This window comes from Nocardioides sp. WJ219 (assembly GCF_058559815.1).
The window spans coordinates 619,041-675,642 of record NZ_JBZUJV010000001.1 but is presented as its reverse complement, the minus strand read 5'-3'; the positions used below and the strand labels follow the sequence as shown (position 1 = coordinate 675,642).

At 71.7% G+C, this 56,602-nt stretch carries 55 protein-coding genes and 3 tRNA genes (1 of these 58 running past the window's edge); 12 read left to right on the top strand and 46 right to left on the bottom strand.

Going from position 1 to position 56,602, the window contains the following annotated elements; genetic code table 11:
- On the top strand, positions 1-423 hold the end of the coding sequence (locus tag AC4MBH_RS03270; protein ID WP_491792901.1) for an MMPL family transporter. It extends 1,710 nt beyond the left edge of the window; the window shows 423 of its 2,133 coding nt (coding positions 1,711-2,133); its start codon lies beyond the left edge, outside the window; its stop codon occupies positions 421-423.
- Complete coding sequence (locus tag AC4MBH_RS03265; protein ID WP_491792900.1) at positions 420-1,946, top strand: multicopper oxidase family protein; 1,527 nt, start codon at positions 420-422, stop codon at positions 1,944-1,946. Before AC4MBH_RS03270 ends, AC4MBH_RS03265 begins: the two co-directional genes overlap by 4 nt.
- A 13-nt stretch (positions 1,947-1,959) precedes the next feature.
- Here AC4MBH_RS03265 and AC4MBH_RS03260 read toward each other — a convergent pair whose 3' ends face one another.
- From AC4MBH_RS03260 to pdxH, 4 genes are all read right to left on the bottom strand, one after another.
- Positions 1,960-2,550: an AAA family ATPase gene (locus tag AC4MBH_RS03260; RefSeq protein ID WP_491792899.1), complete on the bottom strand. Its 591-nt coding sequence runs from the start codon at positions 2,548-2,550 to the stop codon at positions 1,960-1,962.
- Between the two features lie 64 nt (positions 2,551-2,614).
- Entirely contained in the window at positions 2,615-3,733 is a 1,119-nt protein-coding gene (prfB, locus tag AC4MBH_RS03255; protein WP_491792898.1) for a peptide chain release factor 2, read from the bottom strand.
- 56 nt (positions 3,734-3,789) lie between these two features.
- Complete coding sequence (locus tag AC4MBH_RS03250; RefSeq protein ID WP_491792897.1) at positions 3,790-5,148, bottom strand: glycoside hydrolase family 6 protein; 1,359 nt, start codon at positions 5,146-5,148, stop codon at positions 3,790-3,792.
- A gap of 86 nt (positions 5,149-5,234) precedes the next feature.
- Positions 5,235-5,885: a pyridoxamine 5'-phosphate oxidase gene (pdxH, locus tag AC4MBH_RS03245; RefSeq protein ID WP_491792896.1), complete on the bottom strand. Its 651-nt coding sequence runs from the start codon at positions 5,883-5,885 to the stop codon at positions 5,235-5,237.
- 71 nt (positions 5,886-5,956) lie between these two features.
- Between pdxH and AC4MBH_RS03240 the strand changes: the two genes are divergently transcribed.
- Entirely contained in the window at positions 5,957-7,060 is a 1,104-nt protein-coding gene (locus AC4MBH_RS03240; RefSeq protein WP_491792895.1) for a citrate synthase 2, read from the top strand.
- A complete protein-coding gene (locus AC4MBH_RS03235; protein WP_491792894.1) occupies positions 7,048-7,641 on the top strand; it encodes a GNAT family N-acetyltransferase in 594 nt (197 codons plus the stop codon). The genes AC4MBH_RS03240 and AC4MBH_RS03235 overlap by 13 nt, the downstream gene beginning before the upstream one ends.
- Here the strand turns inward: AC4MBH_RS03235 and AC4MBH_RS03230 are convergent.
- Positions 7,638-8,060, bottom strand: a complete 423-nt coding sequence (locus tag AC4MBH_RS03230) for a MarR family winged helix-turn-helix transcriptional regulator (RefSeq protein WP_491792893.1) — start codon at positions 8,058-8,060, stop codon at positions 7,638-7,640. The genes AC4MBH_RS03235 and AC4MBH_RS03230 overlap by 4 nt on opposite strands.
- Positions 8,061-8,166: 106 nt before the next feature.
- On the opposite strand from AC4MBH_RS03230, the gene AC4MBH_RS03225 reads away from it, so the two are divergent.
- Positions 8,167-9,024 carry an NAD(P)H-binding protein gene (locus tag AC4MBH_RS03225; RefSeq protein WP_491792892.1) on the top strand — a complete coding sequence of 286 codons (858 nt, stop codon included), beginning with the start codon at positions 8,167-8,169 and terminating at the stop codon, positions 9,022-9,024.
- A 14-nt stretch (positions 9,025-9,038) separates the two neighbouring features.
- Here AC4MBH_RS03225 and AC4MBH_RS03220 read toward each other — a convergent pair whose 3' ends face one another.
- The gene (locus AC4MBH_RS03220) at positions 9,039-9,626 is read right to left on the bottom strand and encodes a hypothetical protein (protein ID WP_491792891.1); all 588 of its coding nucleotides are present in this window, start codon (positions 9,624-9,626) and stop codon (positions 9,039-9,041) included.
- Complete coding sequence (locus tag AC4MBH_RS03215; RefSeq protein WP_491792890.1) at positions 9,623-10,138, bottom strand: GNAT family N-acetyltransferase; 516 nt, start codon at positions 10,136-10,138, stop codon at positions 9,623-9,625. The genes AC4MBH_RS03220 and AC4MBH_RS03215 overlap by 4 nt, the downstream gene beginning before the upstream one ends.
- 20 nt (positions 10,139-10,158) lie before the next feature.
- Between AC4MBH_RS03215 and serC the strand changes: the two genes are divergently transcribed.
- A complete protein-coding gene (gene serC, locus AC4MBH_RS03210; RefSeq protein ID WP_491792889.1) occupies positions 10,159-11,286 on the top strand; it encodes a phosphoserine transaminase in 1,128 nt (375 codons plus the stop codon).
- A 330-nt stretch (positions 11,287-11,616) separates the two neighbouring features.
- Here the strand turns inward: serC and AC4MBH_RS03205 are convergent, their stop codons facing one another.
- From AC4MBH_RS03205 to AC4MBH_RS03075, 27 genes are all read right to left on the bottom strand, one after another.
- Complete coding sequence (locus tag AC4MBH_RS03205) at positions 11,617-12,117, bottom strand: O-acetyl-ADP-ribose deacetylase (protein WP_491792888.1); 501 nt, start codon at positions 12,115-12,117, stop codon at positions 11,617-11,619.
- Positions 12,114-13,130 carry a DNA topoisomerase IB gene (locus tag AC4MBH_RS03200; protein ID WP_491792887.1) on the bottom strand — a complete coding sequence of 339 codons (1,017 nt, stop codon included), beginning with the start codon at positions 13,128-13,130 and terminating at the stop codon, positions 12,114-12,116. The genes AC4MBH_RS03205 and AC4MBH_RS03200 overlap by 4 nt, the downstream gene beginning before the upstream one ends.
- Positions 13,131-13,164: 34 nt before the next feature.
- Positions 13,165-14,178 (bottom strand): hypothetical protein, encoded by a 1,014-nt coding sequence (locus AC4MBH_RS03195; RefSeq protein ID WP_491792886.1) that lies wholly within the window; start codon positions 14,176-14,178, stop codon positions 13,165-13,167.
- Positions 14,175-15,359, bottom strand: a complete 1,185-nt coding sequence (locus tag AC4MBH_RS03190; RefSeq protein WP_491792885.1) for a class I SAM-dependent methyltransferase — start codon at positions 15,357-15,359, stop codon at positions 14,175-14,177. The genes AC4MBH_RS03195 and AC4MBH_RS03190 overlap by 4 nt, the downstream gene beginning before the upstream one ends.
- Before the next feature lie 168 nt (positions 15,360-15,527).
- Entirely contained in the window at positions 15,528-16,793 is a 1,266-nt protein-coding gene (locus tag AC4MBH_RS03185) for a hydroxyacid-oxoacid transhydrogenase (protein WP_491792884.1), read from the bottom strand.
- Between the two features lie 22 nt (positions 16,794-16,815).
- Positions 16,816-17,694, bottom strand: coding sequence for an NUDIX domain-containing protein (locus tag AC4MBH_RS03180; protein ID WP_491792883.1), 879 nt, complete (start codon positions 17,692-17,694; stop codon positions 16,816-16,818).
- Between the two features lie 69 nt (positions 17,695-17,763).
- Complete coding sequence (locus AC4MBH_RS03175) at positions 17,764-19,002, bottom strand: geranylgeranyl reductase family protein (protein ID WP_491792882.1); 1,239 nt, start codon at positions 19,000-19,002, stop codon at positions 17,764-17,766.
- A 96-nt stretch (positions 19,003-19,098) separates the two neighbouring features.
- The gene (locus AC4MBH_RS03170) at positions 19,099-22,986 is read right to left on the bottom strand and encodes a DNA-directed RNA polymerase subunit beta' (protein ID WP_491792881.1); all 3,888 of its coding nucleotides are present in this window, start codon (positions 22,984-22,986) and stop codon (positions 19,099-19,101) included.
- An 82-nt stretch (positions 22,987-23,068) separates the two neighbouring features.
- Positions 23,069-26,593 carry a DNA-directed RNA polymerase subunit beta gene (rpoB, locus tag AC4MBH_RS03165; protein WP_491792880.1) on the bottom strand — a complete coding sequence of 1,175 codons (3,525 nt, stop codon included), beginning with the start codon at positions 26,591-26,593 and terminating at the stop codon, positions 23,069-23,071.
- A 213-nt stretch (positions 26,594-26,806) separates the two neighbouring features.
- Positions 26,807-27,724 carry a J domain-containing protein gene (locus AC4MBH_RS03160; protein ID WP_491792879.1) on the bottom strand — a complete coding sequence of 306 codons (918 nt, stop codon included), beginning with the start codon at positions 27,722-27,724 and terminating at the stop codon, positions 26,807-26,809.
- Positions 27,721-28,818 carry a hypothetical protein gene (locus AC4MBH_RS03155; protein WP_491792878.1) on the bottom strand — a complete coding sequence of 366 codons (1,098 nt, stop codon included), beginning with the start codon at positions 28,816-28,818 and terminating at the stop codon, positions 27,721-27,723. The genes AC4MBH_RS03160 and AC4MBH_RS03155 overlap by 4 nt, the downstream gene beginning before the upstream one ends.
- Positions 28,785-30,077: an MCE family protein gene (locus AC4MBH_RS03150; RefSeq protein WP_491792877.1), complete on the bottom strand. Its 1,293-nt coding sequence runs from the start codon at positions 30,075-30,077 to the stop codon at positions 28,785-28,787. Before AC4MBH_RS03150 ends, AC4MBH_RS03155 begins: the two co-directional genes overlap by 34 nt.
- Positions 30,074-31,498 (bottom strand): MCE family protein, encoded by a 1,425-nt coding sequence (locus AC4MBH_RS03145; protein ID WP_491792876.1) that lies wholly within the window; start codon positions 31,496-31,498, stop codon positions 30,074-30,076. The genes AC4MBH_RS03150 and AC4MBH_RS03145 overlap by 4 nt, the downstream gene beginning before the upstream one ends.
- The gene (locus AC4MBH_RS03140; protein WP_491792875.1) at positions 31,495-32,658 is read right to left on the bottom strand and encodes an MCE family protein; all 1,164 of its coding nucleotides are present in this window, start codon (positions 32,656-32,658) and stop codon (positions 31,495-31,497) included. Before AC4MBH_RS03140 ends, AC4MBH_RS03145 begins: the two co-directional genes overlap by 4 nt.
- Entirely contained in the window at positions 32,658-33,650 is a 993-nt protein-coding gene (locus AC4MBH_RS03135) for an MCE family protein (protein ID WP_491792874.1), read from the bottom strand. The genes AC4MBH_RS03140 and AC4MBH_RS03135 overlap by 1 nt, the downstream gene beginning before the upstream one ends.
- Before the next feature lie 28 nt (positions 33,651-33,678).
- A complete protein-coding gene (locus AC4MBH_RS03130) occupies positions 33,679-34,743 on the bottom strand; it encodes an MCE family protein (RefSeq protein ID WP_491792873.1) in 1,065 nt (354 codons plus the stop codon).
- Positions 34,740-36,029 (bottom strand): MCE family protein, encoded by a 1,290-nt coding sequence (locus AC4MBH_RS03125; RefSeq protein ID WP_491792872.1) that lies wholly within the window; start codon positions 36,027-36,029, stop codon positions 34,740-34,742. The genes AC4MBH_RS03130 and AC4MBH_RS03125 overlap by 4 nt, the downstream gene beginning before the upstream one ends.
- 4 nt (positions 36,030-36,033) lie before the next feature.
- Positions 36,034-36,861, bottom strand: coding sequence for an MlaE family ABC transporter permease (locus tag AC4MBH_RS03120; RefSeq protein WP_491792871.1), 828 nt, complete (start codon positions 36,859-36,861; stop codon positions 36,034-36,036).
- 11 nt (positions 36,862-36,872) lie between these two features.
- The gene (locus AC4MBH_RS03115) at positions 36,873-37,658 is read right to left on the bottom strand and encodes an MlaE family ABC transporter permease (protein ID WP_491792870.1); all 786 of its coding nucleotides are present in this window, start codon (positions 37,656-37,658) and stop codon (positions 36,873-36,875) included.
- A gap of 7 nt (positions 37,659-37,665) precedes the next feature.
- Positions 37,666-38,622 carry an ABC transporter ATP-binding protein gene (locus AC4MBH_RS03110; protein ID WP_491792869.1) on the bottom strand — a complete coding sequence of 319 codons (957 nt, stop codon included), beginning with the start codon at positions 38,620-38,622 and terminating at the stop codon, positions 37,666-37,668.
- A 295-nt stretch (positions 38,623-38,917) separates the two neighbouring features.
- Positions 38,918-39,310: a 50S ribosomal protein L7/L12 gene (rplL, locus tag AC4MBH_RS03105; RefSeq protein WP_491792868.1), complete on the bottom strand. Its 393-nt coding sequence runs from the start codon at positions 39,308-39,310 to the stop codon at positions 38,918-38,920.
- Between the two features lie 77 nt (positions 39,311-39,387).
- Entirely contained in the window at positions 39,388-40,068 is a 681-nt protein-coding gene (gene rplJ, locus AC4MBH_RS03100) for a 50S ribosomal protein L10 (protein WP_491792867.1), read from the bottom strand.
- Between the two features lie 380 nt (positions 40,069-40,448).
- Positions 40,449-41,171: a 50S ribosomal protein L1 gene (gene rplA, locus AC4MBH_RS03095; RefSeq protein WP_491792866.1), complete on the bottom strand. Its 723-nt coding sequence runs from the start codon at positions 41,169-41,171 to the stop codon at positions 40,449-40,451.
- Between the two features lie 96 nt (positions 41,172-41,267).
- Positions 41,268-41,696 carry a 50S ribosomal protein L11 gene (gene rplK / locus AC4MBH_RS03090; RefSeq protein WP_491792865.1) on the bottom strand — a complete coding sequence of 143 codons (429 nt, stop codon included), beginning with the start codon at positions 41,694-41,696 and terminating at the stop codon, positions 41,268-41,270.
- A gap of 137 nt (positions 41,697-41,833) precedes the next feature.
- Entirely contained in the window at positions 41,834-42,838 is a 1,005-nt protein-coding gene (nusG, locus tag AC4MBH_RS03085; RefSeq protein ID WP_491792864.1) for a transcription termination/antitermination protein NusG, read from the bottom strand.
- Between the two features lie 64 nt (positions 42,839-42,902).
- The gene (gene secE, locus AC4MBH_RS03080; RefSeq protein WP_491792863.1) at positions 42,903-43,160 is read right to left on the bottom strand and encodes a preprotein translocase subunit SecE; all 258 of its coding nucleotides are present in this window, start codon (positions 43,158-43,160) and stop codon (positions 42,903-42,905) included.
- A gap of 69 nt (positions 43,161-43,229) precedes the next feature.
- A tRNA-Trp gene (locus AC4MBH_RS03075) sits at positions 43,230-43,302 on the bottom strand.
- Positions 43,303-43,493: 191 nt separating this feature from the next.
- Between AC4MBH_RS03075 and AC4MBH_RS03070 the strand changes: the two genes are divergently transcribed.
- The 3 genes from AC4MBH_RS03070 to AC4MBH_RS03060 are packed head-to-tail and all read left to right on the top strand — an operon-like array spanning position 43,494 to position 46,282.
- Positions 43,494-44,702: a pyridoxal phosphate-dependent aminotransferase gene (locus tag AC4MBH_RS03070; RefSeq protein ID WP_491792862.1), complete on the top strand. Its 1,209-nt coding sequence runs from the start codon at positions 43,494-43,496 to the stop codon at positions 44,700-44,702.
- 3 nt (positions 44,703-44,705) lie between these two features.
- Entirely contained in the window at positions 44,706-45,740 is a 1,035-nt protein-coding gene (locus AC4MBH_RS03065) for an adenosine deaminase (RefSeq protein WP_491792861.1), read from the top strand.
- Positions 45,737-46,282 (top strand): DUF4190 domain-containing protein, encoded by a 546-nt coding sequence (locus AC4MBH_RS03060; RefSeq protein ID WP_491792860.1) that lies wholly within the window; start codon positions 45,737-45,739, stop codon positions 46,280-46,282. The genes AC4MBH_RS03065 and AC4MBH_RS03060 overlap by 4 nt, the downstream gene beginning before the upstream one ends.
- A gap of 15 nt (positions 46,283-46,297) precedes the next feature.
- Here the strand turns inward: AC4MBH_RS03060 and AC4MBH_RS03055 are convergent, their stop codons facing one another.
- The 9 genes from AC4MBH_RS03055 to AC4MBH_RS03015 form a co-directional block, all read right to left on the bottom strand.
- Entirely contained in the window at positions 46,298-47,332 is a 1,035-nt protein-coding gene (locus AC4MBH_RS03055) for a UDP-N-acetylmuramate dehydrogenase (RefSeq protein ID WP_491792859.1), read from the bottom strand.
- Positions 47,325-47,696: a MaoC/PaaZ C-terminal domain-containing protein gene (locus AC4MBH_RS03050; RefSeq protein ID WP_491792858.1), complete on the bottom strand. Its 372-nt coding sequence runs from the start codon at positions 47,694-47,696 to the stop codon at positions 47,325-47,327. Before AC4MBH_RS03050 ends, AC4MBH_RS03055 begins: the two co-directional genes overlap by 8 nt.
- Complete coding sequence (locus AC4MBH_RS03045; protein WP_491792857.1) at positions 47,696-48,088, bottom strand: FAS1-like dehydratase domain-containing protein; 393 nt, start codon at positions 48,086-48,088, stop codon at positions 47,696-47,698. Before AC4MBH_RS03045 ends, AC4MBH_RS03050 begins: the two co-directional genes overlap by 1 nt.
- A 74-nt stretch (positions 48,089-48,162) precedes the next feature.
- A complete protein-coding gene (rpmG, locus tag AC4MBH_RS03040) occupies positions 48,163-48,333 on the bottom strand; it encodes a 50S ribosomal protein L33 (RefSeq protein WP_491792856.1) in 171 nt (56 codons plus the stop codon).
- Between the two features lie 36 nt (positions 48,334-48,369).
- Positions 48,370-48,446: transfer RNA gene (locus tag AC4MBH_RS03035), tRNA-Met, on the bottom strand.
- Positions 48,447-48,460: 14 nt separating this feature from the next.
- Positions 48,461-48,536: transfer RNA gene (locus AC4MBH_RS03030), tRNA-Thr, on the bottom strand.
- Between the two features lie 116 nt (positions 48,537-48,652).
- The gene (locus AC4MBH_RS03025; RefSeq protein WP_491792855.1) at positions 48,653-50,062 is read right to left on the bottom strand and encodes an amidase; all 1,410 of its coding nucleotides are present in this window, start codon (positions 50,060-50,062) and stop codon (positions 48,653-48,655) included.
- 18 nt (positions 50,063-50,080) lie between these two features.
- The gene (locus AC4MBH_RS03020; protein ID WP_491792854.1) at positions 50,081-50,656 is read right to left on the bottom strand and encodes a DNA-3-methyladenine glycosylase I; all 576 of its coding nucleotides are present in this window, start codon (positions 50,654-50,656) and stop codon (positions 50,081-50,083) included.
- Between the two features lie 39 nt (positions 50,657-50,695).
- Positions 50,696-51,853 (bottom strand): sensor histidine kinase, encoded by a 1,158-nt coding sequence (locus AC4MBH_RS03015; RefSeq protein ID WP_491792853.1) that lies wholly within the window; start codon positions 51,851-51,853, stop codon positions 50,696-50,698.
- A 247-nt stretch (positions 51,854-52,100) separates the two neighbouring features.
- Between AC4MBH_RS03015 and AC4MBH_RS03010 the strand changes: the two genes are divergently transcribed.
- The 3 genes from AC4MBH_RS03010 to AC4MBH_RS03000 all read left to right on the top strand — a co-directional run bounded on the left by AC4MBH_RS03010 (position 52,101) and on the right by AC4MBH_RS03000 (position 54,213).
- Entirely contained in the window at positions 52,101-52,673 is a 573-nt protein-coding gene (locus AC4MBH_RS03010) for an RDD family protein (protein ID WP_491792852.1), read from the top strand.
- Between the two features lie 32 nt (positions 52,674-52,705).
- Complete coding sequence (locus AC4MBH_RS03005; protein ID WP_491792851.1) at positions 52,706-53,182, top strand: nitroreductase family deazaflavin-dependent oxidoreductase; 477 nt, start codon at positions 52,706-52,708, stop codon at positions 53,180-53,182.
- Positions 53,183-53,283: 101 nt separating this feature from the next.
- Complete coding sequence (locus AC4MBH_RS03000; RefSeq protein ID WP_491792850.1) at positions 53,284-54,213, top strand: metallophosphoesterase; 930 nt, start codon at positions 53,284-53,286, stop codon at positions 54,211-54,213.
- Here the strand turns inward: AC4MBH_RS03000 and AC4MBH_RS02995 are convergent.
- The 3 genes from AC4MBH_RS02995 to AC4MBH_RS02985 all read right to left on the bottom strand — a co-directional run bounded on the left by AC4MBH_RS02995 (position 54,197) and on the right by AC4MBH_RS02985 (position 56,485).
- A complete protein-coding gene (locus tag AC4MBH_RS02995) occupies positions 54,197-54,952 on the bottom strand; it encodes a DUF4232 domain-containing protein (protein ID WP_491792849.1) in 756 nt (251 codons plus the stop codon). The two genes, AC4MBH_RS03000 and AC4MBH_RS02995, sit on opposite strands and share 17 nt — an antisense overlap.
- Positions 54,953-55,136: 184 nt before the next feature.
- The gene (locus tag AC4MBH_RS02990) at positions 55,137-55,973 is read right to left on the bottom strand and encodes a phosphotransferase family protein (RefSeq protein WP_491792848.1); all 837 of its coding nucleotides are present in this window, start codon (positions 55,971-55,973) and stop codon (positions 55,137-55,139) included.
- Between the two features lie 26 nt (positions 55,974-55,999).
- Positions 56,000-56,485, bottom strand: a complete 486-nt coding sequence (locus AC4MBH_RS02985; RefSeq protein WP_491792847.1) for a GNAT family N-acetyltransferase — start codon at positions 56,483-56,485, stop codon at positions 56,000-56,002.
- Positions 56,486-56,602: the final 117 nt, after the last annotated feature.

Sequence of the window (56,602 nt, the reverse complement as noted above, 5' to 3'; positions counted from 1 at the left end):
CTGGTCTTCGACCGGGGCTGGTTCGGCGTCGCGCCCGGTCCGGTCGAGGCGTTCGTGCCGGTGATGATCTTCGCGATCGTCTTCGGTCTCTCGATGGACTACGAGGTGTTCCTGGTCAGCCGGATGCACGAGGTGTGGACCCGCACCGGCGACGCCCGCACCGCGGTGCGCGAGGGCCTGGCCACCACCGGCAGCGTCATCACCGCCGCGGCGGCCATCATGATCGTGGTCTTCGGGGCGTTCGTCCTGTCCCCCGACCGGATGCTGCAGCAGTTCGGGCTCGGGCTCGGCACGGCCGTCCTGCTCGACGCGCTGGTGATCCGCTGCCTGGTGGTGCCGTCGGTGATGACCCTGCTGGGGCGCACCGCCTGGTGGTCGCCGGCGTGGCTGCGCCGTGCCCTGCCGCGGGTGCGGGTCGAGTGAACGGCCGCCGCACCCCGCGCTGGGTCAAGGTGGTCCTCGGGGTCGTGGTCGTCGGCGTGCTGGCCGTCGCGACGTTCGTGACGGTGGTGGTGACCAGCTACGTGACCGCCGACGTCGACACCGTCGGCGACGTCGACTTCGACCGGCCGCTGGCGATCCCGCCGCTGGCGGGGTCGCGGGTGGTCGACGGCGTCCGCACCTTTGCACTGGAGATGCAGGAGGGCGAGGCCGACCTCGGACGCGCGGCACCGACCCCCACGTGGGGGTTCGACGGCGCCTACCTCGGCCCCACGCTCCGGGCCACGCGCGGCGAGCGGGTCGCCGTCGAGGTGCACAACTCCCTGCCCGAGACCTCCACCGTGCACTGGCACGGCATGCACCTGCCGGCCGAGATGGACGGCGGCCCGCACCAGCCGGTCGCGCCCGGTGAGACCTGGCGCCCCTCCTGGGAGGTCGACCAGCCGGCCGCGACGCTCTGGTACCACCCGCACCCGCACGGCGAGACCGCCCGCCACGTCCACCGCGGCCTGGCCGGGATGTTCGTCCTCGACGAGGAGCCCGGCTCCCCCGAGGCGGCGGTGCAGCAGCGCCTGCCCCACGACTACGGCGTCGACGACGTCCCGGTGATCGTGCAGGACAAGCAGTTCGACGGCTCCGAGCTCGACGAGTCCGGCTCGCTCTTCTCGGGCACCGGTCTGCTCGGCGACACGATCCTGGTCAACGGCACCCCGACCCCCCACCTCGACGTGACGACCGAGCGGGTGCGGCTCCGGCTGCTCAACGCCTCCAACGCGCGGACCTACCGGTTCGTGCTCTCCGACCGGCGTCGCTTCGACGTGGTCGCCTCCGACGGCGGCCTGCTGCCGGCGCCGGCACCCCTCACCGAGCTGTGGCTCTCCCCGGGCGAGCGCGCCGAGGTGGTCGTGGCGGTGGAGCCGGGCAGCGACGTCGTCCTGCGCAGCGAGCGCACCGGCCAGCGTGGGGGCGGGCGCTTCCAGGGCGGCGATGACCGCTTCGACGTGCTGCAGCTGCGCGCCGCCGACGCCCTCGACCCCTCGCCCGAGGTCCCCGACGTGCTGGCTCCGGCGCCCGACCTCGGCGACGAGGTCGTGCGCACCCGGACCTTCGAGCTCTCCGGCACCTCGATCAACGGGCGGGACATGGAGATGGGTCGCGTCGACGAGGTCGTCGAGGTCGACACCACCGAGCGCTGGGTGGTCCGCAACACCGACGGCGGCCCGCACAACTTCCACGTCCACGACGTGCAGCTCCTCGTCGAGTCGTACGACGGCCACCCGCCGCCACCCGAGCTGGCCGGCTGGAAGGACACCGTCTTCCTGCCCCAGGGCACCGAGGCGTCGCTGGTGATGCGGTTCCGCGACCACGCCGACGCCGACTCGCCGTACATGTTCCACTGCCACCTGCTGCGCCACGAGGACCAGGGGATGATGGGTCAGTTCGTCGTGGTCGCGCCCGGCGAGGACGCCGGCGACGTAGGAACCGAGGTCGGCCACGACCACTGACTCCTCGGAAGGGTCACGGCGAGGACGAGCGCGGCAGCCCCAGCAGGTCGACGACCCGCGTCGCGGCCTCCTCCGGCGTGAGGTCGTCGTTGTCCACGCGGTGGAGCGGGTAGCGGTCCGCGAGCGGGAACGCCTGGTCGGGACCGGTGCTCATCCGGTGCCGCTCGTCCCAGTCGAGCAGGTTGCCGCGCGCCCACGCGACGTCGCGCTTGGACGCCTTGACCTCGAGCCGCAGCGGCGTGCCCTCCCGGCCGAGCCGGGTCGCCTGGCTCGACCACAGCTCGACGAAGTCGACGCGACCGCCGGCCGCCTCGACGGGCGCGACGAGCCGCTCCACGAACGCCGCGTCCTCGGCGCTGTCCAGGGCCCAGACGACCGTGAACACCAGCCCCGGCAACCCGTGGGCGAGGGCCTCCTCGATGATCCGGCGGCGGAACTCACCCTTGAGCCGCTCGAACGGCGGCGTGCCGAACTCGAAGATCCCCAGCAGCGGCTCGATCGTCGCGTGGTTGTGGAACAGCCGGTACGGCGTCAGCCGCGCGACCTCGCGGCCGACGGTCATCTTGCCGACCGCCGGAGGACCGAACAGGACCACCAGGTGCACGGCGTCATCCGATCACGTCCGGCGCCGGCCCCGCCTCCCAGCTCGGGACGGGCTGGGACACGCCCTAGTTCTCGGCGGCGCGCTCGCTGCCGCGACGCCAGCGGATGCCGGCCTCGAGGAAGCCGTCGAGGTCACCGTCGAAGACCGAGGTCGGGTTGCCGACCTCGAAGCCGGTCCGGAGGTCCTTGACGATCTGGTAGGGGTTGAGCACGTAGTTGCGCATCTGGTCGCCCCAGCTGGCCTGGACGTCGCCGCGCAGGCCGTCGAGGTGGGCCTTCTCCTCGGCCTTCTTGGCCGCGAGCAGCTTGGCCTTGAGGACGACGAGCGCGCTGGCCTTGTTCTGCAGCTGGCTCTTCTCGTTCTGGCAGGACACCACGATCCCGGTGGGCAGGTGCGTGAGCCGCACCGCCGAGTCGGTCGTGTTGACCGACTGGCCGCCCGGGCCGCCGGAGCGGAAGACGTCGGTCTTGATCTCCTCCTCGGGGATCTCGATCTCGTCGGTCTGCTCCAGCACCGGCACCACCTCGACGGCGGCGAACGACGTCTGGCGGCGGCCCTGGTTGTCGAAGGGGCTGATCCGCACCAGCCGGTGGGTGCCGGCCTCGACCGAGAGCGTGCCGTAGGTGTACGGCGCGTGCACCGCGAAGGTCGCCGACTTCAGGCCGGCCTCCTCGGCGTAGGAGGTCTCGTAGACCTCGACCTTGTAGTCGTGCTGCTCGGCCCAGCGGATGTACATCCGCATCAGCATCTCGGCGAAGTCGGCGGCGTCGACGCCCCCGGCGCCGGACCGGATGGTCACCAGCGCCTCGCGGGCGTCGTACTCACCGGCGAGCAGGGTGCGGACCTCGAGGCTCTCCACGGCCTTCTTGACCTTGCCGAGCTCGCGCTCGGCGTCGGCCAGCGAGTCCTCGTCGCCCTCGGCGAGGCCGAGCTCGACCATGATCCCGATGTCCTCGATGCGGGTGCTCAGCTCGGCGAAGCGGTCGACCTGGCCCTGCAGGTCGGAGAGCCGCCCGGTCACCCGGGTGGCGTTGGCCTGGTCGTCCCACAGGTCGGGTGCCGCCACCTGCTCGCCGAGGTCGGCGATGTCGGCGCGCATGCGGTCGAGGTCGAGCACCTGGCCGATGGTGCTCATCGTCGCCTGGAGCTGCTTGATCTCGGATTCGTAATCGGGGCCTGCCACAACGACCAAGGCTACTCGGCCTCCGTCGGACCGGTCAGTCGCGCCTCGGTCGCGCCTCAGTCGAACGGGTTCTGGTCTGCCAGCGCCACCGCGTGGCTGACCATGAACGGCGCGACCTGGTGCTGCAGCCACGGCCGGTTGATCCACAGGTAGGCGTCGACGTGCTGCGCCGCGAGGCGGCGTACCGGGGCCGGGAGCCCCCAGCGCGGGTGGGCCACGTCGGTGGTCGGCGGGATCCCGAGCGCGACGCACAGCTCCTGCGTCGGCGTGCTGCACATCTTGGCGTGGTTGATCGAGACGCTGCGCGGATAGACCTTGCGGAAGTCGGCACCGGAGAACCCGCGGCCGTTGTCGGCGGTGTCGACGACGAAGTGCCGGTCCTCGATACCGCGGGCGGCGAGCGCCGCGACGATCCGGGCGCCGAAGCGCACCGACTGCCGGGTGGTGTCCATGTGGGTGATGCTCAGGGCGAAGCCGCGGGCGTCGGCGACACCGGCGTTGACCAGGAGCCGGACGGCCTGGGCGATGTCGTCGCGGAACCAGCCGGGCGAGCCCATGTCGATGTAGACCGAGGTGCGAGGCAGGTCGCCGAGCACCCGCGCCGTCCAGGCGATCAGCCGCGAGGGCAGTGTCGAGCCGCCGGGGACGCAGCGGGCGAACGGCCCGTCGGGCTGCAGCACCACCGCCATCCGGGCGTCGCCGATCGCGCCGGCGGCGCTCGTCACGTACCGCTTGTACGACGCCACCTCGGCGTCGGTGGGCAGGCGCTTGCAGGCGTCGCTCTCCCACGGCGTCATCCGGAACAGCGTCATCTGCGTCAGCACGTCGGGGTCACCGTGGGTGGACTCCTGGATGTACTGGTCGACCTTGGACGCGATGTCGGCGTCGGCGATCCACCGGCCGAACCACTTCGCCCGGGGCTGCAGGGTGATCTGGCCGATCGCGGCCCTGGTCGGGCCGGTGGCGCGCAGCCACGGCTCGTAGGCGTCGTCGGCGCGGCCGAGGTAGGTGCCCCACTCGAGCCCGGCGAGCGGGTTGGTCGGGTTGGCGGCGAGCCGGGGCGTGGCGGGCCCGTAGGTCAGCACGAGCGACTGCCCGACGGCCTCGCCGCGCTGGCCGCCGGCCACCGCGCGCACCGCGACCCGGTAGGTGCCGCCGCGCGCCAGCCCGGTCACCAGGGCCTTGCGGACGCTGCCGGCGACCACCTGGCGCACGGCGCCGTCGACGAGCACCTCGTACGACGTCGGGGCGCCCGCGGCGGGGTCGGCCCAGGTCAGCGTGAACCCGGGCAGCCCACCGGAGCGGATGTCGACGTCGACGTCGCGGGGACGTCCGGGGTCGGCCGCCGAGGCAGGGGCCAGCACGGTCGCGACCAGGACGAGCACGAGGGCGGCGAGCAGGGATGTCCGAGGCAAGGGTCCAGCCGTTCGACGTGGGGGGCGGCACCGGCTCGGTGCCCTTCTCCCAGGTGATCGGCCCGGCGGGCACCCGGGTTGAGTGCTCACGGTGCGAGCCGCACGGTCTCCCAGCCGTCGCCGGCCCGCCGGTAGACGAGCCGGTCGTGCAGCCGGTTCGGCCGGCCCTGCCAGAACTCCACGACCTCGGGGCGCACGAGGTAGCCACCCCAGTGCTCCGGCGGCGGGACGGCGTCGGTGCCGGCGAACCGCGCCTCCGCCTCGTCGTACGCCGCCGCGAGGGCGGCGCGCCCGGGCACGACCTGCGACTGGGGCGAGGCCCACGCCCCGAGCCGGGAGCTGCGCGGGCGCTGGGAGAAGTAGTCCTCGACGTCGGCGCGCGGCAACAGCGTGGCGACGCCGTCGACCCGCACCTGCCGCTCGAGCTGGTGCCACGGGAACAGCAGCGCGCACCGCGGCTGGGCGGCGAGCTCGGAGCCCTTGCGCGACGCCTGGTTGGTGAAGAACCGGAACCCGTCGGGACCCACGCCTTTGAGCAGCACCGTGCGCGCGGCCGGCTGGCCCTCGGGCGAGACGGTGGCCACGACCATCGCGTTGGGCTCGGCCAGCCCGGCGTCGTGCGCCTCGGCGAACCAGCGCTCGAACATGCCGACGGGGTCACCGGTGAGGTCGTCCTCCGACAGCCCGCCGGCGGCGTACTCGCGCCGCAGCGCAGCCAGGTCCTGCGCCTCTCCCATGCGCCCCAACGTAGTGGGGCACAATGCCGCGGGGCGAAGACGCCTCTCATCCGCTTGTGAAGGAGCGACGCATGACCGAGGTACACCACGGGCTCGAGGGCGTCGTCGCTTTCGAGACCGAGATCGCGGAGCCCGACAAGGAAGGCTCGGCGCTGCGCTACCGCGGCGTCGACATCGAGGACATCGTCGGGCGCGTCCCCTTCGAGAACGTGTGGGGCCTGCTGATCGACGGCACCTACGCCCCCGGCCTCGCGCCGGCCGAGCCCTACAACCTGCCCGTCCACACCGGCGACGTGCGCGTCGACGTCCAGGCGGCGGTGGCGATGCTGGCCCCCGCGTTCGGCTTCGGCCAGACCTACGACATCACCGACGAGCAGGCCCGGGCCGACCTCGGCCGGGTCGCCGTCATGGTGCTGTCGTACGCCGCCCAGTCGGCCCGCGGCCTGCACCAGGCCGTCGTCCCGCAGAAGGTCGTCGACGAGGGCGCCACGCTGGCCGAGAAGTTCCTGATCCGGTGGAAGGGCGAGGCCGACCCCAAGCACGTCAAGGCCATCGACGCCTACTGGAGCAGCGCCGCCGAGCACGGCATGAACGCCTCCACCTTCACCGCCCGGGTGATCACCTCCACCGGCGCCGACGTCGCCGCGGCCTTCTCGGGCGCGATCGGCGCGATGAGCGGCCCGCTGCACGGCGGTGCCCCGGCCCGTGTGCTGACGATGATCGAGGCCGTCGAGGAGCAGGGCGACGCCACCGCCTACGTCAAGGGCCTCCTCGACTCCGGCGAGCGGCTGATGGGCTTCGGCCACCGCGTCTACCGCGCCGAGGACCCGCGCGCCCGGGTGCTGCGGCGGACGGCCAAGGAGCTCGACGCCCCCCGCTACGAGGTCGCCGAGGCCCTGGAGCAGGCGGCGCTGAAGGAGCTGCGCGAGCGGCGTCCCGACCGCGTGCTCGAGACCAACGTGGAGTTCTGGGCCGCGATCGTCCTCGACTTCGCCGAGGTGCCGTCGAACATGTTCACCTCGATGTTCACCTGCGCCCGCACCGGCGGCTGGTCGGCCCACATCCTGGAGCAGAAGAAGACCGGTCGCCTGATCCGGCCCTCGGCCATCTACACCGGCCCGTCCGCCCGTCCGGCCTCCGAGGTCGACGGCTGGAAGCCCGAGTGGGCCGACTGACCCGCCCGGTCCTGCGCACCGAGCGGCTGGTCCTCGAGCCGCTCACCCACGAGCACACCGAGCTGCTCGTCGACCTCGACTCCGACCCCGAGGTGATGCGGTTCCTGCTCGGCCGCGCGTCCCCGCGCGAGGAGGTGCTGGCGCGGATGCCGCGGCGCACGCGGCCCGAGGCCGACGCGCGCGGCATCGGCTACTGGCTCGGGCACGACGCCGCAGGCACCTTCCTCGGGTGGTGGGCGCTGATCCCCGACGACACCGACCCCGACGCCGCCGAGCTCGGCTACCGGTTGCGGCGCGACGCCTGGGGCCGCGGCTACGCGACGGAGGGGTCGCGTGCGCTGCTGGCACACGCGTTCGGCACCGTCGGCCTGGGCCGGGTCTGGGCCGAGACGATGGCCGTCAACGCCGGCTCGCGCGGCGTGATGGCCAAGCTCGGCCTGGCGCACGTGCTCACCGAGGTCCGCCCCCGGGACGTCGCCCTCCCCGGCTGGGAGCAGGGCGAGGTGCGCTACCAGGTCGACCGGACGACGTACCTGGGCGGGCAGCTGGACCAGCCGGACCAGTCGGACCAGCCGGACTAGCCGGGCTGTCCCGCCTCGGCCGCGGACGGGGTGAACGCCTTCGCCAGCAGGGCCGACAGCTGCTCGCGCTCGGCTCCACTGAGGCGGGCGACGCCGTCGGACGGCAGGGTGAAGCGCTCCTCGACGTCCCGGCTGACGTCGACACCGGCCTCGGTGACCGAGACGCGCCGGGTGCGGCGGTCGTGCGGGTCGGGCTCGCGGGTCACCAGGCCGCGCGACTCGAGCCGACCGACCAGCTGAGAGACGTTGGAGGCGTCGCAGGCGAGCTCGGTGGCCAGCTCGCCCATCGTGCGGCTCCCCCGGCCGAGCTGCACCAGCACGCAGGCCTGCGCGCCGCTGAGGCCGGCGGGGTGCGCGGCGCGCTCGAACGCCGCCTCGTAGGCGTAGACGAAGTCGTAGAGCTGGTCCTCGAGGCGCACGGCTCCAGGATACGTGAGTCACTCACAGAAAATGCTTGATCAACTCATGCATCGGTGCTTCGATGGTGTCGATCCTGTAGTCACTCAAGCATTGAGGAGAACCCCCATGACACGTGTCCTGATCACCGGTGTCCGCGGCAAGACCGGCGCACCGCTCGCCCGACTGCTCACCGCCCACGACGACGTCGAGGTGCTCGGCGGCAGCTCCGACCCGGCCTCCATCGACCTCCCCGGGGTGCGCCCGACGGCGTTCTCCTGGGACGACCCCGCCGGCTGGGCCGCGGCGGTCGACGGCGTCGACGCGGTCTACGTCGTCCGCCCCGACCTGGAGGACGCCCCGACCCTGGTGGCCGACCTGCTGCGGGCCACCCCGGCCCACACCCGCGTCGTGCAGCTCTCGGAGCAGGACGCCGACTCGTTCGCGCCCGGCACCTGGGCGCTGGAGGTCGAGCGGGCGGTGCGCGAGAGCGGCCGCAGCTGGGCGATCCTGCGCCCGGGCTGGTTCGCCCAGGTCTTCACCGACGACCGCTACCTGCGCCGCGACGTGGCCGCCGGCCGGCTGGCCTTCCCGACCGGCGGCGCGGCCCTGGCCTGGATCGACGCCCGCGACATCGCCGCCGTCGCCGAGCGCGCGCTGCTCGACGACGCCCTCGCCGGCACCGTCCACGAGCTGTCCGGACCGGAGGCGTTCACCCTCCCCGCGACGGTCGCCGTGCTCGCCGAGGCACTCGGCCGCCCCGTCGAGCACCTCGAGGTGTCCGTCGAGGACGCCGTCGCCGGCGCCGAGGGCTTCGAGCACTGGGAGCTGGTCACCACCTACGAGCGGGTGCGCGCCGGCGTCTACGCCACGGTCACCGACGGCGTCGAGCGGGTCACCGGTCGTCCGGCCCGCCCCTTCCACGCGTTCGTCGCCGACCACCTCCACGAGCTGGCGGGTGAGGCTGTCGGCGACGCCGTCCGCTGACCGGTCCGGACGCGTCAGCCCGGGCGGGTGGTCCGGGCCAGGTACGCCGCACCGCGCGGGGAGAGCTCGTAGCCGACGCGGTGGCTGAGGGTGAGGCCGAGGTTCTTCAGCTTGCGGACGTCGATCTTGAACGGCGCCGTCTCGCGGCCGACCATCGCGGCGAGGTCGGGCGCGCGCCGCTCGGGGTGCGCCTCGACCAGCCGCAGCGTGGTCATCGTCCAGGCGCCGTGGCTGCTGGCCCGGTCGAGCCGCTCCAGGCGACGGTCGAGGTGGGCGACGTCGTCGTCGGTGAGGTCGGCGCTGGCCCGCAGGGCCAGCCGCGGGTCCTCCCCCACCCACGACACGGTCACCTTGTACGTCGGCCATTCGTCGTCGCCGGCCAGGCGCGCGCGCAGCCGCTCGGCGTCGCGCCAGCCGGCGAGCACCGCCTCGTCGTCGGTGATGAGGTCCGGGTCGACCACCTCGACGGCGTCGACGCGCACCATGCCCGAGGAGCTGGTGAACACCGCTCCTGGCGCGACGTCCGGTCGCCGCCAGCGGCGGAACGCGAGCGTGACCGACCCGTCGCGCACGCCCTGGGCGGCCTTCATCGGCAGCCTCACCGCGGCTCCCGCAGGTCCTTGCCGAAGCACCGGTTGACCGGCGAGTCGCGGTAGTGGCCGAAGCCGGGGATGCGCGTGTAGCCCGAGGACTCGTAGAGCGCGATCGCCTCGGGCTGCTGCAACCCGGTCTCGAGCACCATCGCCTCCGCGCCCGCCGCAGCGGCCGTCGTCTCGAGGTGGGCCAGGACCGCGCGGGCCAGGCCGAGCCCGCGGGCGGCGGGGACGACGTACATGCGCTTGACCTCGGCGGTGGCGGTGGCGCCGAACGCCTCGACGGCCACCCGCCGCCAGGCCCCGGTGACGACCGGCTCGCCGTCGAGGTGGCCGACGAAGAAGCTGCCGGCCGGCGGCTCGAACACCAGCGGGTCGAGCGGGGTCTCGTCGCGGCCGCCGTAGCGCGCGACGTACTCGGCCTGGACCTCCTCGACGAGCCGCAGCGCGTCGGGATCGCCGTGGCCGACGCGCACCAGGCGCAGCGGGTGCATCTGGACGGGTCGTGGGGTCTGGCTCATGGCGCTGCCAGACTAGGACGGTGACGATCGAGATCCCCGCCGACCTGCTGCCCGCCGACGGACGGTTCGGCGCCGGGCCGTCGAAGATCCAGCCGGCCCACCTCGACGCGCTCGCCGCCACCGGCCGCTCGCTGATGGGCACCTCCCACCGGCAGGCCCCCGTGCGCGACCTCGTGGGGCGGGTGCGGACCGGCCTGACCGAGCTGTTCTCGGTGCCCGACGGCTACGAGGTGGTGATCGGCAACGGCGGCGCCACGGCGTTCTGGGACGTCGCCACCCACGGCCTGGTCGAGCGCAGGTCGCAGCACCTGTCGTTCGGCGAGTTCTCCGCCAAGTTCGCCAAGGCCGCCCAGGCGGCGCCGTGGCTCGACGAGCCGAGCGTCATCGCGAGCGACCCCGGCTCGCGTCCGGTGGCCGTCGCCGAGGACGGCGTCGACGCCTACGCCTGGGCCCACAACGAGACCTCGACCGCGGTGATGGCGCCCGTCGTGCGGCCCGCCGGCACGACCGCCGACGGACCCGACGGCGCCCTCGTGCTCATCGACGCCACCTCCGGCGCCGGCGGCCTCCCGGTCGACCTCGCCGAGTCCGACGTCTACTACTTCGCCCCCCAGAAGTCCTTCGCCTCCGACGGCGGCCTGTGGATCGCGATCATGTCGCCGGCCGCGCTCGAGCGGGCTGCCCGGATCGCGGCGAGCGACCGGCACGTCCCGGCGTTCTTCGACCTGCCGACCGCGATCGACAACTCCACCAAGAACCAGACCTACAACACGCCCGCGGTGGCCACGCTCTTCCTGATGGCCGAGCAGCTCGACTGGATGAACGGCGAGGGCGGCCTCGCCGCGATGGTCGAGCGCACCACCGCCTCCTCCGACACCCTCTACGGCTGGGCCGAGGCGTCCTCCTACGCCTACCCCTACGTGCGCGAGCCCGACCACCGCTCGCTGGTGATCGGCACCATCAACCTCGACGAGTCGGTCGACGCCGCTGCAGTCGCGGCGGTGCTGCGGTCCAACGGCATCGTCGACACCGAGCCCTACCGCAAGCTCGGCCAGAACCAGCTCCGGATCGCGATGTACCCCGCCGTCGACCCCGCCGACGTCGCGGCGCTCACCCGCTGCATCGACCACGTCGTCGAGCGCCTCTGACCCGCGGGGTATGGGCGTCGCCCTCGACCTGAGCCGGTCGGCCTGGTGGGCGGGGCGGGTCGGGCCGGGTCGGGTCGCCGTTCCCGCGCGATCGAACGGCAATGGCAGATCCCCGGCCCACAGAAGTGTCGTTCCCGCGCGATCGAACGGCAACGACAGATCCCCGGCCCACAGAAGTGTCGTTCCCGCGCGATCGAACGGCAACGACAGATCCCCGGCCCACAGAAGTGTCGTTCCCGCGCGATCGAACGGCAATGACAGATCCCCGGCCCACAGAAGTGTCGTTCCCGCGCGATCGAACGGCAACGACAGATCCATCGGGGGCAGCGGTCAGCGCAACGCCGCAGCCACCGCGTCGTACGACGCCCGGCCGAACGCCATGACGCGGGCCTCGGTCACCTCGGTCGGGGTCGTCCGCAGGGTGTCGACGGCGGCCGCGATCGCGTCGTCGAGGGGCCAGCCGTAGACACCGGCCGAGACGAGGGGGAACGCCACGGTGCGGGCCCCGAGCTCGTCGGCGACGGCCAGGGCGCGGGCGTAGCAGGAGACCAGCAGGGACCGGTCCCGCTCGCCGCGCGTGTGGTTCGGTCCCACGACGTGGATGACCCAGCGCGCCGGCATCGCCCCGGCCGTCGTCCAGCCCGCGTCGCCGGTGGCGAGCCCGGTGGGGAACCGGCGGCGGCAGTCCTCGAGGACCGCGGGTCCGCCGGCGCGGTGGATGGCGCCGTCCACGCCGCCGCCGCCGCGCATCGCCCGGTTGGCGGCGTTGACGACTGCGTCGACGTCCTGGGTGGTGATGTCGCCCTGCACGACCGTGACCTCCGCCGTCACCGCTGGGCCACCGCCTTGATCAGCGTGAGCGTGGCCCGCTCCAGCGCCGCCTGCCGCTCGTCGGGGTTGTCGTACCGGCGCTGCGTCGTCCTCCGGATCGTCAGGCCGCGCTCGTAGGCCTCGATCACCCGCGGGTCGACGTAGGAGGAACGGGCCAGGGTCGGGGTGTTGCCGAGGAACTCCGAGACCTGCTTCATCGCCGAGGAGACCGCCCGCTTGCGCGAGGCCTTGGTCTGGCCCGGCTCGGGGGACTCGGCCAGCGCGGCCGCGGCCAGCACGGTGGCGTGCCAGGTGCGGAAGTCCTTGGCGGTGGCCTCGAGCCCGGTGGCCTCGCGCACGTAGGTGTTGACCAGGTCGGGGATGACCGAGCGCCAGCTGCGGCCCTCCTGGTAGGCCATCAGCCGCGGGTCGTCCTTGGCCCGGCGACGCCGCATGATCTCCACGGCCTCGACCACCGTGGCGTCGTCGATCTCGATCCGGTGGTCGACGCCGGACTTGCCGGTGAAGGCGAACACCAGCCGGTCCTGCTGGCGGCGCACGTGCCGGCGCTCGAGCGTGGTCAGCCCGAAGGAGCCGTTGGTGTCGGCGTAGACGTCGTTGCCGATGCGGAAGTAGCCGAGGTCCAGCAGCCGTACGGCGGCGGCACAGGCGCGCTCGAGGGGCATGCCCTCGCGACCGAGGTCGCCCAGCACCCGCTCGCGGGCCTTGACCAGGCCCTTGCCGAAGAGCAGCATCCGGTCGAACTTCTCGGCGTCCCGCCTCAGCCGCCACTCGGGGTGGTAGAGGTACTGGCGGCGCCCGGCGTCGTCGGTGCCGACGGCCTGCAGGTGGCCGTTGGCGTACGGCGTGATCCAGACCTCCTGCCAGGCCGGCGGGATCACCAGCGTCCTGATCCGGGCGACGTCCTCGGGTGGCAGCCGGTTGCCGCGGTCGTCGAGGTAGACGAAGCCCTTCCCGGCGCGGCGGCGCGTCCAGCCCCGCTGGTCGGGCGACGTGCGACGGAGACGGACCACGCCCCGACCCTAGGGACGGGCGACCGGCCTTTCCTCACCCACGTGGACGGAGCGAGCGGAGCAGCACCACGAGCCCCACCGCGCCGAACCCGATCCCCACGGCGAACGGCCAGGCCGAGCGCCCACCGGCCTCGTCGTCGGCGTCGGCGGGAGGCACCTCCGGCTGCGCCGCCGGCGTCGGCGCGACCTCCGGTCCCGGCGTGACCTCCGGTTCGGGTGCGACCGCCGCCGCGACCGGTCGCGGCAGCCGCACCCGCAGCACCCGGGAGCCCGCGCCCTCGGTGCTGACCAGCACGACGCCGTCCTCGTCGACGGTGATGCCCTCCCCCTGGGGCTGGTCGGGCAGCGCGAACGAGTCGACGGCGTCGAGCCCCGGCCAGGTGTAGACGACCGCGGTGGAGTAGCCGCGGACCACGAGGTGGCGCCCGTCGGGCCAGAACGCGCCGTCGGTGGCGATCGCGTGGGCGGTGCCGATCGAGCGCATCGGGTTGGCCTTGTCGGGGTCGAGCCGCTGGGGTGCGCGCAGCACGTCGCCGCCGAAGATCCCCTTGGTCACCACGACCAGGCGACCGCTCGGGTCGACCAGGAGCGTCTCGGCGTCGCGGGGGCCGTCGGGGTAGACCAGCTCGTACGACGGCAGGTCGGCGTCACGGACGTCGCGGTCGCCCCGCCCGACGGGCACCCGGGTCACCGTGACCGAGTCGCGCGACTCGGGGTTGTCGCCGATGTCGGCGACCCACACCTCGCGGGCGCCGTCGCCGGCCGGGGCCAGCGCCTCGACGTCCTCCGGCTCCTCGCTCCAGGTCGTGACCCCGACGGTGTCGCCGGTGGCCCGGTCCACGGTGAAGACGCGACCGGTGTCACCGGAGTCGTTGGTGGTGACCACGAGCCCGTCGCGCGCCACGAGCCCGCTCGACTCGACGATCGCGGGGTCGCTGAACGTGAGCTCGACCCGGCCGCCCGGCGCAGCCGGGGCGGTGGCGAACCCCACCACGAAGGGCAGCGCCGTCGCCGCGGCCAGCACCCGACCCACGTCGGCGGCCCTCATCGCTCCAGCAGCGCGGCCAGTCGCGGCCGCAGCCCCCACTGCCCCACCAGGGACTCGTAGTCGTCCGCGACCCCGTCGGCCACCACCCCGGTGCGCACCGCACGGAGCATCGTGTTGCGCGGGGTGTGCTCGCTGGCGACGAACTCGACCACGTCGACCCGGTAGCCCTGGAGCCGCATCAGCGACGCGCGCAGCCCGTCGGTGAGGGTGTCGGCGAGCCGCTCGCGCAGGATGCCGTGCCGGGTCAGCTCGTCGTACGGCGTCGGGGTGGGCGCGGTGCGCAGCTGCGCGGCCACGTCGTGGTGGCAGCACGGCGCCGCGAGCACCAGCGGCGCCTCCCACCCGACCGCCCGGGCCAGGGCCTCGTCGGTCGCGGTGTCGCAGGCGTGCAGCGCCAGCACCACCTCCGGCGCCGGGTCGACCACGGCCTCGGCGATCGAGCCGACGACGAAGGTGGCCCCGAGCCCCAGCTCGGCGGCGACCTGGGTGTTGTGCTCGCGCGACTGCTCCTTGACGTCGACCCCGGTCATCGCGACCGGGATCCCCCTCACGTCGGTGAGGAAGCGCTGCGCGGCAAAGGTCAGGTAGGCGTTGCCGCACCCGAGGTCGGCGACCCGCAACGGGTCCTCGACGGTCGGCTTGCGCAGGTGCCCGGTGGCCCGGGCGTCGGTCACTGCGGCGTCGAGCAGCCGCAGGAACTCCTCCACCTGGCGCACCTTGGCGGCGCGGCTCGGCTTGTCGGCCAGCCCGAGCGCCCGCCACAGCGGGTCGTCGGCGGCGAGGAGCCGGTCCTTGGCGCGGTCGTGCCCGTGCTCGGCGGCCACGGTCTCGGCGCGGGCCTTGCTGCTCACCAGCGCCTCGCCCCGCTTGGTCACCCGGACCTGGTGGACGTGGGTGGCGGTCTCGACGTGCCAGTTGCCGAACGGCTCGGCCAGCAGCGCGTCGACCGCGGCGGCCGCGGCGTCGCCGGCCGCGTGGTTGACGGTGTGCGCCTGCGTGGCGTCGTACGACGTCACCTGCAGGTGTCGCCCCGCCTTCAGGTCGACGTACCTCGCCTCCACCCGCCGCCACGCCGGCACCTCGGTCCTCCGGCGTCCCGACGCCACGGCGCGCACCAGGGCGTCGGTATCGAGCAGCGCCTCGCGCACCAGGGCGAGCGCGGAGTCCAGCGACGCGGTCACAGCACGGCCGCCACGAGCACGATCACCAGCAACGCCACCAGGGCCACCGGGATCACGAGGCGGCGGTAGCGGGGGTTCACCTCCCCAGCCTAGGCCGCCCCCGCACCCACGAGGATCGAGGAGGGCGGCCACGACCGTCTCGAGACCCTCCCGCCAGCGCGCGGAGCCTCACCAGTGCTCCATCGACCCCCGGAACACCCCGGCCAGGTCGTCGCCGGTGACCTCCTTGGGCGCGGTGGCCAGCAGCCGCTGCTGCTGCAGCGCACCGTCGACCAGGGCGTCGACGTCGGCCTCGCCGTAGCCGACCTCCGCCAGCCCGCGGGGGATGCCGACGTCGCGCATCAGCGCCACCAGCACGCCCGGCAGCACGTCGGGACCGGACGCCGACGTCGGCACCGTCGGGTCGAGCAGCCGGGCGGCGGTGAGGTGCCGCTCGGGGGCGGCGTCGAAGGTGAAGCGGAAGGCCTCGGGCGCGGTCAGCGAGACCGCCATCCCGTGCGGCACGATCGGGGCGTCGGGGTAGCCCGCGGGCCGGTAGTCGCGCACCCGGCCGGCGATCGGGTAGGCGTTGGCGTGCGGCACGTGCACCCCGGCGTTGCCGAAACCGAGGCCGGCGAAGGTGGCCGCGAGCGACATCTGCTCGCGCGCCTCGACGTCGCCGCCGTCGGCCACCGCCCGCCGGAACGACCCGGACAGCAGCGACATCGCCCGCTCCGACCACAGGTCGGCGATCGGGTTGGCACCGCAGTAGGGCACGCGCTGCTCGGGTCGCTTGGCCTCGAAGTCGCCGAACCAGCGCGCGGTGTAGCTCTCCAGCGCGTGGCACAGGATGTCCATCCCCGCCGCCGCGGTCACCGTCGCCGGCTGGGTGAGGGTCAGGGCCGGGTCGACCACGGCCATCGTCGGCCGCAGCCGGGGGTGGCTGATCCCGGTCTTCACGTGCAGCGACAGCACGTCGAGCACGCAGATCGTGGTGCTCTCGCTGCCTGTCCCGGTGGTCGTGGGCACGGCGACCAGCGGCAGCAGCGGCCGGGTCGGGGCCTGGGCCCGGCCGACCGGGGCGTTGACGTAGTCCATCAGCTCGCCCGGGTTGGTGCAGAGCAGGTTGACCGCCTTGGCGGTGTCGATCGCCGAGCCGCCGCCCACCGCCACGATCGCGTCGAAGGACCCGGCGTCGCGGGCGAACGCGATCGCGTCGGCCATCGACTCGTCGGTGGGCTCGACCCGCGCCGCGTCGTACGTCGTGACCTCCAGCCCGCAGGCGCCGATCTGCTCGGCGATCCGGGCGGGGTGGCCGGTGGCGGCGACGCCGGGGTCGGTCACCAGCAGGACCCGCCGCGCGCCGAGCGCGGCCAGGTCGTGCCCGATCTCGCCGGACGAGCCGGACCCGAACTTGAGCGCCGGTGCTGCGTAGGTGAAGACGGTCTCGGTCACCACGCCACTGTAGGAGCCCGCCTCAGCGCAGTCCCAGGGCCTGCCGGACCGTGTCGACCACCGGGACGGCACCCGACTCGACGTCGGCCACCCGCACCCACTCGACCGCGTCGGTGGTGCCACCGACCTCGACCTCGAACGTCGCGCCCGGCGGCAGCGTGGCGGCGTAGACCAGCCCGACGGTCTGCACCTCCTCGTCGCGCCCGTTGGGCGCCGTGCCGGACACCGTGTCGGTGACGGTGCCGAGGAGCCGCTCGACGGTGGCCTTGGCGCCGGTCTCCTCGGCGACCTCGCGCACCACGCCGGCGGCGGGGTCCTCCCCGAAGTCCACTCCCCCGCCCGGCAGCGACCACTGGCCGGTGTGGAAGCCGCGCGGCGAGACGCGCGTCAGCAGCACCTGCTCGTCGGGCTCGGCCCGGCGCACCAGGGCGTACGCCGCGACCCGCTGCCACCGGTGGGGCCGGTAGGTGCCGAGCGCCTCCTTGACCATCGCGACCGTCGGGACGGTGCCGTCGAGCACCCCCGCGATCGGCCGCCAGGCCGCCTCGATCGTCGACCCGTCGACCTCCACGACGCGCGGCTCGGGCGAGTCGAGCGGCACCCAGCCGTCGTAGACGATGCGCAACGAGTGGGCGTCGACGCGACGACCGCGGCGCCAGGTGTCGGGCAGGTGCAGGCTGAAGGTGCGCGCGGACTCCCCCACGGTGACGTCGAGGCCCGTCTCCTCGTGCACCTCCCGGACCACGGCGTCACGCGGGTCCTCGCCGTGGTCGAGGCCGCCGCCGGGCAGCGTCCACAGCTCGCTGCGCGAGACCCGCGGCGCCAGCCGGCTGAGCAGGATCTGCCCGTCGCGCACGATGACGGCGTACGCCGCCACGCGCTGCACCCGGTTGCCTGCCATGCCGCCAACCCTATGCAACCGGGGTGCCGCCGTCGGGGTGGTCCCCGGACGTGCGCCCGGGGCCCGGGCCTAGCCGAACGGCGGGCGGTGGTCCTGCGCCAGCGAGCGTCGTCCGGCCCAGCGCCACACGCGCGCCGCGCGGTCGCGGTCCTCGTCGGTGACCAGGTTGCCCATCCAGCGCAGCGCGAGGGTCATCAGCCAGTCCGAGCGCATGCCGGCCGGGCCGAGGGCCGGCAGCAGCCGCGGCACGGTGACCAGGCCCGCGAGCCGGCGGGCGATCGAGAACGCCTCGCCGTAGTGGTCGCGCAGCAGGGCCGGCCAGGCCAGGTCGAGCTCGTCGCGCTCCTGCATGACCTCGACCAGCAGCCGCCCGGTCTCGAGGCCGTAGTCGATGCCCTCGCCGTTGAGCGGGTTGACGCAGCCGGCGGCGTCGCCGATGAGCGCCCAGTTGCGGCCCGCGACGTTGCTCACCGCCCCGCCCATCGGCAGCAGCGCCGAGGTCTTGGCCCGGATCGGGCCCTCGAGCTCGAACTCCTCGCGCCGCTCCTCGGCGTAGAAGTCCATGAGCGGCTTGATGGCGATCTCGGCCGGCCGCTTGGCGGTGGCCAGGGTGCCGACGCCGAGGTTCACCTCGCCGTTGCCCAGCGGGAAGATCCAGCCGTAGCCGGAGAGGATGGCGCCGTCCTGGCCGCGCAGCTCGAGGTGGCTGCTGATCCACGGGTCGTCGGACATCGCGCTGGCGACGTAGGACCGCCCGGCGACGCCGTAGACGGTCTCGCGGTGCCACTCGCGCCCGAGCAGCTTGCCGAGCGGGGAGCGGACGCCGTCGGCCACGACGAGGCGCCGGCAGCCGATCTCGAAGGTCTCCTCGCCCTGCTTGAACACGACCGCGGTCACCCGCGCGCCGTCGCGGCGTACGTCGACCGCGCGGGCGCCGTCGACCGCCGTCGCGCCGCTCTTGATCGCGGTGGTGCGCAGGTGGTCGTCGAGCTCGGTGCGGGCCACCGCGCTCCCCCAGTCGGGCAGGGTGCCACCGGGCCACGGAAGCAGCAGCGTCTGCCCGAACCCGTGCGCCCGCAGCCCCTGGTTGACGGTGTGCGCGCGGAGCCAGTCCTCGAGGCCGAGCCGCGAGAGCTCGTGGACGGCGCGGGGCGTCAGGCCGTCACCGCAGGTCTTGTCGCGCGGGAAGACAGCCATGTCGGCCAGCACGGTGTCGAGCCCCGCCCGCGCGGACCACGCGGCCGCGGCCGAGCCCGCCGGGCCCGCGCCGACCACCAGGACGTCGGTCTCCCTCGTCAGCACGCTCACCCACCCAGTGTCCCACCCGCCCCTGGACACCCGAAAAACGACGGTGACCCGTCGCACGCGTGCGACGGGTCACCGTGACCTGGACTGCTCAGGTGCTCAGTTCTGGTACGACCCGAAGTCGAAGTCGTCCAGGGCAACAGCCTGACCCGTGCCGGCAGCGCCGAACTCGTAGTCGTAGGTGTCGTAGCCGGTGACCGAGTACGCCGCGGCGCGGGCCTCCTCGGTCGGCTCGACCCGGATGTTGCGGTAGCGCTCCAGGCCGGTACCGGCCGGGATCAGCTTGCCGATGATCACGTTCTCCTTCAGGCCACGCAGGCTGTCGGAGCGACCGTGGATCGCGGCGTCGGTGAGCACCCGGGTGGTCTCCTGGAAGGAGGCCGCCGAGAGCCACGACTCCGTGGCGAGCGAGGCCTTGGTGATGCCCATGAGCTCGGCACGACCCGAGGCCGGCTTGCCGCCCTCGGAGACGACGCGGCGGTTCTCCTCCTCGAAGCGGACCCGGTCGACGAGGTCGGACGGCAGCAGGTTGCTCTCGCCCGACTCGAGCACGGTCACGCGCCGCAGCATCTGCCGCACGATGATCTCGATGTGCTTGTCGTGGATCGACACGCCCTGGCTGCGGTAGACGCTCTGCACCGACTCCACGAGGTGCTCCTGGGCGGTACGGATGCCCTGGATGCGCAGCACCTCCTTGGGGTCCGGCGTGCCGACGGTGAGCTGCTGGCCCACCTCGACCCGGTCGCCGTCGGCGATCAGCAGGCGCACGCGTCGGCTGACGACGTACTCCTTGACCTCCGACCCGTCGTCCGGCGTGAGCAGGACCTTGCGGGCCTTGTCGGTCTCGTCGATCTCGACGCGGCCGGCGGCCTCGGCGATCGGCGCCAGACCCTTGGGCGAGCGCGCCTCGAACACCTCGACCACGCGGGGCAGACCCTGCGTGATGTCGTCGGCCGCGGCCGAACCACCGGTGTGGAAGGTACGCATCGTCAGCTGGGTGCCGGGCTCACCGATCGACTGGGCGGCGATGATGCCGACCGCCTCACCGATGTCGACGAGCTTGCCGGTGGCCAGCGAGCGGCCGTAGCACTTCGCGCAGGTACCGGTCTTGGCGTCGCAGGTCAGGACCGAGCGGACCTTGACCTCCGCGATGCCGGCCGCGATGAGCTCGCCGATCTTGACGTCGCCGAGGTCGCCACCCGCCTCGACCAGCACCTCGCCGGTCTCGGGGTGGGTGATCTCGGACGCCGCCGACCGGGCGTACGCCGAGGTCTCGACGTGCTCGTGCTTGGTCACCGAGCCGTCCTCGAGCACCTCGCCGATCTTCTTCGGCAGGCCCCGCTCGGTGCCGCAGTCGTCCTCGCGGATGATGACGTCCTGCGACACGTCGACCAGACGACGGGTCAGGTAGCCCGAGTCGGCCGTGCGGAGCGCGGTGTCGGCCAGACCCTTGCGGGCACCGTGGGTGGCGATGAAGTACTCCAGGACGGTCAGGCCCTCCCGGAAGTTCGACTTGATCGGCCGCGGGATGATCTCGCCCTTGGGGTTGGCCACCAGACCACGCATGGCCGCGACCTGCCGGATCTGGTTCATGTTGCCGGACGCGCCGGAGTTGACCATGACGAAGATCGGGTTGGTCCGGTTGTGGGTCTCGAAGTTGTCCTCCATGGCCCGCCCGACCATGTTCGAGGCCTCGGTCCAGATCTCGATGAGCTCCTGGCGGCGCTCCTCGTCGGTGACCAGACCACGCTCGAACTGCTTCTGGATCTTGGCGGCCTTGATCTCGAACTCGCCGAGGATCTCGGCCTTGTTGTCCGGGGTCACGACGTCGTCGATCGAGACCGTGACACCGGAGTGGGTGGCCCAGTAGAAGCCGGTGTCCTTGAGGGCGTCGAGCGAGGCGGCGACCTCGACCTTGGTGTAGCGCTCGGCGAGGTCGTTGACGATCGCGCCGAGGGCCTTCTTGCCCACCTCGTAGTTCACGAAGGGGTAGTCGGCCGGCAGGGTCTCGTTGAACAGCGCCCGGCCCAGCGTGGTGTCGAGGGTCATCGTGACCAGGTCACCGGTGTGGTCGGGGTGGTCCATCGGCGCCACGACGTCGTCGAGGCGGATCTTGACCCGGCTCTGCAGGGCGATCTCGTGCTTGTCGAACGCCATGATCGCCTCGGCCACCGACGAGAACGCGCGGCCCTCGCCGGGCACCCCGTCGCGGTCGGAGGTCATGAAGAACAGCCCGATGATCATGTCCTGGGTCGGCATGGTCACGGGTCGTCCGTCGGACGGCTTGAGGATGTTGTTGGTCGAGAGCATCAGGATCCGCGCCTCGGCCTGGGCCTCGGCCGACAGCGGCAGGTGCACCGCCATCTGGTCGCCGTCGAAGTCGGCGTTGAACGCCGTGCAGACGAGCGGGTGGATCTGGATGGCCTTGCCCTCGATCAGCTGGGGCTCGAAGGCCTGGATGCCGAGGCGGTGGAGCGTGGGTGCCCGGTTGAGCAGCACCGGGTGCTCGGTGATGACCTCCTCGAGCACGTCCCAGACCTCGGGACGCACGGCGCGCTCGACCATCCGCTTGGCGGACTTGATGTTCTGCGCGTGGGACAGGTCGACCAGCCGCTTCATCACGAAGGGCTTGAACAGCTCGATCGCCATGTTCTTCGGCAGACCGCACTGGTGCAGCTTGAGCTGCGGGCCCGAGACGATGACCGAGCGGCCGGAGTAGTCGACGCGCTTGCCGAGCAGGTTCTGGCGGAAGCGACCCTGCTTGCCCTTGAGCATGTCGGACAGCGACTTCAGCGGCCGGTTGCCCGGGCCGGTCACCGGACGACCGCGGCGGCCGTTGTCGAACAGCGAGTCGACGGCCTCCTGGAGCATCCGCTTCTCGTTGTTGACGATGATCTCGGGCGCGCCGAGGTCGAGCAGCCGCTTGAGCCGGTTGTTGCGGTTGATGACCCGGCGGTAGAGGTCGTTCAGGTCGGAGGTGGCGAAGCGGCCACCGTCGAGCTGGACCATGGGGCGCAGGTCCGGCGGGATGACCGGGACGGCGTCGAGCACCATGCCGCGCGGCTCGTTGCCGGTCTTGCGGAACGCGTCGACGACCTTGAGGCGCTTGAGGGCGCGGACCTTCTTCTGGCCCTTGCCGGTCGCGATGGTCTCGCGCAGCGACTCGACCTCGCCCTCGATGTCGAAGCCCTCGAGGCGCTTCTGGATCGCCGTGGCGCCCATGTGGCCCTCGAAGTACTTGCCGAACCAGTTCTTCAGCTCGCGGTAGAGCAGCTCGTCACCCATGAGGTCCTGGACCTTGAGCGACTTGAAGGTGCTCCACACCTCGTCGAGGCGGGTGGTCTCGATGTCCGAGCGCTTGCGCAGCTGGGTCATCTCGCGCTCGGCGCCGTCGCGCACCTTGCGCTTCTGGTCGGCCTTGGCGCCCTCGGCCTCGAGCGCGGCGAGGTCCTCCTCGAGCTTCTTGGTGCGGTCGGCGATCGAGCTGTCGAGACGCTTCTCGAGCATCTCGCGCTGCTGCTGGACCTTGGCCTCCAGGGAGGTCAGGTCGCGGTGGCGGGCGTCCTCGTCGACCGAGGTGATCATGTAGGCCGCGAAGTAGATGACCTTCTCCAGGTCCTTCGGGGCGAGGTCGAGCAGGTAGCCCAGCCGCGACGGCACGCCCTTGAAGTACCAGATGTGGGTCACGGGCGCGGCGAGCTCGATGTGGCCCATCCGCTCGCGACGCACCTTGGAGCGGGTCACCTCGACGCCGCAGCGCTCGCAGATGATGCCCTTGAAGCGCACGCGCTTGTACTTGCCGCAGTAGCACTCCCAGTCCCGGGTGGGACCGAAGATCTTCTCGCAGAAGAGGCCGTCACGCTCGGGCTTGAGCGTGCGGTAGTTGATGGTCTCCGGCTTCTTGACCTCGCCGTGGCTCCACGTGCGGATGTCGTCCGCGGTGGCCAGGCCGATCTTGAGCTGGTCGAAGAAGTTCACGTCGAGCACGATGGCTGCAACCCTTCGTAGTACTGAGAAAAGTGATTAAGGGGGGTCGGAGGCCGGCGCCCCTCCCGGGGCGCCGGACCTCTCAGACCTCTTCGACCGAGCTGGGCTCGCGGCGGGACAGGTCGATGCCGAGCTCCTCGGCGGCGCGGAAGACGTCCTCCTCCGCGTCCCGGAGCTCGATCTGCGAGCCGTCCTGGCTGAGCACCTCGACGTTCAGGCAGAGCGACTGCATCTCCTTGACGAGCACCTTGAACGACTCCGGGATGCCGGAGTCGGGGATGTTCTCGCCCTTGACGATGGCCTCGTAGACCTTGACGCGCCCGGGGACGTCGTCGGACTTGATCGTCAGCAGCTCCTGCAGGGCGTAGGCGGCGCCGTAGGCCTCCATCGCCCAGACCTCCATCTCGCCGAACCGCTGGCCGCCGAACTGGGCCTTACCGCCCAGGGGCTGCTGCGTGATCATCGAGTAGGGGCCGGTCGAGCGCGCGTGGATCTTGTCGTCGACGAGGTGGTGGAGCTTGAGGATGTACATGTAGCCCACCGAGACCGGGTCCTTGAACGGCTCGCCGGAGCGGCCGTCGAACAGGTTGGCCTTGCCGGTCCCGTCGATCAGGCGGACGCCGTCGCGGTTGGGGATCGTCGACCCGAGCAGGCCGGTGATCTCGTCCTCGCGGGCGCCGTCGAAGACCGGGGTCGCGACCTTGGTGCCGGGCTCGGCCTTGTCGGCGTGGATCTTGATGAGCCGCTGCTTCCAGCCGTCCTTGTCGCCGGCGCCGGGCTGGTCGCTCAGCTCGAGGTCCCAGCCCTGCTTGGCCAGCCAGCCGAGGTGCAGCTCGAGGATCTGGCCGATGTTCATCCGGCGCGGCACACCGAGCGGGTTGAGCACGACGTCGACCGGGGTGCCGTCCTCCATGAACGGCATGTCCTCGATCGGGAGGATCTTGGCGATGACGCCCTTGTTGCCGTGGCGTCCGGCGAGCTTGTCGCCGACCGAGATCTTGCGCTTCTGGGCGACGTAGACCCGCACCAGCTGGTTGACGCCGGGGGGCAGCTCGTCGCCGTCCTCGCGGTCGAAGACCCGGACGCCGATGACGGTGCCGGACTCGCCGTGCGGGACCTTCATCGAGGTGTCGCGCACCTCGCGCGCCTTCTCGCCGAAGATCGCGCGGAGCAGCCGCTCCTCGGGGGTGAGCTCGGTCTCGCCCTTGGGCGTGACCTTGCCGACCAGGATGTCGCCCGTGGTGACCTCGGCGCCGATGCGGATGATGCCGCGCTCGTCGAGGTCGGCCAGCATCTCCTCGGAGACGTTGGGGATGTCGCGGGTGATCTCCTCGGGCCCGAGCTTGGTGTCGCGGGCGTCGACCTCGTGCTCCTCGATGTGGATCGAGGTGAGGACGTCCTCCTGCACCAGGCGCTGGCTGAGGATGATCGCGTCCTCGTAGTTGTGGCCCTGCCACGGCATGAAGGCGACGAGCAGGTTGGTGCCCAGCGCCATCTCGGCCTTGTCGGTGCACGGACCGTCGGCGATCGGCGACCCGACCTCGACCCGGTCACCCTCGAGGACCAGCGGGCGCTGGTTGATGCAGGTGCCCTGGTTGGAGCGACGGAACTTCGCCAGCTTGTACGTCGTGTACGTGCCGTCGTCGTTCATCGTCTCGACCAGGTCGGCCGAGACCTCCTTGACCACGCCGGCGTGGTCGGCGACGACCACGTCACCGGCGTCGACGGCGGCGCGGTACTCGATGCCGGTGCCGACGAGCGGGGAGTCACTGGTGATCAGCGGGACGGCCTGGCGCTGCATGTTGGCGCCCATGAGCGCGCGGTTGGCGTCGTCGTGCTCGAGGAACGGGATGAGCGCGGTGGCGACCGAGACCATCTGCCGCGGCGAGACGTCCATGTAGTCGACCTCGGCGGCCAGGATCTCGGAGACCTCGCCGTCGCGCTGGCGCACGAGCACCCGCTCCTCGACGAACTTGCCGTCCTCGTCGAGGATCTGGTTGGCCTGCGCGATGACCTCGCGGTCCTCGTCGTCGGCGGTGAGGTAGTCGATCTGGTCGGTGACCCGGCCGTTCTCGACCTTGCGGTAGGGCGTCTCGACGAAGCCGTACGGGTTGATCCGGCCGTAGGAGGCCAGCGACCCGATCAGACCGATGTTGGGACCCTCGGGGGTCTCGATCGGGCACATGCGGCCGTAGTGCGATGGGTGGACGTCGCGGACCTCCATGCCGGCGCGGTCGCGGGAGAGACCACCCGGGCCGAGCGCGGAGAGCCGACGCTTGTGGGTCAGGCCGGCGATCGGGTTGGTCTGGTCCATGAACTGCGAGAGCTGGGAGGTGCCGAAGAACTCCTTCAGCGCCGCCACGACCGGGCGGATGTTGATCAGCGACTGCGGCGTGATCGCCTCGACGTCCTGGGTGGTCATCCGCTCGCGGACCACGCGCTCCATCCGGGCCAGACCGGTGCGCAGCTGGTTCTGGATGAGCTCGCCGACCGTGCGCATGCGCCGGTTGCCGAAGTGGTCGATGTCGTCGGGGCCGACCTCGATCTCACCGGCGGGGGCCGGCACCGTCTCGCGGCCGTCGTGCAGCGCGACGATGTACTTGATCGCGTTGACGACGTCGGAGATGGTCAGCGTCTGCTGGTCGAAGGCCTCGACCAGGCCGAGCTTCTTGTTGATCTTGTAGCGACCGACCTTGGCCAGGTCGTAGCGCTTGGGGTTGAAGTAGTAGTTCTTCAGCAGCGTCAGGGCGGCCTCGCGCGTCGGCGGCTCGCCGGGACGAAGCTTGCGGTAGATGTCGAGCAGCGCGTCGTCGGGACCCTGGGTGTGGTCCTTCTCCTCGGTGAGCTGGATCGACTCGAACTGACGCAGCTCGGCCATCACGGCCTCGTAGTCGTAGGCCTCGCCGGTGTCCTCGGCGACGGCCTGCAGCGCCTTGAGGAGCACGGTGATGTTCTGCTTGCGCTTGCGGTCGAGGCGGACGCCGACCAGGTCGCGCTTGTCGATCTCGAACTCGAGCCAGGCGCCGCGCGAGGGGATCAGCCGCGAGGTGTAGATGTCCTTGTCGGACGTCTTGTCGGCGGTGCGCTCGAAGTAGACGCCGGGGCTGCGGACCAGCTGGGAGACCACGACGCGCTCGGTGCCGTTGATGACGAAGGTGCCCTTGGGGGTCATCAGGGGGAAGTCACCCATGAAGACCGTCTGGCCCTTGATCTCACCGGTGTCGTTGTTGGTGAACTCGGCGGAGACGTACAGCGGGGCGGAGTAGGTGAAGTCCTTCTCCTTGCACTCGTCGACGGAGTACTTGGGGTCGTAGAAGACGGGGTTCTCGAACGAGAGCGACATCGTCTCGGAGAAGTCCTCGATCGGCGAGATCTCCTCGAAGATCTCCGTCAGCCCCGACTTGCGGGAGACGTCCTCGCCGTTGGCGAGGCGGCGCTCGACGACGGCGTCCCACTTCTCGTTGCCGACCAGCCAGTCGAAGCTGTCGGTCTGCAGGGAGAGGAGCTGCGGAACCTCGAGTGGTTCCTCGATCTTTGCGAACGAGATGCGGCGGTTGTTGCCGGTCGTGCTGGTGTTGCGAGTGGCAGAGGTGCTGCGCGCGGCCAAGAGAGATCCTTCGACGTCAGTCGCGAGAGAGCGTCGGACCACCACAACATCGCCACCGGGCAGGCAGATGCGTATCTGAGGGCAGACGCAAAGCGCCACGATACACGAATCTCGGGCGCGCGACAATGACGGCTTGCGCCACGACGACGAGCGTGGGTCGATGATGAACTGCCAGCGGCCCCGGGTCAAGCACCCGGCGCCGATCGGGACGTCCTAGTCGCCGCAGACGCCGCCGGGGTCGGTGATCAGGCAGTCGACCTTCCAGGTGCCGTCGACGTCGAGCATCCGCATCGTGACCTGGTCGCGGGAGACGTCGTCGCGCTGGGCGTTGCGGATCGGGCGGTTGACGAAGAGCAGCACGTCGACGCGGTCGGCGCCGGTGCGCACGATCCCGGAGGTCACCACCTGGGTGGTGACGATGGTCTGGGTGTTGGGGGCGTTCTCCTCGACGTAGCCGGCGAAGTTCTGCTCGTACTCCTCGGCGTAGTCGTCGGTCATGAAGGAGACCGCCGCGGCCCGGCTCGCCTCGAGGTCGCGGTAGTCGAAGGAGAGGACCGGGACGACGGCCGCCTCGGCGGCGGTCTGCGCGGCGGCGATCTCGCGCTCGTCGGGCAGGCCGGCCTCGTCGCCCTCCTCCTCGCCACCGAGCACGAGGGCGAGCACGGTCGCGGTCACCAGCGCCAGGGCGAGCAGGCCGAGCAGCACGGCGAGGCCGATCCGGACCGGGCCGGGCCGGCCGGACCCCGGCACCGCGGTCGCACCGTCGGCGTCGGCGTCGGCGTCCGAGTCGGTGGTGCCGGCCTTCGCGGGCTTGTCCAGGGTGACGGTCGGCGCCGGTGCCGGGGCGTCCGGGACGTCGTCGTGGTCGTGGTCGACCTTCGCGGCCGGGACGTCCACGGCGTCGTCCGGCACGTCGTCGTCCGGCTCGTCGTCGGCCTCCTGGGCCGCGAGGTCGGCGTCGTGCGCCGCGCGCCGCTCGGGGTCGAGCAGCACCTCGGCGGCCCGGTTGCGCTGCTTGAACCGGCGGTCGGTCGGGGAGAGGCCGGCGACGGCCTCACGCCAGGCGGCCTCGATCTCCGCGGCGGTCGCCGACTCCTCGACGCCGAGCACGTCGTACCAGCTGGGGATCATCGCAACGCTCCCCACGCGTCGAGGGCGGCGGCCAGCGTGTCCAGGCTGCCGGACACGGCGGCGCGCCGTGCGGCGCAGGGCTCGGTGTCGGCGGTGGCGCACGTCGCGCCGAGGCCCGAGACGGCCCGCACCACGTTGCCGGCGGCGCCGCGGGTGGCCGGGACCAGCTCGGCGACGAGCGGCGGCGGGGCGCCGACGAAGACCTGGGCGTCGGGGTTGGCGGCGGCCTGCAGGCTGCGGACCAGGGTGCGCGCGGCGTCGGAGACGGCCTGCGGGGCCTGGGCGCAGGCGCGGTCGACGGGGCTCGCGGGCTCCGGGAAGCCGCACTCCGCGAGAGCGGCGACCGCCTCGTCGATGACGACCCGGCGGTTGGCGACGACCTCGGCGTAGCGCTGCACGACCGGCGAGGTGGACTGCGCACCCGGCGTGGTCGTCGGCGCCGGTTCGTCGGTCTGCTCGCCGGGCACCTCGCCCTGGACGGGCACGAAGTCGTCGACGAGCCAGTCGCCGCCGGTGCGGACCAGCTTGACCTGGATCCGGAACAGCAACGGCTCCTCCTCGATCCGGCCGTCCTCGTCCGGGTCGGGGTAGGACTGGCGCAGCGCGCCGGTGACCAGCACCGACGCGAGGTCGGCGTCGAGCGACTCGGTGCCGGCGGCGTAGATCTCCACGGTCCGGGAGAGCCCCGCCTGGGCGACGGTCTGCTCGGCGAAGGTGACGTTCTTCTCGAAGTCGACCGCGAACTTCGGCGTGATCACCTCGCGCACCCGCTCGACGTAGCCGGGCATCGCGTTCTGCTCGTCGAGGTCGGAGGGACCGTAGGTGTTGAGCCGCAGCACGAACTTGTTGGCCTGGCTCGTCACCTGCTCACGCGCACGCGACCCTTCCTCCGCAGCCCGGTCGGCACCCGACTCACCGCCGAAGACCTCCCGGACCCGGTCGCCGGTCGAGCCCGAGGTGTCGGCGTAGCGCACGCCGAGGACGACCAGGCAGGCCACGGAGACGACCGCGGCGACCGCGGTGAGGACGGTGAGGGCGGAGCGGGAGCGGGAGCGGGAGCCTACTGACCCGTCATGGGTTGGAGGAACAGCCACTTCCACGACTCCTCTCCGAGCGACCGGGGAGCCACGGTACCGCCGGACCCGTAGAGCGACGGACGGCCCTGGGTCTCCTCGTCGGGCCAGCTGAGCTCGCCGGTGGCCTGGTCGTAGTAGAGGTCGGGCTCGGTGTAGCCGGTCGCGGCGCGGGGCGGCAGGTTCTGGGCGCCACGGGCGTTGGTCTTGGTCGGCGGCTCGGTGCACCGGGCGTCCTCGTTCATGCCCGGGTCGGTGAACCGGTCCTGGGGCGAACGCCGGTCGGTGCCCTCGTAGCCGGCGCGGCAGGGCTCGGTGGTGCTCAGGATCAGGCCGAAGTGGGCGTCGATGCGGCCGCCGGGCGTCTTGGACGCGACGGTGAAGCTGCCCTCGACGACGTAGGGGTAGAGCACCAGGAACTGCTGGAAGCCGTTCAGGTTCTTGACCACGACCTCACCGGTCGTGACCAGGTTGTTGAGCAGCGAGGCGACCTCGGCGCGGTTCTCCTCGATGAAGGTGCGCAGCTGGTTGGCCGCCTCCGAGCCGTTGTCGATCACGCCGATCAGGTCGTCGTTGGCGCCCGCGAGCGTGCCGCTGAACAGGGCCAGCTGGTCGGCGAAGGTCCGCAGGTCGCTGGCCGAGTCGACCTGGGTGTTGAGGACGACGTTGCTGTCCTCGATCAGCTTGGTCGTGATGTCGAAGTTGGCGTCGGCCGCCTCGATGAACGAGTTGCCGGTGTCGATGATCCGCTGCAGGTCGTCGCCCGTGCCCTGGAAGGCCTTGCCGAGCTCGTCGATGGTGGTGCGCAGGGCCTCCTGGTCGACCGAGCCGACCGTGGTGGACAGGTTGGCGAGGAGCTCCTCGGTCTGGATCGGCGTCCGGGTGTCCTCGAGGGCGATCTCGGCGCCGTCGTCGAGCGGCTCGCCCTCGTCGACCTGCGGCTGCAGGTCGACGAACTGCTCCCCCACCGCCGAGCGGTTGCCGACCTCGGCGATGGAGTCGGCGGGGATGTCGTCCCACTTGTCGTCGATCTCCAGGACGACGTCGACGCCCTCCTCGGTGAGCTCGAGGCGGTCGACGGTGCCGATGCCGGTGCCTCGGTAGGTGACCTCGGCGCCGGCGAAGATGCCGCCCGCCTCGGCGAAGTGGGCGGTGACCTCGTAGCTGTCGTCGCGCACCGCGCGGTCGAGCTTGGCGTAGCGCGCGCCGACGTAGGTGACGCCGAGCAGCGTGATGATCACGAAGACCAGCAGCTGCAGCTTGGTCCGGCGGGTGATCATCGCAGCACCATCCCGGGGGTCAACAGGCTCACCAGAGCAGGGTCGTAGGTCTCGGCCAGCTCGCCCAGGGTGGGACCGCCGACCGTGGCTCTCGGGCCGGAGCCCGCGGCCGCCGGACGGTTGAGCAAGCCGTCGAGCCCGCCGAGGGGGAGCTGGGGCACGACCGGCAGGCCGGGCTGGCCGCCGCCGCGCGGGCCGCCGAGGAGGCCGCCGTCGAGCAGCCCGCCGAGCAGGTCGCAGACGGGGTTGCGGGGGGTGGACTCGCAGATCGAGTTCACCAGACCCTTCAGGCACCGGCGGTTGAACCTCTCCGCGCACGCGAACAGCGCGTCCTGCGCCTTCTGGCACAGCTCCTCGAAGTCGGGCAGCGGCCCGACCTGCGGGATCTGGGCCAGCGGCGTGCACGGGATGCCGGGCAGCTGGAGCTGGGCGAGGTCGAGCTCGAGGTCGATGGAGAGGTTGGTGTAGTCGCCCATGTGCAGGTTGCGGGCCACCTGGGGGTCGCGCCCCACGACCTCGTCCACGAACGGGTAGGTCAGGAAGGTGTTGAAGGAGTTGACGAGGTCGTCTCCGGAGTTGGCCAGCTGGGTGAGCGTCGGCTGCAGCTGGCGCAGGGTGGTGATCGTGTCCTCCTTCGTCCGGCGGATCACCCGGACGCCGACGTCGCCGAGCCGGTCGAGCGCCTGCAGCATCCGCACCAGGTCGTCACGCTGCCGGTCGATGGACAGCAACGCGCTGGGCAGCTGCTCGAGGGCGAGGTCGATCTTGGGCTGCTGGCGGCGTACCTCGATGGCGAGCCCGTTGAGGGACTCGATCGCGGCGACGATGTCCTCCTTGTTCTCGTCGAGCTGGCCCATGAAGTCGGCGACCTGCGTCAGCAGCGACCGCACGGAGTCCTCGCGGCCCTCCAGCGCGGCGCTGACCTCGGTCGAGATCGTCTTGACCTTGTCGAGCCCGCCGCCGTTGAGCAGCAGGCTGAGCGCACCCAGCACCTCCTCGACCTCGGGGTTCTTGCCACTGCGCTCGAGCGGGATCTCGGCACCGTTGGCGAGCAGCGCCTGCTCGGCACCGGCCTCGGGAGCCGCCAGCGAGACGAACTTCTCCCCCAGCAGGCTGGTCTGGCGGATCGTCGCCACGGCGTTGGCCGGCAGCTCGGTGTCGTTGCGGATCTCGAGGGTCACCTCGGCGGTGTAGCCGTCGAGGTCGACCGAGGTCACCTTGCCGACGCTGACGTCGTTGACCTTGACGCTGGACTGGGGCACCAGGTCGAGGACGTTCTCGAACTGGACCGTGACGGTCATCGGGTCGTCGCCGGTGTCGGCGCCGCCGGGCAGGGGCAGCTCGTAGACGTCGAAGTCGCACCCCGACAGCAGGGCACTGCCGAGGACGAGCGCGAGGACGGTGCTCAGGAGACGCTTCACCGGGCCGCCGCCTCCTTGGTCGTCACGGGCGGCACGATGCCGCCCAGGGTGGGGTCGTAGGTGCTCTGGTAGAGCGACCCGCTCCCGGGTCCGAACGTCGCCACCCGCGGCAGGGGCAGACCCTCGATGAGGTCGCAGAGCTTGCCGTCGGGGTCGTTGCCGCTGACCAGGGCGCACAGGAGCGCGGACGGGTTGTCGAGCAGCTCGCGCTCGAGGTTGCCGAGGTTGGCGTTGGTGTCGAGGGTGCCGGCCTCGGGGTTGTAGGTGAGCTGGAGGTTGTTCAGCGCCAGCGGCGCGATCCGCAGCGTCTCGTCGAGCGCGGCGCGCTGCCGGACCAGCACCTTGGCGAACCGGTTGAGGCCCTTGATGTCGGTCTTGAGGACGTCGCGGTTGTCCTGGACGAACGTGCCGACCTCGTCGAGGGCGACCGCGAGGTTCTCCAGGGCCCCGGCCAGCTCCTGCCGCTCGTCGGCGAGCAACGAGGACACCCGGCCGAGCGAGCTGTTGAAGTCGCGCACGGTCTGGTCGTTCTCGGCCAGCGTGGTGATGAACTTCTGGAGCTCGGCGGCCGCGCCGAAGAGCTCCTCCTTGTTGTTGTCCAGGGTGGTGCTGAGCCGACCGAAGTTCTGGATCGTGCGGTTGAACTGGTTGCCCTGGCCGCCGAAGTTGTCGGCCGTGACCTCCAGCAGGTCGGTGAGCGCACCGGTGGAGTTGGCGCCGTTGGGCCCGAGGGCGACGGTGAGCCGGTCGATGTTGGCGTAGATCTCGTCGAGCTCGAGCGGCACCGCGCCGACGGCGGTCAGCTCGGCGTCGTCGGCGATGGCCTGGTCGCCGTCGGTGAAGGCCGGCGTGATCTGGACGTAGCGGTCGCCGACGATGGCGGGCGAGATCAGCACCGCCTTGGCGTCCTCGGGGATCTCGACCTCGGGGTCGTAGGTCATCTCGACCTTGACCCGGGTGCCGACGGGGGTGATCTTCTCGACGCGGCCGACGGCCACGCCGAGCACCCGGACGTCGCTGCCCTCGTAGAGCGAGACGGTCCGCGGGAAGTAGGCGGTGAGCTGCTTGTCGTCGTCGCCACCGCGGAACAGGACGATGCCGGCCACGGCGACCAGGATCAGGATGACGAGCGGGACGACCGCGCGCTTGAGGGGGTCCATCAGCCGATCCCCGTCCCGGTGCTGGGGATGGGCGGGAAGTTCTGGATGTAGGTGTCGAACCACGGGCCCGTGCCGAGGGTGTTGGCGAAGACCCGGTAGAAGGGCGCCATCAGCCGAAGCGCGTTGTCGAGGTTGTTCTCGTTCTTGTTGATCACGTCGAGCGTCTCGTCGAGCTGGGTGAGCGCCGGCTTGAGGTCGGCCCGGCTCTCCCGGATCAGGGCGGTCAGCTCCGAGCTCAGGGTCGAGGTCGAGACCAGCAGCTGGTGGAGCTGCTCGCGACGCTGGAGCAGGGCTTCGAAGAGCACGTCGGCGTCCTCCATCAGCGCGACGATGTCCTGGTCGCGGTCGTCGAGCACGGTCGAGACCCGCTTGAGGTTCTGCAGCAGCGAGTTGATCTCGTCGTCGCGGTCGGCCAGGTTCTCCGACAGGTCGGACAGGCCGGCGAGCGCCCCGCGGAACTCCTCGGGCGTGTTGCGGGTGAGGTCGGCGAGCACCGAGAGCGACTCGGTGAGCTGGTCGGTGTCGATGTCCTGCTCGGTGGTGCCGTCGCCGATCGTCTCGGCCAGGCCCTCGAACGCGTCGACGACGTCGAACGGCTCCTCGGTGCGCTCGACCGGGATCGTCGCGCCCTTCTTCAGCTGGTCGTCGCCCGCCGGCTCGAGGGAGAGGTACATCGAGCCGAGCAGGGTCTTGACCCGGATCGCCGCCGCGGTCTGGGTGCCGAACTCCTCGTCGGTCTCGATGTTGAAGGCGACCTTGACCTGGCCGTCGTCGATCTCGATCGAGTCGACCTTGCCGATGCGGACGCCCGCCATCCGGACCTCGTCGCCGGTCTGCAGGCCGCCGCTGTCCTCGAACATCGCGTAGTAGGTGTCGCCGCCGCCGATCAGCGGCAGGTCCTGGGCCCGGAAGGCGGCCAGGAGCAGCAGCACGATGGTGGCGATGCTGACAGCGCCGATGATCACCGGGTTGCGCTCGCGGAAGGGCTTCATCGCCGCTCCTCCGTCCTGGGCTGGGTCGTCATCCGAGATCACACCTCTCGCCGCCGAGGCCATCGATCTCCGGGATCTTGACCTCGGCGCCCGCGGGCAGCTTGACCGTCCCCTTGAAGTCGCACAGGTAGAAGTTGAACCAGGAGCCGTAGATGGCGGTGCGGCCGATCTTCTCGAGCTTGATCGGCAGCACCTGGATCGCGCGGTCGAGCTCCTGCTTGTTGTCGTTGATGTTCTTGGTCAGGCGCCGCAGCTGCTTGATGTCCTCGACGAAGGGCGGTCGGACGCCCTCGACGAGCTCGGCCGTCTCCTCGGCCAGGAGCGTGACCTGGTCGAAGGAGTCGAGGATGGCGTCGCGGTCGTCCTTGAGGCCGGCGACGAGCTTGCGGAAGTTCACGATCAGCGCCGAGAGCTGCTCGTCGCGGTCGGCGATGTGGTCGAGCACGAAGTCGAGGTTCTCCAGCAGCTCACCGATGACGGCGTCGCGGCTGGCCAGCTCGCTGGTCACCGAGGCGGTGCTCCGCAGCAGTCCCTCGAGCGTGCCGCCCTCGCCCTGGAAGACCTGTATGACCTCGAACGACAGCCGGTTGACGTCGTCGGGGTTCAGCGCCTCGAAGAGCGGCTTGAAGCCGTTGAACAGCTCGGTGAGGTCGAGCGCCTCCTCGGTACGGGACTCGGGGATGGTCTCCCCCTCGTCCAGCAGCCCGGTCTCGCCCTCGCCCTGGCTCAGCGAGAGGTAGCGCTGGCCGACCAGGTTGCGGTAGCGGATCGCGGCGTACGTCGACTGCGTGAGCTCGGTGCCGTCGGCGACGGTGAAGGTGAGCTCGGCCATCTTGGCGGGACCGTTGCCCTCGCCCTCCCCCTCGACGATGTCGATCCCCTTGACGGTGCCGACCTTGACCCCGGCGACGCGGACGTCGTCGCCCTCGACGACGCCGGTGACGTCGCTGAAGACGGCGCGGTACTCCCGGGTGCCCTGGAAGCTGATGTTGCCGATCACGATCACCAGCAGGCCGGTGGCCATGATCGTGACCACCATGAAGATGACCAGCTTGACCAGCGCGCTGGAGGTCTGCTTGTCGAGGAGCTTCATCGCGTGCTCACCTTCGCCCCGCGGGCCATCGTGCTCAGCAGCAGCGGACCGAGGTCGCCGACCTCCTCGGGCGTGACCCCCAGGGTCGGGGCGATCAGCTCGCGGTAGAGGTCGTACTCGCCCGTGGTGCCGTGCCAGCCCTTGCCGTCGCGCATCAGGTAGCCGGTGGCCGCGCGGGAGGTGCCCTTGCCCGTGTTGCGGTCGACGCCGTCGTTGAAGTTGGGGACCCGTCGGACGGGGTTGGCCTGCGACCACGGGGGGTTGGGCAGCTCGAGGCAGCTCGGCCCGCTGTTCTCGGCGATCCGCGGCCGGTCGTTGACGTCGTACGGGCGCGGCTGGCGCGGCAGGGTCTCCAGGACGATGTGGAGGGTGAAGTCGCGGAAGGCCTCTGCCTGCCGCTTGCCGGCGTTGACGATGCCCGCGGTCAGGCACGGGAACTCGATGGAGTAGCGCGCGAGCACCCGCAGCGTGGCGGCGCTGAGCCGCCCGAGGTCGACGAGGTTCTCCTCGTTCTCGGCCAGGAAGGAGCCCGCGGTGTCGGAGAACGCGGCGACGTCGTTGAAGACCGCCTTCAGGCGGTCCTCGCGATCCTCCAGCGTGCCGGTGGTCAGGACGGTGTTCTCGAGCACCTCGCCGACCTCGGGGAGGATCTCGTCGTAGATCTCGGCGACGTCGGAGGTCAGCCGGAGGTCCTCGACCAGCTCGGGGATGCGCGGGTTGAGCCGCTGGAGGTAGGCGTCGAGGGTCTCGATGTTCTCGCCGAGCTGGTCACCGCGTCCCTCGAGGGCCGTGGCCAGCGCCGTGAGGGTCATGTTCAGGTCGGCCGGCTGCACCGTCTGGAGCAGCGGGTAGAGGTCGGCGAGCACCTTCTCGACCTCGGTGGCCACCTTGGTCTTGGTGATCCGGTCGCCGGCGGCCAGCGAGGCGTCGGCGGGCTCCTCGGGGTAGACCAGCGAGACGTACTTCTCGCCGAACAGGGTCTTGGGCACGATCGAACCGGTGACGTTGGCCGGGATCTGGTCGATCTGGTCGGGGTAGATGCCCAGCTCGACCTCGGCGCCGCTGGCGGTCGCCTCGTAGTCGAGGACCTCCCCCACGATCACGCCGCGGATCTTGATGTCGGCGCGCTTGGGCAGCTGCAGGCCGATGGAGGAGGTCTCGAGCGTGACCTCCTCGTAGTCGGCGAACGCCTTGGTGAACGTCGCGTAGGTGAGGTAGCCGCTCAGGAGCAGCAGCGACACGAAGACGACGCCGAGCACCCGCGGGTGGAAGAAGATCTTCTTCACCGTCTCAACCCGCCAATCTCACGGTCGTCGTGGTGCCCCAGATGGCCATGGACAGCAGCAGGTCGATGACGTTGACGGCCACGATGCTGGTCCGGACCGCACGACCCACCGCCACGCCCACGCCCGCGGGACCGCCCGAGGCCGTGTAGCCGTAGTAGCAGTGGATGAGGATGACGACCACCGAGAAGACCAGGACCTTGCCGAAGGACCACAGCACGTCTCCCGGTGGGAGGAAGACGTTGAAGTAGTGGTCGTAGGCCCCTGGACTCTGGCCGTAGAACTGGGTCACCACCAGCCGGCTCGCGACGTAGGAGGAGAGCAGGCCGACGACGTAGAGCGGGACGATGGCGATCAGGCCGCCGATGATGCGGGTGGTGACCAGGAACTGCATCGACGGGATGGCCATCACCTCGAGGGCGTCGACCTCCTCGGAGATGCGCATGGCGCCGAGCTGGGCGGTGAAGCCGCAGCCGACCGTCGCGGCCAGCGCGATGCCGGAGACCAGGGGGGCGATCTCCCGGGTGTTGAAGTAGGCCGAGACGAACCCGGCGTACACCGACGTGCCGAGCTGGTCGAGCGCGGCGTAGCCGGACAGGCCGACCTGCGCGCCGGTGAAGAACGTCATGCCGAGGATGACCCCGACGGTGCCGCCGATGACGGCCAGCGCCCCCGAGCCGAGGGTGACCTCGGCGAGGATCCGCAGGATCTCCTTGGGGTAGCGGGTGACCGAGCGGGGGGTGGCGGCGAGCGCGCGGATGTAGAACCCGAGCTGGTTGCCGAGGTCGTCGAGGGAGGTCAGCGGCTTCTGGTAGACCGCCTTGAGGTTGGCCATCGCTCGCCCCCCTAACCGGTCTTCGGTGGCACGAGCTGGAGGTAGATCGTGCTCATGACGAAGTTGACGACGAACAGGAGGAGGAAGGTGATGACGACCGACTCGTTGACCGCGTCGCCGACGCCCTTGGGGCCGCCGCCGGCGTTCATGCCCTTGTAGGACGCCACGATCGCGGCGATCAGCCCGAACACGGCCGCCTTGAGGAGGCCGACGTAGAGGTCGGGCAGCTGGGCGAGCGCGGTGAAGCTGGCGATGTAGGCGCCCGGTGTGCCGTCCTGGAGGAGGACGTTGAAGACGTAGCCGCCGGCGACGCCGACCACGCTGACCAGGCCGTTGAGGAACACCGCGACCAGGATGCAGGCCAGGACGCGGGGCACCACGAGACGCTGGATCGGGTCGATGCCGAGCACCATCATCGCGTCGAGCTCTTCGCGGATCTTGCGCGCGCCGAGGTCGGCGGCGATGGCCGACCCGCCGGCTCCGGCGATGAGCAGGGCGGTGCCGATCGGAGCCGCCTGCTGGATCACCGCGAGCACCGAGGCGGAGCCGGTGAAGGACTGCGCGCCGAACTGCCGGATCAGGCCGCCGACCTGTAGGGCGATCACCGCGCCGAAGGGGATGGCGACCAACGCGGTCGGGATGATCGTCACCGAGGCGATGAACCACGCCTGCTGGAGGAACTCCCGCAGCTGGAAGGGTCGGCGGAACAGTCCGCGCGCCACGTCGAGGGCGAAGGCGAAGAGTCCGCCCGCAGCCCCGACCGGGCGCAGGACGCGCGCCGACGTGAGAGATGACATCGGGTCGTCAGGCCCCCGGGACCAGTCCGGCGTTGGTGCTCTGGAACGACCCGGGGGGCGGCGTGACGCCGTTCTCCTCGCACCACGACCCGGCGGGACGCTGGCTGCGGCGCGGGATGCCGCTGGAGGGCTCCTGCTGCATCGGGATCGGCGGCAGCGGCGGCAGCTCCTGGCCGGACTCGGCCGCCAGCTCGTCGGCGTCCTTCTCCTCCGACATGCCGATCGGACCGACGCGCTGGGCGTTGAGGAACTGGCGGACCACCGGCTCCTCCGAGCTCAGGAGCATCTCGCGCGGGCCGAACATCGCCAGGTGCCGGTGGTAGAGCAGACCGATGTTGTCGGGCACCGTGCGGGCGGTGTTGATGTCGTGGGTGACGATGAGGAACGTCGCGTCGATCTGGGTGTTGAGGTCGATGATCAGCTGGTTGAGGAACGCGGTGCGCACCGGGTCGAGGCCGGAGTCGGGCTCGTCGAAGAGCACGATCTCGGGGTCGAGCACCAGCGCGCGGGCCAGGCCGGCGCGCTTGCGCATGCCGCCGGAGATCTCGCCGGGCAGCTTGTCCTCGGCGCCGAGGAGGCCGACGAGGTCCATCTTCTCCATGACGACCTCGCGCACCTCGGACTCGGACTTCTTGGTGTGCTCGCGCAGCGGGAAGGCGACGTTGTCGTAGAGGTTCATCGAGCCGAACATGGCGCCGTCCTGGAACAGCACGCCGAACAGCTTGCGGATCTCGTAGAGCTCCTTCTCGGGGCACGAGGCGATGTCGGTGCCCTCGATGATCACCGAGCCGTGGTCGGGCTTGAGCAGGCCGATGAGGGTCTTGAGCAGCACCGACTTGCCGGTGCCGGACGGGCCGAGCATCACGCTGATCTCGCCGGCCGGGACAGTGAGGGAGACGTCGCCCCAGATGAGCTGCTTGCCGAACGACTTCGTCAAGTTCTCGATCTTGATCTCAACACCCATGACTGTCCTTCTCTCGACCTGGTTGGCGCGAACGCCTAGGAGCGGTCCGGGCACGTGCGACCGCGGCTACCACCACGTCACTCGTCAGTAACAACGTCCCCGTGGCGGCGAGGTTACGCGGGATTGTGCCTGCCGTCACGTTTACGCCAGATCCCGATACGGACCTGTGACACGCGGTCTCACCTGCAGTGATGGCGCCGGACGACAACGAGGCGACCACCCCCTGAAGGGGTGATCGCCTCGCGGTGTCGCGGACCCGGCGCCAGGACGTCGTCCTGGTCCGGGGCCGCTCAGGTCACTTGAGGGTGACGGTGGCGCCGGCGCCCTCGAGCGCCTCCTTGGCCTTCTCGGCGGAGGCCTTGTCGGCCTTCTCCAGGACGGCCTTGGGTGCGGCCTCGACCAGCTCCTTGGCCTCCTTGAGACCGAGCGAGGTGAGGGCGCGCACCTCCTTGATGACGTTGATCTTCTTCTCGCCGGCAGCCTCGAGGATGACGTCGAACTCGTCCTGCGCTGCGGCCTCCTCGGCGGCGGCCGGAGCACCCGGGCCGGCGGCGGCGGCGGCCACGGCGACGGGGGCGGCGGCGGTGACGCCGAAGGTGTCCTCGAACTGCTTCACGAACTCGGAGAGCTCGATCAGGGTCATCTCCTTGAAGGCCTCAAGGAGCTCGTCGGTGCTGAGCTTCGCCATGGTGGCGTTCCTTCCATTCGGTGGCCCTCCACGCAGGTGCGGGCGGGCCGGGTTTCAGGTGGTGGGTGAGCCTGGGATCAGGCGTCGGTGGACTCGGTCTCCTCGGCTGCGGCCGCGGGCTCCTCTGCGACGGGGGCGTCGTCGGACGCCTCCTCCGCAGCGGGCTCGGTGGCAGCGGCGTCGGTGGCCGGGGCCTCCTCGGCGGCGGCCGGCGTGCCAGCACCACCTGCGAGGATCGAGGGGTCCTCCTCGGCCTTCGCCTGCAGCGCACCCGCGAGACGGGCGGCCTGGGCGAGAGGCGCGTTGAGGAGGTAGACGGCCTGGGAGAGCGAGGCGAGCATCGCGCCCGCCAGCTTGCCCAGGAGCACCTCGCGCGACTCGAGGTCGGCCAGCTTGGCGACCTCCGCCGCGTCGAGGATGTTGCCGTCGAGAACGCCGCCCTTGATGACGAGGGCGGGGTTGGCCTTGGCAAAGTCACGCAGGCCCTTGGCCGCCTCGACCACGTCGCCGTTGATGAAGGCGATCGCGGTCGGGCCGGTCAGCAGGTCGTCGAACCCGGTGATCCCCACCTGGTTGGCGGCGATCTTGGCCAGCGTGTTCTTGACCACGGCATAGTTGGCGTTCGCACCGAGGGAGCGGCGAAGGTCCTGCAGCTCCTTGACGGTGAGACCGCGGTACTCGGTCAGCACAGCGCCGTCGGCGTCGTTGAAGGACTCAACGATCTCCTCGACGGCAGCCTGCCTGTCTGCCCGCGCCATGGGTCTCCTTCCGGACGGGGAGACCGCCCCCGGCTTCGGCAGGAACGACGAACGCCCCGAGCGCGGGGCTCAGGGCGTGGACCTCGGGTGAGGGCTGCTGCTCCGAATCCTGCGCGGGCCGTCCGCATCCCTGCGGCACCTTCGGTCGGGCTGCATGCACAGTCCGACAACCGGCGGTCTCTGGTTTCAGGTACGGACTGTACGGCGCGGGGCCGGGTGGGCCCAAATCGGGGTGGGTCCGGGGGTGGTGGCGGTGGTGGGCGGGGCGGCGGGGGTGGTGCGGACACGGCCCACCCGCCACCGCACCACCGCCGCCCCCACCGAACGACGCCGGCCCGCCCAGCGAGGCTGGGCGGGCCGGCGTACGGGGTGGGGCTGGGTCAGGCGGGAGCGCCCTCGTCCTCGGAGGCGACGTTGCGCACCCGGTTCGGGTCGACCGGGATGCCGGGGCCCATCGTGGTGGAGACGGTGACCTTGCGGACGTAGCGGCCCTTGGAGCTGGCCGGCTTGAGCCGCAGCACCTCCTCGAGGGCGGCGGCGTAGTTCTCGGCCAGGGCGGCTTCGCTGAAGGACGCCTTGCCGATGATGAAGTGCAGGTTGGCGTGCCGGTCGACGCGGAACTCGATCTTGCCGCCCTTGATGTCCGTGACGGCCTTGGCCGGGTCGGGGGTGACGGTGCCGGTCTTCGGGTTGGGCATCAGGCCGCGGGGGCCCAGGACGCGGCCGAGGCGGCCGACCTTGCCCATCATGTCGGGCGTGGCCACGACGGCGTCGAAGTCGAGCCAGCCGCCGGCGACCTTGTCGATCAGGTCGTCGCTGCCGACGATGTCGGCACCGGCGGCGGTGGCGGCCTCGGCCTTGTCACCGTTGGCGAACACGAGGACGCGGGCGGTCTTGCCGGTCCCGTGGGGCAGGTTGACGGTGCCGCGCACCATCTGGTCGGCCTTGCGGGGGTCGACGCCGAGACGCATCACGACGTCGAGGGTCTCGTCGAACTTCTTCTTCGAGGAGGCCTTGGCGATCTTGATCGCGGCCAGCGGGGCGTAGAGCTCGTCCTTGTCGAACGTCTCTTCCGCCGCGCGGTAGGTCTTGCTGCGCTGCATGGTGGTCTTCTCTCTACGAGGTGTGGTCAGCGAGCCAGCGCGGCTCTGCCACAGGTGCTGAGGTGTCGCTGGGGGTGGAGGTGGCCGGGGGCCAGGTCACTCGACGGTGACGCCCATCGAACGGGCGGTGCCGGCGACGATCTTCATCGCGGCGTCCTCGTCGTTGGCGTTGAGGTCGGGCAGCTTGGTCCGGGCGATCTCGCGCACCTGGTCCTGGGTCAGCTTGCCGACCTTCTCCTTGTGCGGGACGCCGGAGCCCTTCGACAGACCGGCGGCCTTCTTGATCAGCTCCGCGGCCGGCGGGGTCTTGGTGATGAAGGTGAACGACCGGTCCTCGTAGATGGTGATCTCGACGGGGATGACGTTGCCGCGCATGGACTCGGTCTGGGCGTTGTACGCCTTGCAGAACTCCATGATGTTGACGCCGTGGGGACCCAGGGCGGTACCGACCGGCGGCGCCGGCGTCGCGGCACCGGCCTGGAGCTGCACCTTGACCAGGGCAGCGATCTTCTTCTTGGGAGGCATGCTCTTCTTCCTGTTCGTGTGGTCATGACGAGGACGCGGGTCCCCTGCCACGGGTGTTTCAGCAACTCATTGTGTCTCTCCCCGGGGGACGTACGAAATCCCCGGAGGCCGCGCATCTGCGAGCGGGCTCGCCCGACTCAGACGCGCTGGATCTGCTGGAAGCTCAGCTCGACGGGGGTCTCGCGACCGAAGATCTCCACGAGCGCCTTGACGCGCTGGGCCTCGGCGTTGATCTCGGTGATCGTCGCGTGCAGCGTGGCGAACGGGCCGTCGACGACCATGACCGAGTCGCCCTCGGAGAAGTCGGCGACCTCGATCGGCTTCTTCGGCGTGGTCGGGGATCCGCCGGCGGCGCTGGTGGCCGCGGCGGCGGCGACCTCGGCGGCGGCCTGGACGGCCGGCGCCAGCATGTTCTCGACCTCGTCCATCAGCAGCGGTACGGGCTGGTGGCTGTTGCCGACGAAGCCGGTGACCGACGGCGTGTGCCGCACGGCCGACCAGGACTCGTCGGTGAGGTCCATGCGGACCAGGACGTAGCCGGGATGCGAGGGGCGCTTGCGGGTACGGCGCTGGCCGTTCTTGATCTCCACGATGTCGGCCATGGGGACGACGATCTCGTGGATGTAGTCCTCCATGTTGAGGGACACGATGCGGTTCTCCAGGTTGGACTTCACCCGGTTCTCCATTCCCGAGTAGGTGTGCACCACGAACCAGTCGCCCGGCTTGGCCCACAGCTCGCGGCGGAAGGCCTCGAGCGGGTCCTCGTCGACGACCTCGGCGGGCTCGCCGTCACCCTCGCCGGCCTCGAGCACGTCGACCGTCTCGTCGACCGCCTCGGCGGCCTCGACGTCGGCCAGCTCGCCCTCGGTCTCCACCAGGTCGGCGAGCGGCTCGTCGGTCTCGGCGAGCGCGACGACGTCGTCGTCGGTGTCGGCGTCGACGGGGGCGGTGCCCTCGGCCGCGCCCTCGCTCGACTCGGCGACGTCGTCGTCGAACGACGCGGCCTCGACGGCCTCGGACTCGTCGGTCTCGGTGGTGTCGACCGGCGGGTCGACCTGGTCACCAGGCTCGACGGTCTCCACGCTGGTCTCGGTCTCGTCGACCGTCTCGTCGAGGATCGGCTCGTCGTACTGCTCAGACACGTCCTGCTCCATCACTTCTGCTCGGGTGGGCGGCGGGGCCAGACGGCACGACCGCCGGGGTCGATCAGATGTCGTCGCTGCCGGTGAAGACCTCGAAGGCCAGCTTTCCGAAGCCGAGGTCGAGACCGGAGACGATCGCCATCATCACGATGACGAAGATCATCACCACGAAGAAGTAGGTGATCAGCTGCTCTTGCGTCGGGTAGACGACCTTGCGCAGCTCGGCGACCACCTGGCGGTAGAACGTCGGGATGCTGGTGCGCTTGCGCGGCTCCTGGGACCTGTCGTCCCTCGGTCCGCGGACCGCGCTGCTGTCCGACACGCCACTCACCTCTCGCCGTACTTCGTTGTCTGCGCCGTTGTTGCTGTCGCTGCTGTCGTCGCTGCCGTGCAGGGCACGAGGGACTTGAACCCCCAACCTTCGGTTTTGGAGACCGATGCTCTGCCAGTTGAGCTAGTGCCCTTCGTCGACCTCCCCGCCGGACCGTGCGGTTGAGGGCACGGCAAAGCATCGGGGAGATCCACCAGGAGAGCAGTCTACGGCTCGGAGGTGAGCCGCGTCCAAACGCCCACCGTGCGAGGTCGCCGGAGCCCGTCCGGACCGAGGAGCCGGAGTCGGGCATGGCTCCCCGCTGCCAGTCCCTACGATGAGTCCATGACCTCGAGCCCCCGCGACAGACGAGTCTCACGCCGTGTCGGAGCAATCGCCGAATCGGCCACCCTGAAGGTCGACGCCAAGGCGAAGGCCCTCAAGGCGGAGGGACGGCCGGTCATCGGCTTCGGCGCCGGTGAGCCCGACTTCCCCACCCCCGACTACATCGTCGAGGCCGCCGTGGCAGCGTGCCGCGACCCCAAGAACCACCGGTACACCCCGGCCGGCGGCCTGCCCGAGCTCAAGAAGGCCATCGCCGAGAAGACCCGTCGCGACAGCGGGCTGGAGGTCGACCCCGCCCAGGTGCTGGTCACCAACGGCGGCAAGCAGGCGATCTACGCCGCCTTCGCGGTGATGCTCGACCCGGGCGACGAGGTGATCCTCCCCGCGCCGTACTGGACGACCTACCCGGAGGCGATCGCGCTGGCCGGCGGCGTCCCGGTCGAGGTGCTGGCCGACGAGACCCAGGACTACAAGGTCACCGTCGAGCAGCTCGAGGCCGCGCGCACCGAGCAGACCAAGGTGCTGCTGTTCGTCTCGCCGTCCAACCCCACCGGCGCGATCTACTCCACCGAGGAGATCCGGGCGATCGGTGCCTGGGTGGAGGAGCACGACCTGTGGGTGCTCACCGACGAGATCTACGAGCACCTCGTCTACGACGGCGCCGAGACCGGGTCGATGCCGGTGCTGTGCCCCGACCTGGTCGACAACTGCGTCGTGGTCAACGGCGTCGCCAAGACCTACGCGATGACCGGCTGGCGGGTCGGCTGGATGATCGGCCCGAAGGACCTGGTCAAGGCCGCCACCAACCTGCAGAGCCACGCGACCTCCAACGTCGCCAACGTCGCCCAGCGGGCCGCGATCGCGGCCGTCGAGGGCGACCTGACCGCCGTCGAGGAGATGCGGACGGCGTTCGACCGGCGCCGCCGGACCATCGTGGCGATGCTCAACGAGATCGACGGCCTGCTGTGCCCCATGCCGGGCGGGGCGTTCTACGCCTACCCCTCGGTCAAGGGCCTGCTCGGCAAGGAGCACGGCGGCCGGGTCGTCGAGACCTCCGCCGAGCTGGCGGAGTACATCCTCGAGGAGGCCGAGGTGGCGGTGGTGCCCGGCGAGGCCTTCGGCTCCCCCGGCTACCTGCGCCTGTCCTACGCACTCGGTGACGACGACATCGTCGAGGGGATCAGCCGCCTGCAGAAGCTGTTCGCGTAGAGGATGGCGCGCGACCTCCACACCCTGCCCAAGGCGCACCTGCACCTGCACTTCACCGGCTCGATGCGGCACCGGACGCTGCTCGAGCTGGCCGAGCGCGACGGCATCGTGCTGCCGGACTCGCTGGTCTCGGAGTGGCCGCCGCAGCTGAGCGCGGCCGACGAGAAGGGCTGGTTCCGCTTCCAGCGCCTGTACGACGTCGCACGGTCGGTGCTGCGCACGCCCGACGACGTACGCCGGCTGGTGCGGGAGGCCGCCGAGGACGACGTCCGCGACGGCGGGCGGTGGCTGGAGATCCAGGTCGACCCGAGCGGGTACGGCGCCCGCTTCGGCGGCATCACGGCGTTCACCGACCTGGTGCTCGACGCCGTGCGCGACGCCTCGGAGCGGACCGGACTGGGGATCGGCGTCATCATCGCCGCCAACCGCACCCGCCACCCGCTCGACGCCCGCACCCTGGCGCGGCTGGCGGTGCAGTACGCCGGCCGTGGCGTCATCGGGTTCGGGCTGTCCAACGACGAGCGCCGCGGCCGCACCGCCGACTTCACCGGCGCCTTCGCGATCGCCGAGCGGGGCGGGCTGATGCTGGCCCCGCACGGCGGCGAGCTGCGCGGGCCCGACCACGTGCGCACCTGCCTCGACCAGCTGCACGCCGACCGACTCGGTCACGGCGTCCGGTCGGCCGAGGACCCCGACCTGCTCGCCCGCATCGTCGACGCCGGCGTGGCGCTCGAGGTCTGCCCGGTCTCCAACGTGGCCCTCGGCGTCTACACCGACCTCACCTCGGTGCCGCTGCCGACGCTGCTCGAGGCCGGGGCCACCGTGGCCCTCGGCGCCGACGACCCGCTGCTCTTCGGGTCCCGGCTCGCGGCCCAGTACGCCACGATGCGCGCGGCCCACGACCTCGACGACCCGACCCTGGCCGAGCTCGCGCGGATGTCGCTGCGGGCCTCCCGCGCGCCCGAGGACGTCCGCTCGGCCGCCCTCGCAGACATCGACGTGTGGCTGGCCCAGCCCGGTGACATGATCCGCGCATGAGCCAGCCGCCCGACGACGTCCCCGACTTCCTGGCCAAGCCGGCCTCGCCGTCCGGCGACCAGCCGGCCAGCCCCTACGTCTCCCCCGACCCCACGCAGCCGTTCCCCTCGCAGCAGCCGCCCTACCCGCCCCAGGGCGGCTACCCGCCGCAGGGTGGCTACCCGCCGCAGGGCGGCTACCCGCCGCCGCCCTCGCCGTACGGCGCCTACCCGCCGGCGGGGATGCCCGGCTACCCGTTCGCCCAGCCGCACGGCGGCGCCAACACCGCGATGGGGCTCGGCATCACCAGCGTCGTCTGCGCGCTGCTGACCTTCGTCTGCTGCCTGGCGGCGATCGGCACCCTGACCGGTCCGTTCGCGGTCGTGCTCGGCGTGCGCGCCCGCAAGCAGATGTCGCAGAGCCCCGGCCTCTACAACAACGAGTGGGCCGCGACCACCGGGCTGGTCACCGGCATCATCGGCACCGTGCTCGGGATCGTCGGCATCGCCCTCGTGGTCTTCGTCCTCGGCGCGTTCCTGGCGATCGGCAGCAGCGGCTACTAGGGCTTGCCGGCGAGGTCAGAGCTCGCAGCCGACCAGCACCGGCTCGGGCACCAGCGTCACGCCGTACGCCGTCCGCACGCCGTCGCGCACGGCCCGGGCCAGGGCCAGCAGGTCGTCGGTGGTGGCGGCGCCGCGGTTGGTCAGCGCCAGCGTGTGCTTGGTGGACAGGCGGGCCGGCGCGTCGGGGGCGACCGCCCAGCCGCGGCCGAGCCCGGCGTGCTCGATCAGCCAGGCCGCGCTCGTCTTGACCAGGCCGTCGCCGGCCGGCCAGGCGGGCGCGCCCTCGGGGACCTCGGCGGCCGGCAGCACCGGGTTGGTGAAGAACGAGCCGGCGCTCCAGGTGTCGTGGTCGGCCGCGTCGAGGACCATGCCCTTGCCGCGCCGCAGGCCCAGGACCGCCTCGCGGACCTCCGTGAGCGGCGCGCGCTGCCCCGGCTCGACGCCGAGGGTGCGCGCGAGCTCGACGTAGGCGACGGGGGCACCGAGGGACCCCACGGCCAGCTGGAAGGTCACGTCGAGGACGACGTGGCGGCCGGGGTCGGCCTTGAACCGCGAGTGCCGGTAGCCGAAGCCGCAATCGGCGGCGGCAAAGGTGCGGACCCCGCGCAGCCGCCGGTCCCAGACCCGCACCCGGGCGACCGTCTGCGCGACGTCCTGGCCGTAGGCGCCGACGTTCTGGATCGGGGTGGCACCGACCGAGCCGGGGATGCCCGAGAGCGCCTCGACGCCTGCCCAGCCGCGCTCGACCGTGCGGGCCACGAGCGCGTCCCAGTCCTCGCCGGCCGCGACGGTGACGAGCACTCCCCCGCAGGTCGGGTCGTCGCCGTCGTGATCGGCCACCACACCGCGGGTGGCGACCTCGACGACGGTGCCCTCGAAGCCTGCGTCGGCCACGACGAGGTTGCTGCCGCCGCCGAGCACCAGCACCGGCTCGCCGGCCTCGTCGGCGGCCGTCACGGCCCCGACGAGCTCGTCCTCGGTGGTCGCGGTGACCCACCGTCGCGCCGGGCCTCCGAGGCGCAGCGTGGTGTGGTCGCGCAGGTCAGGCACGCACGCGCACCTTGCACCCGCCGAGCACGGAGACGCCCTCGCAGGTCGCGGTGACGACGATCGTGCCGTCGTCCTTGTGCGTGCCGGTCACGACGAGGTCGACGCCCTCGGCCGGGACGACGACCGGCTTGGTGAACTTGGCCGCGATGCTCTCGATGTGCCCGGTCGCGCCGACGACCTCGTCGACGTAGCGGGCGGCCAGCGCGAGGGTGTACATGCCGTGGGCGATCACGCCCGGCAGCCCGACCGAGCGGGCGACGTCCTCGTCCTGGTGGATCGGGTTGGGGTCGCCGCTCGCAGCGGCGTAGGCGACCAGCGCCTCGCGGGTGACCCGGAAGGTCCGCGCCGGGATCGTCGTGGGCATCAGGCCTCGCCCCGGTGGACCAGGGTGGCCGTGCCGGTGCACACGAGCGCCCCGTCGGCGTCGGTGACCTCGCTGGTGGTGCCGACGATGTCGTTGCCGCCGATCTGCCGCAGGCTGGCGACGGTCAGGGCCACCGTGAGCACGTCGCCCGGCACGACCGGTCGCTCGTGGCGGAACTCCTGGGCGCCGTGGACGATGCGGGAGAGGTCGAGCCGCTCGGCCTCGAGGAACGCCATCATCGCGGTGAAGGCCGGGACGATCGGGTACGTCGCCGGCGCCGGGCCGCCGTCGTAGGAGGCGCCGGTGGCCTCGACGAAGGCCCGCACGGACGCCTCGGTGACCTCGTGGGGCGGGGCCGGGGGGTAGCCGCGGCCCACGATGCTGGTGTCCACCGGCACGACGCTAACGCAGTCGAGCCCGCCACCGGTGTGCGGGGCGGGCTCGAGGAGCGATGAGTCGGCGGGACTCAGCGGGTCTCGCGGTGCGCGGTGTGCTTGCGGCAGCGCGGGCAGAACTTCGCCAGCTCGATCCGGTCGGGGTTGTTGCGCCGGTTCTTCTTGGTGATGTAGTTGCGCTCCTTGCATTCGGTGCACGCGAGCGTGATCTTGGGGCGAACGTCGGAGCTCTTGCTGGCCACGGTGATTCCTCGGTCGATGGGGCTGGACTGTCGTGCTGGTAGCGGGGGCGGGACTCGAACCCGCGACACCACGATTATGAGCCGTGTGCTCTAACCACCTGAGCTACCCCGCCATGGTTGAGAGTGGTGGAGCCCCTTTACGGAATCGAACCGTAGACCTTCTCCTTACCATGGAGACGCTCTGCCGACTGAGCTAAAGGGGCAACGACGAAGAACGATACACAGGGGTCGGAGGAACCGTGAAATCGGTTCCGATTCCCCGCTCGGGGCGGCCTCCCAGGGGTCGTCCCGGAGGGCTTCCCGGCGTGCCGGACGGGCGTCACAAGCGCGGGAACGGGCGGGCCTCCTCGAGCTCGTGGGCGAGCCCGAGCAGCACCGACTCGTGGCCGGCGTCGGCGCCGAACATCATCCCCACCGGCAGCCCCTCGGCCGAGGTGGCCAGCGGCAGCGAGATCGCCGGGGCGCCCGTGGCGTTGTGCCAGGGCGTGAAGCAGACCCACTCCACCAGGCGCTCGATGACGGTCTCGTAGGGCTGCGTGGGGTCGAGGTGACCGACGCGCGGGGTGACGGCGCCGAGGGTCGGCGTCAGCACCACGTCGTACGTCGTGTGGAGCCGTGCAGCGTCCGCTGGAGCCCTGCGGAGCCGGCGGACGGCCCCCGGCAGCCGGTGCAGGTTGCGGGAGGCGTGGCGGGCGAGCCCGAGGGTGAGGTTGTCGAGCCGCGCGGGGTCCCAGGTGCGGCCGTGCCGGCGGCGCCCGGACCGGACCAGGAACAACGCCAGGAAGGCCCAGTAGAGGAGGAAGTCGTCGCGGAACGCGTCCGGGACGGGCGCGTCGACCTCCTCGACCCGGTGACCGAGCTCCTCGAGCAGCGCGGCGGTCTCGAGGGTCAGGGCGGCGACCTCCGGCGACGCACCGGGACCACCGGGGGCACCGGTGGTGTTGAGCGCGACGCGCAGCCGCTTGCGACCCGGCCGGGTGATGTCCCCGACGGGCGGCAGGGAGAGCGCCCGGTAGACGTGCTCGGCCTCGCGCAGGAACGCCGCGGTGTCGCGCACCGAGCGCGTGAGGACGCCGTCGGAGACGATGCGCACCGGCATCTCGCGCAGGGCCTTGTCCTGGGCCAGGCGGCCGCGGGTCGGCTTCAGGCCGACCAGGCCGTTGACCGACGCCGGGATCCGGATCGAGCCGCCGCCGTCGTTGGCGTGCGCGATCGGCAGCGCCCCCGAGGCCACCAGCGCCGCCGACCCGGCCGACGAGGCGCCGGCGACGTGGTCCAGCGACCACGGCGACCGCACCGGGCCGAGCCTCGGGTGCTCGGCGGCGGCGGAGAACCCGTACTCCGACAGCTGGCTCTTGCCGAGCGGGACCAACCCGGTCGCGAGGTACATCCGGGCGAAGTCGCCGTCGGCCCGCGCCGGCCGGCCGACCCACGCGTCGGTGCCCTCGCGGGTCGGCATCCCGGCCACGTCGACGTTGTCCTTGACCACGGTCGGGACGCCGGCGAAGTAGCCGCCCCGCGGGTCGCGGGCCTCGACGCGGGCCCGGTCGTAGGCGGTGAACGCCATCGCCCCGAGGTCGCGGTCGACGGCGGCCACCCGGGCGATCGCCGCGGCGACGACCTCGCGTACGCCGACGTCACCGGCCCGCAACGCCTCGACGAGACCGACCGCGTCGAGGGTGCCGAGGACGTCGTCGGTGACCGCGCTGACGCGGCGTGCGGTCGTCATGGGGACCGACGCTACCGGTCAGTCACCGCGTCGGTAGCAGCCGACCAGGTGGGGGTCGAAGAGCCCGACGGCCTCCATCAGCGCGTACATCGTGGTCGGCCCGACGAAGACGAACCCCTGCTTCTTCAGGCCCTTGGACAACGCCACCGACTCCGCCGAGGTGGTGGCCATCGCGTCGGTGTCGTCGTGGGCCGGGGGGTCGGTCGGGGCGTAGGAGAGCACGAAGGCCTCCAGACCGACCCCGTCGCGCAGCGTCACCGTGGCCCGGGCGTTGGTGACCGCGGCCGCGACCTTGAGCCGGTTGCGCACGATCCGGGCGTCGCCCATCAGCCGCGCCCGGTCGGCGTCGTCGAAGGCCGCGACCCGGTCGGCGTCGAAGCCGCAGAACACCTCGCGGAACGCCTCGCGCTTGGCGAGGATGGTCGACCAGGACAGCCCCGACTGGAACGCCTCGAGGGTCAGGCGCTCGAGGTAGGCCGACTCGCCGTGCACGCGCCGGCCCCACTCGATGTCGTGGTAGTCGCGCATCACGCCGGGCGACGTACCGGCCCAGGGGCAGCGCGCCAGGCCGTCGTCGCCGATCAGGGACCTCACGGGGTCATCGTGCCCGAGACCACCGACATCCGCGCGACGTCACGGCAGGCCGAGGGGCAGGACGAACGCGAAGGTGCTGCCCCGTCCCGGGGCGCTGACCACCCCGAGCTCGCCGCCCATCAGCGAGACCAGCTCGCGGGAGATCGTCAGGCCGAGCCCGGTGCCGCCGTACTCGCGGGTCGCCGAGGAGTCGGCCTGGTGGAACATCTCGAAGACCGCGCCCTGCTGCTCCTCGCTCAACCCGATGCCGGTGTCGGTGACGGCGAACCGCACCGCGTGCCGGTCGCCGTCGACCGGCCCCGCGGAGGTGACCCGGACCTCGATCCGTCCCTGGTGGGTGAACTTGGTGGCGTTGTCGACCAGGTTGGTGAGCACCTGCGCGATCCGCACCGGGTCTCCGACGAGCCGCGCCGGGAGGTCGTCGCCGACCTCGCAGGAGAAGTCGAGCCCCTTGGCCTCGATCGCGCGACGCAGGATCAGCACGGTCTCGTCGACGAGCTCGGCCAGCGCGACCGGGACGGGGGTGATGCCGGCCCGCCCCGCCTCGATGCGGGAGAAGTCGAGCACCTCGTCGACCAGCCGCAGCAGACGCTCGCCCGAGCGCTCCATCACGTCGAGCAGCTGGTGCTGCTCGGCGGACAGGCCGGTCTCGGCGAGCAGCTCCGCGGCCGCGAGCACGCTGGTCAGCGGCGTCCGGATCTCGTGGCTGACCGTCGCCAGGAACGCCGACTTGGCCTCGTTGGCGGCCTCCGCCGCGACCCGGGCGTCGGCGAGCGCCTGCTGGAACTCCCGTCGCTCGGTGATGTCCTCGGCGATGCCGTAGACCTCGACGACCTCGTCGTCGACGACGATCGGCAGCCCGATGATCTCGAGCTGGCCCACCGTGTCGTCGGCCCGGCGGAACCGGACCTCGAACGTGCTGGCCTGCCGGTCGAGCAGCCGCTGGAAGTGCCCCATCACCTCGAGCACGTCCTCCTCGAACAGGAGCATCAGGAACGACTGGCCCAGCAGCTCCTCGGCGGCGTAGCCGCCGCTCTGCAGCAGCGCCTCGGCGTTGACCGCGGTGAAGGTGCCCTCCAGGTCGAGCGAGAAGACGCCGTCCGGGTGGTAGTGCGAGAGGGAGTCGAGTCGGGCCTGGGTGAGCTTGAGGGTCCACGCCGGGTCGCTGGAGCGGTCGGGCCGGCTCTCGTGGGTCACCGGCGCGCCCACGGCCGGGCGCGGGGACGCCAGCTGCGGTCGAGCGGGCTCACGGGCCCAGTGTGACACCTGTTGCCAGCCGGCGCGCCGAGGTCGCTGGTGACGGCCGCCACGCCCGTACGTCCTCCGAGCCGTCGCGCAATAGCCCGAAGTGACCTGTCGGGCGGGGTGCGCCCGCGGGCAGGGTGGCAGCGGCCGGCGGCACTCGCCGGACCCCGACGCCACCGTCCCCGATCGAGGAGCCCCGATGTCCACCCCTCCCCCGCCGCCCCCGCACGGCGGCTACGGCACCCCGGCGCCGTACACCCCCGGCCAGACCCGGCCCGGCGAGCTGCTCGACCGGTTCCTCGCCCGCCTCATCGACGGCGTCATCCTCGGCGTCGTCTACGCGATCCTCTTCGTCGTCCTCGGCGCGATCCTCATCGCCGAGGCCGGCTTCGACGACGACGGCACCTACGACGAGGGCAGCTCGGTGCTGTTCTGGATCGTGCTGGGCGTCGTGCTGACCGGGCTGAGCCTGGGCTACTACGCCTTCCTCGAGTCATCCCGCGGCGCGACCGTCGGCAAGCAGCTGATGAAGCTCACGGTGGTGGGCCCCGACGGCGTCAGCAAGCCGACCTTGGAGCAGGCGATCCGGCGCAACATCTTCACCGCGGCACCGCTGGGCTACGTCGTCCCGGTCCTCGGTCCGCTCCTCGCCGGCGCCGCGGCACTCGTCGGGCAGGTCCTCATCGCGGTCGGCATCAACAACGACACGGTCGCCCGGCGCGCCTGGCACGACCACTTCGCCGGCGGGACCCAGGTGCTCAAGGTCGGCTGACCGGGCCGCACGCGTCCCTATGATCGGTGCCCATGGGTCTGCTCACTCCGCTCGCCGTGAAGATCGGCGCCCTCTCCTGGATGCCGAGGCTGCTGCCGCAGGTCGTCTGGGTCGACACCCGGCTGCAGCGGGCGACGAGGGGCCGGGTGACGGTCCTCGACATCGCGGGCCTGCCCAACCTCGCGCTCACCGTGCCGGGTCGCAAGAGCGGCGTCCCGCGCACGACGCCCCTGCTGTGCGTGCCCCACGACGGGGGCTGGCTGATCGCCGGGTCCTACTTCGGCGGACCCGACGTGCCGATGTGGGTGGGCAACCTGCGGGCCGCCACGACCGCCCGGGTGCGCTTCGACGCCCGCGAGCACGAGGTCACCTGGCGCGAGGTCGAGGGCGAGGAGCGGGCACGGATGTGGCAGGTGATGCTCCGCACCTGGCCCAACTTCGCCAGGTACGAGGAGCGCACCACCCGGGTGATCCCGGTGTTCCTCCTGACGCCGACCACCGCCGGATGAGCGGCCCTCCCGCAGGCGGGGTCGCCGTCGGTGCCCGGCATCGGTCGCACGAGCTGTCGCGACCTCCCACGGCGGCGCCGTCAGCGCCCTAGGCTGCGCGGATGCCCGTCGCCCGCCCGGTCCAGCTCGGCCAGTACCCGCCGCCCCGGCACGTCGTCGCGCACCTCTCCGACCCCCACCTGCTGGCCGGCGGGGCCCGGCAGTACGGCGTCGTCGACCCCGAGGCGGGGCTGGTCCTGGCACTGGAGCGGCTGCGGCACGTCGACCCGCCCCCGCAGGTGCTGGTCTTCACCGGCGACCTCGCCGACCTGGCCGAGCCGGCGGCGTACGACCGGCTGCGCGGGCTCGTCGAGCCCGCCGCGGCCGCGATGGGCGCCGAGGTGGTCTGGACGATGGGCAACCACGACGAGCGGGCGGCGTACTCGCAGGCGCTGTTCGGCGCGGCCAGCGACGAGCCCCAGGACCGCGTCGTGGTGGTCGACGGGCTGCGGGTGGTCGCGCTCGACACCAGCGTCCCGGGCTACCACCACGGCGACGTGACCCCCGCCCAGCGAGCCTGGCTCGCCGACGTGCTGGCCACGCCGGCGCCGCACGGCACCGTGCTGGCCATGCACCACCCGCCGATCCCGCTGCCGATGCTGCGCTCGGCCGAGCTGATCGAGCTCGCCGACCAGGAGGCGCTCGCCGAGGTGGTCGCCGGGACCGACGTGCGCGTGATCCTGGGCGGGCACTTCCACTACTCGTCGTACTCGACCTTCGCCGGCGTGCCCGTCTCGGTGGCCTCCGCGTCGTGCTACACCGCCGACCCGGCACCGGTCGAGCGGTTCGTCTCGGGCGTCGACGGCCACACGTCGTTCACGATGATGCACCTCTACGACGACCGCGTCGTGCACACGGTCGTGCCCCTGGCCGCGGCGCCCGAGGTCAGCGGCTACCCCTCCGACGTCGTCGCCCAGGTCGAGGCGCTCACGCCCGAGGAGCGCCGCGAGATCCTCTCGCGCAAGGACTCGCCGTTCAACGCCGGAGCGTAGTCGGCGCGGGCGTGCCGAGCGGCGTGAGGTCGATGCCCTCGTCGTAGCAGAGCGCCGACTCCTGCTCGTCCGGGACGTGGGTGAGCACGTCGTCGCCCTCCGCGAGCAGCAGGTCGAGGTGGTGGGGAGCGCTGAGGCAGATCATGCCGGCGCCGACGATGCCGAAGACCGTGGACCCGCCGGGCTCGAGCTGGACCGGGGCGGTCGCGCCCGGCAGCCGACGGACCTCCTGCGGGAGGACCGTGGTCGTGTCGCCCGCGCCCGCGTCGCCGACCATCGTGAAGCCGATCCACCCGCCCACCGAGCAGGCCCGGTCGGAGGCGTTGGTCAGCCGGTACGTCGCGGCGATCCGGTACGGGTTGCCCGTCTGGTCGTCCGGCGGTACGTCGATCACCGCGGTGTCGGCGACCTCCACGGGTCCGAGGTCGGCTGCCCGGCACCCGGCCGGCTCGGTCGGGGTCGGCTCCGGCGGGGCCGTCGTGGCGGGTGCGACCGCGGCGGGGTCTGGTGTCGCCGGTGGTGCCGGTGGTGCCGGTGTCGCCGGTGTCGCCGGTGGGACGGCGGGCCGGGTGCGCCGCAGGGGGCGGTCGCCCGGCTCCTTCGTCGGGGTGCTGGCCGCGACGTCCGGAGCCCCTGCCGAGGTGACGTCGTCCGGCTGGGACGAGCAGCCGACGAGGGACAGGACCAGCACCAGGCCGAGCAGCAGCGCGGGCAGGCGTGGGCGGATCAGGGACGACACGAACGGTGACCGTAGTCGCGCCCGACCGGGTCGCCGGCCGGCTTTCCCGAGTGTTCACGCGCCCGTCGGCCCGCGGCCAGCCGCACCCCGCCGCCTGCGAGCAGTCCGCCGGGAGCAGACACCACCTCCGCCAGCGGTGATCGACCGGCGCGCAGGGAGGGGTGCGGCGGGTCCACGACGTTCGTCAACCCCCAGCCAGCAGGTGGTCCACCCACCGGTCGAGCCGTTGCCGGAGGAGGGCGGGCGTGAGCTCGCGCCGTCCGATCGCGTGGTAGTTGGCTGTCCACGACTCGACGACGTCGGCGGCTTGCGCTGCCGCGTCCAGGTCCCACTCGCGGATGCGGGGCACCCGGACGCCGGAGGCACCTTCGTACTCGCGCAGGAGCACGTCAGCGGCCACCGCGGACCCCAGCAGCACCAGGTCCTGGCGCGCCCAGGCGACGTCGACGCCGCGTGGGGCGTGCCGGGCGCCCGACCAGTCGACCACCCCGGTGAGGACGTCACCGACCCACAGCGCGTTCCCGCACCAGTAGTCGTAGTGGGTCAGCACCCGCTCCTCGGCGACGAGTCGCGCCCACCCGGCGCGGGCGGCGACCGCGACCGGCTGCATGCCGGCGGGAGCCTGCGTCGGGGCGGACCGCAGTCCGTCACCCGGTTGCTCGTGGATCACGGCGAGGGCACGTGCCATCTGCGTCGCGACCACGGTCAGCGGCACGTTCGTGAGCGGGTGTCCTCCCTCGACCCTGGTCGTCACGACCAGGGGGCCGTCGTCGTCGTCCCCGTGTGCCACGAGTCGCGGGACCCGGTGGCCCAGCGGACGCACCCTCGCGAGGACCTGCACCTCGTGCTCGACCGCGCGGTCCCCGGCCGGGAACGCTCGGACGACGAGCCGGGACTCGCCATTCGCGACGAGCACCGTCGTCGCGTGCTCCCCACCGCCCAGCTCCTGCAGCGCGACGAGGTCGCAGGACAGGAGCCTGGACGCGCGCGCCGCCACCTCACGCGCCTGCCTCCCGACCACGTGCGAACGATGGCACGGGTTGCGCCTCAGGTGGGCCGGCGACGCTCCCGCGGCAGGCGGTACCAGACGGTGGTCGTCCCGTCGTCGTTCGGCTCGGTGTGGTCGAGGCCGAACCCGTACCGCTCGTAGAACCGCCGGGCGCGTTCGTTGCCCTCGACGAACTCGATCAGCACGTCCTGGCCGGCAGGGACGCGCGCCAGGGCCGCCTCCATCAGGCGAGAGGCGACACCGGTGCCGTGCAGGTCGGGCACGACGTAGAGCTTCCAGATCACAGGCTCGCCCTGCCACGTCCCCCACGTCGCGGTGCCGACGACGGCGTCGTCGTGGATCGCCACCAGGGTCGAGCCGAGCGAGCGCTCGACGGCCTCTCGTGTCCACCACCGGTTGAGGTTGTCGAGCACGTAGTCGGGTGAGGTGAACGGCAGGTACGCCGGCGGCCAGGTCAGCAGCCCGACGCGCTGGATCCCCTCGATGTCACCCGGCCCGGCCTGGCGGACGTCGGTGCCTTCCACGCGACACCCTCCTCTCTCTGGCGAGGTGCAGCACTCTAGGGGCGGTGGCGGCGGCGTCGCTGGTTCTTCGGCCGCTACGGCGTTGCACCATCATTCGAACAGGTGCACGACAGGGGT

What these genes read in the sequence shown, in the direction of transcription:
- AC4MBH_RS03025 (WP_491792855.1), bottom strand. Translation starts at nt 50,062, where the DNA reads ATGACGACCGCACGCCGCGTCAGCGCGGTCACCGACGACGTCCTCGGC.
- AC4MBH_RS03180 (WP_491792883.1), bottom strand. Translation starts at nt 17,694, where the DNA reads ATGGCAGGCAACCGGGTGCAGCGCGTGGCGGCGTACGCCGTCATCGTG.
- AC4MBH_RS03060 (WP_491792860.1), top strand. Translation starts at nt 45,737, where the DNA reads ATGAGCCAGCCGCCCGACGACGTCCCCGACTTCCTGGCCAAGCCGGCC.
- rplK (WP_491792865.1), bottom strand. Translation starts at nt 41,696, where the DNA reads ATGCCTCCCAAGAAGAAGATCGCTGCCCTGGTCAAGGTGCAGCTCCAG.
- AC4MBH_RS03065 (WP_491792861.1), top strand. Translation starts at nt 44,706, where the DNA reads ATGGCGCGCGACCTCCACACCCTGCCCAAGGCGCACCTGCACCTGCAC.
- AC4MBH_RS03160 (WP_491792879.1), bottom strand. Translation starts at nt 27,724, where the DNA reads ATGATCCCCAGCTGGTACGACGTGCTCGGCGTCGAGGAGTCGGCGACC.
- AC4MBH_RS03110 (WP_491792869.1), bottom strand. Translation starts at nt 38,622, where the DNA reads ATGGGTGTTGAGATCAAGATCGAGAACTTGACGAAGTCGTTCGGCAAG.
- AC4MBH_RS03000 (WP_491792850.1), top strand. Translation starts at nt 53,284, where the DNA reads ATGCCCGTCGCCCGCCCGGTCCAGCTCGGCCAGTACCCGCCGCCCCGG.
- rplA (WP_491792866.1), bottom strand. Translation starts at nt 41,171, where the DNA reads ATGCAGCGCAGCAAGACCTACCGCGCGGCGGAAGAGACGTTCGACAAG.
- AC4MBH_RS03240 (WP_491792895.1), top strand. Translation starts at nt 5,957, where the DNA reads ATGACCGAGGTACACCACGGGCTCGAGGGCGTCGTCGCTTTCGAGACC.
- AC4MBH_RS03135 (WP_491792874.1), bottom strand. Translation starts at nt 33,650, where the DNA reads ATGAAGCCCTTCCGCGAGCGCAACCCGGTGATCATCGGCGCTGTCAGC.
- AC4MBH_RS03130 (WP_491792873.1), bottom strand. Translation starts at nt 34,743, where the DNA reads ATGAAGCTCCTCGACAAGCAGACCTCCAGCGCGCTGGTCAAGCTGGTC.
- AC4MBH_RS03140 (WP_491792875.1), bottom strand. Translation starts at nt 32,658, where the DNA reads ATGGACCCCCTCAAGCGCGCGGTCGTCCCGCTCGTCATCCTGATCCTG.
- AC4MBH_RS03005 (WP_491792851.1), top strand. Translation starts at nt 52,706, where the DNA reads ATGGGTCTGCTCACTCCGCTCGCCGTGAAGATCGGCGCCCTCTCCTGG.
- AC4MBH_RS03225 (WP_491792892.1), top strand. Translation starts at nt 8,167, where the DNA reads ATGACACGTGTCCTGATCACCGGTGTCCGCGGCAAGACCGGCGCACCG.
- AC4MBH_RS03120 (WP_491792871.1), bottom strand. Translation starts at nt 36,861, where the DNA reads ATGGCCAACCTCAAGGCGGTCTACCAGAAGCCGCTGACCTCCCTCGAC.
- AC4MBH_RS03070 (WP_491792862.1), top strand. Translation starts at nt 43,494, where the DNA reads ATGACCTCGAGCCCCCGCGACAGACGAGTCTCACGCCGTGTCGGAGCA.
- AC4MBH_RS03150 (WP_491792877.1), bottom strand. Translation starts at nt 30,077, where the DNA reads ATGATCACCCGCCGGACCAAGCTGCAGCTGCTGGTCTTCGTGATCATC.
- rplL (WP_491792868.1), bottom strand. Translation starts at nt 39,310, where the DNA reads ATGGCGAAGCTCAGCACCGACGAGCTCCTTGAGGCCTTCAAGGAGATG.
- AC4MBH_RS03115 (WP_491792870.1), bottom strand. Translation starts at nt 37,658, where the DNA reads ATGTCATCTCTCACGTCGGCGCGCGTCCTGCGCCCGGTCGGGGCTGCG.
- AC4MBH_RS03010 (WP_491792852.1), top strand. Translation starts at nt 52,101, where the DNA reads ATGTCCACCCCTCCCCCGCCGCCCCCGCACGGCGGCTACGGCACCCCG.
- pdxH (WP_491792896.1), bottom strand. Translation starts at nt 5,885, where the DNA reads ATGGGAGAGGCGCAGGACCTGGCTGCGCTGCGGCGCGAGTACGCCGCC.
- rplJ (WP_491792867.1), bottom strand. Translation starts at nt 40,068, where the DNA reads ATGGCGCGGGCAGACAGGCAGGCTGCCGTCGAGGAGATCGTTGAGTCC.
- AC4MBH_RS03215 (WP_491792890.1), bottom strand. Translation starts at nt 10,138, where the DNA reads ATGAGCCAGACCCCACGACCCGTCCAGATGCACCCGCTGCGCCTGGTG.
- AC4MBH_RS03050 (WP_491792858.1), bottom strand. Translation starts at nt 47,696, where the DNA reads ATGCCCACGACGATCCCGGCGCGGACCTTCCGGGTCACCCGCGAGGCG.
- AC4MBH_RS03195 (WP_491792886.1), bottom strand. Translation starts at nt 14,178, where the DNA reads ATGAGGGCCGCCGACGTGGGTCGGGTGCTGGCCGCGGCGACGGCGCTG.